At 68.7% G+C, this 43,305-nt stretch carries 35 protein-coding genes and 1 pseudogene; 17 read left to right on the top strand and 19 right to left on the bottom strand.

Annotated features, from left to right (window positions below; translation table 11 throughout):
• Positions 1-183: 183 nt before the first annotated feature.
• Positions 184-555, top strand: a complete 372-nt coding sequence (locus tag TSO5_RS15140; RefSeq protein ID WP_146203738.1) for a WD40 repeat domain-containing protein — start codon at positions 184-186, stop codon at positions 553-555.
• A 2-nt stretch (positions 556-557) separates the two neighbouring features.
• Here TSO5_RS15140 and TSO5_RS15135 read toward each other — a convergent pair whose 3' ends face one another.
• The 7 genes from TSO5_RS15135 to TSO5_RS15105 all read right to left on the bottom strand — a co-directional run bounded on the left by TSO5_RS15135 (position 558) and on the right by TSO5_RS15105 (position 7,093).
• Positions 558-1,052 carry a hypothetical protein gene (locus TSO5_RS15135; RefSeq protein WP_109152333.1) on the bottom strand — a complete coding sequence of 165 codons (495 nt, stop codon included), beginning with the start codon at positions 1,050-1,052 and terminating at the stop codon, positions 558-560.
• On the bottom strand, positions 1,049-2,554 hold the full coding sequence (locus TSO5_RS15130) for a nitrilase-related carbon-nitrogen hydrolase (RefSeq protein WP_109152332.1): 1,506 nt from the start codon (positions 2,552-2,554) through the stop codon (positions 1,049-1,051). Before TSO5_RS15130 ends, TSO5_RS15135 begins: the two co-directional genes overlap by 4 nt.
• 5 nt (positions 2,555-2,559) lie before the next feature.
• Positions 2,560-3,099, bottom strand: a complete 540-nt coding sequence (locus TSO5_RS15125; RefSeq protein WP_109152331.1) for a cyclase dehydrase — start codon at positions 3,097-3,099, stop codon at positions 2,560-2,562.
• Between the two features lie 9 nt (positions 3,100-3,108).
• Positions 3,109-4,281 (bottom strand): zinc-dependent alcohol dehydrogenase, encoded by a 1,173-nt coding sequence (locus TSO5_RS15120; protein ID WP_109152330.1) that lies wholly within the window; start codon positions 4,279-4,281, stop codon positions 3,109-3,111.
• A 102-nt stretch (positions 4,282-4,383) separates the two neighbouring features.
• On the bottom strand, positions 4,384-4,989 hold the full coding sequence (locus tag TSO5_RS15115) for a hemerythrin domain-containing protein (RefSeq protein WP_109073613.1): 606 nt from the start codon (positions 4,987-4,989) through the stop codon (positions 4,384-4,386).
• Positions 4,990-5,075: 86 nt separating this feature from the next.
• The gene (locus TSO5_RS15110) at positions 5,076-6,503 is read right to left on the bottom strand and encodes a glycosyltransferase family 87 protein (protein ID WP_247870776.1); all 1,428 of its coding nucleotides are present in this window, start codon (positions 6,501-6,503) and stop codon (positions 5,076-5,078) included.
• Positions 6,504-6,793: 290 nt separating this feature from the next.
• The gene (locus TSO5_RS15105; RefSeq protein ID WP_109152328.1) at positions 6,794-7,093 is read right to left on the bottom strand and encodes a hypothetical protein; all 300 of its coding nucleotides are present in this window, start codon (positions 7,091-7,093) and stop codon (positions 6,794-6,796) included.
• Positions 7,094-7,275: 182 nt separating this feature from the next.
• Here TSO5_RS15105 and TSO5_RS15100 point away from each other — a divergent pair, with 182 nt between their 5' ends.
• From TSO5_RS15100 to putA, 3 genes are all read left to right on the top strand, one after another.
• Positions 7,276-7,830, top strand: a complete 555-nt coding sequence (locus TSO5_RS15100) for a DUF1003 domain-containing protein (RefSeq protein ID WP_109152327.1) — start codon at positions 7,276-7,278, stop codon at positions 7,828-7,830.
• 201 nt (positions 7,831-8,031) lie between these two features.
• On the top strand, positions 8,032-8,649 hold the full coding sequence (locus TSO5_RS15095; protein WP_109073610.1) for a metal-dependent hydrolase: 618 nt from the start codon (positions 8,032-8,034) through the stop codon (positions 8,647-8,649).
• Positions 8,650-9,009: 360 nt separating this feature from the next.
• Positions 9,010-12,732 (top strand): trifunctional transcriptional regulator/proline dehydrogenase/L-glutamate gamma-semialdehyde dehydrogenase, encoded by a 3,723-nt coding sequence (gene putA, locus TSO5_RS15090; protein WP_247870775.1) that lies wholly within the window; start codon positions 9,010-9,012, stop codon positions 12,730-12,732.
• A 130-nt stretch (positions 12,733-12,862) separates the two neighbouring features.
• Here the strand turns inward: putA and TSO5_RS15085 are convergent, their stop codons facing one another.
• From TSO5_RS15085 to TSO5_RS15075, 3 genes are read right to left on the bottom strand one after another with little or no spacing between them, the layout of a single operon-like run.
• Entirely contained in the window at positions 12,863-13,729 is an 867-nt protein-coding gene (locus tag TSO5_RS15085) for a helix-turn-helix transcriptional regulator (protein WP_109152325.1), read from the bottom strand.
• 40 nt (positions 13,730-13,769) lie between these two features.
• A complete protein-coding gene (locus tag TSO5_RS15080; RefSeq protein WP_109152324.1) occupies positions 13,770-14,585 on the bottom strand; it encodes an alpha/beta hydrolase in 816 nt (271 codons plus the stop codon).
• Positions 14,586-14,614: 29 nt separating this feature from the next.
• Entirely contained in the window at positions 14,615-14,992 is a 378-nt protein-coding gene (locus TSO5_RS15075; protein ID WP_109152323.1) for a nuclear transport factor 2 family protein, read from the bottom strand.
• Positions 14,993-15,223: 231 nt separating this feature from the next.
• Here TSO5_RS15075 and TSO5_RS15070 point away from each other — a divergent pair, with 231 nt between their 5' ends.
• Positions 15,224-16,375 (top strand): MFS transporter, encoded by a 1,152-nt coding sequence (locus TSO5_RS15070; RefSeq protein WP_109152322.1) that lies wholly within the window; start codon positions 15,224-15,226, stop codon positions 16,373-16,375.
• Positions 16,376-16,382: 7 nt separating this feature from the next.
• Here TSO5_RS15070 and TSO5_RS15065 read toward each other — a convergent pair whose 3' ends face one another.
• The gene (locus tag TSO5_RS15065; protein ID WP_109152321.1) at positions 16,383-17,666 is read right to left on the bottom strand and encodes an alpha-glucosidase/alpha-galactosidase; all 1,284 of its coding nucleotides are present in this window, start codon (positions 17,664-17,666) and stop codon (positions 16,383-16,385) included.
• A gap of 208 nt (positions 17,667-17,874) precedes the next feature.
• On the opposite strand from TSO5_RS15065, the gene TSO5_RS15060 reads away from it, so the two are divergent.
• From TSO5_RS15060 to TSO5_RS15050, 3 genes are all read left to right on the top strand, one after another.
• Positions 17,875-19,239, top strand: a complete 1,365-nt coding sequence (locus TSO5_RS15060; protein WP_109152320.1) for a GH1 family beta-glucosidase — start codon at positions 17,875-17,877, stop codon at positions 19,237-19,239.
• Between the two features lie 100 nt (positions 19,240-19,339).
• Positions 19,340-21,178 (top strand): ABC transporter ATP-binding protein/permease, encoded by a 1,839-nt coding sequence (locus TSO5_RS15055; protein ID WP_247870774.1) that lies wholly within the window; start codon positions 19,340-19,342, stop codon positions 21,176-21,178.
• Positions 21,179-21,293: 115 nt separating this feature from the next.
• Complete coding sequence (locus TSO5_RS15050) at positions 21,294-22,001, top strand: Crp/Fnr family transcriptional regulator (RefSeq protein ID WP_246457956.1); 708 nt, start codon at positions 21,294-21,296, stop codon at positions 21,999-22,001.
• A gap of 22 nt (positions 22,002-22,023) precedes the next feature.
• Here TSO5_RS15050 and TSO5_RS15045 read toward each other — a convergent pair whose 3' ends face one another.
• Positions 22,024-24,651 (bottom strand): HAMP domain-containing methyl-accepting chemotaxis protein, encoded by a 2,628-nt coding sequence (locus TSO5_RS15045; RefSeq protein WP_109152318.1) that lies wholly within the window; start codon positions 24,649-24,651, stop codon positions 22,024-22,026.
• A 562-nt stretch (positions 24,652-25,213) separates the two neighbouring features.
• Between TSO5_RS15045 and TSO5_RS15040 the strand changes: the two genes are divergently transcribed.
• The 7 genes from TSO5_RS15040 to TSO5_RS32210 all read left to right on the top strand — a co-directional run bounded on the left by TSO5_RS15040 (position 25,214) and on the right by TSO5_RS32210 (position 34,047).
• Entirely contained in the window at positions 25,214-25,519 is a 306-nt protein-coding gene (locus tag TSO5_RS15040; RefSeq protein ID WP_282183515.1) for an acyl carrier protein, read from the top strand.
• Positions 25,516-26,748 (top strand): acyl-CoA dehydrogenase family protein, encoded by a 1,233-nt coding sequence (locus TSO5_RS15035; RefSeq protein ID WP_247870773.1) that lies wholly within the window; start codon positions 25,516-25,518, stop codon positions 26,746-26,748. The genes TSO5_RS15040 and TSO5_RS15035 overlap by 4 nt, the downstream gene beginning before the upstream one ends.
• Positions 26,745-27,671, top strand: coding sequence for an amino acid--[acyl-carrier-protein] ligase (locus tag TSO5_RS15030; protein WP_109152316.1), 927 nt, complete (start codon positions 26,745-26,747; stop codon positions 27,669-27,671). The genes TSO5_RS15035 and TSO5_RS15030 overlap by 4 nt, the downstream gene beginning before the upstream one ends.
• Entirely contained in the window at positions 27,668-28,627 is a 960-nt protein-coding gene (locus TSO5_RS15025; protein WP_247870772.1) for a DUF1839 family protein, read from the top strand. The genes TSO5_RS15030 and TSO5_RS15025 overlap by 4 nt, the downstream gene beginning before the upstream one ends.
• A 189-nt stretch (positions 28,628-28,816) precedes the next feature.
• Complete coding sequence (locus tag TSO5_RS15020) at positions 28,817-31,318, top strand: glycoside hydrolase family 2 protein (protein WP_247870771.1); 2,502 nt, start codon at positions 28,817-28,819, stop codon at positions 31,316-31,318.
• Positions 31,315-33,108, top strand: coding sequence for an alpha/beta fold hydrolase (locus tag TSO5_RS15015; protein ID WP_109152315.1), 1,794 nt, complete (start codon positions 31,315-31,317; stop codon positions 33,106-33,108). Before TSO5_RS15020 ends, TSO5_RS15015 begins: the two co-directional genes overlap by 4 nt.
• Before the next feature lie 171 nt (positions 33,109-33,279).
• Positions 33,280-34,047 (top strand): hypothetical protein, encoded by a 768-nt coding sequence (locus TSO5_RS32210; protein ID WP_146203737.1) that lies wholly within the window; start codon positions 33,280-33,282, stop codon positions 34,045-34,047.
• Positions 34,048-34,151: 104 nt separating this feature from the next.
• Here the strand turns inward: TSO5_RS32210 and TSO5_RS15010 are convergent, their stop codons facing one another.
• Together TSO5_RS15010 and TSO5_RS15005 are read right to left on the bottom strand one after the other, a co-directional pair.
• Entirely contained in the window at positions 34,152-35,390 is a 1,239-nt protein-coding gene (locus TSO5_RS15010; protein WP_109152314.1) for a M20/M25/M40 family metallo-hydrolase, read from the bottom strand.
• Between the two features lie 13 nt (positions 35,391-35,403).
• The gene (locus tag TSO5_RS15005) at positions 35,404-36,657 is read right to left on the bottom strand and encodes an allantoate amidohydrolase (protein WP_109152313.1); all 1,254 of its coding nucleotides are present in this window, start codon (positions 36,655-36,657) and stop codon (positions 35,404-35,406) included.
• A 306-nt stretch (positions 36,658-36,963) separates the two neighbouring features.
• Here TSO5_RS15005 and TSO5_RS15000 point away from each other — a divergent pair, with 306 nt between their 5' ends.
• Positions 36,964-37,275: a hypothetical protein gene (locus tag TSO5_RS15000; protein WP_109152312.1), complete on the top strand. Its 312-nt coding sequence runs from the start codon at positions 36,964-36,966 to the stop codon at positions 37,273-37,275.
• Between the two features lie 44 nt (positions 37,276-37,319).
• On the opposite strand, the gene TSO5_RS14995 is transcribed toward TSO5_RS15000, so the two are convergent.
• Complete coding sequence (locus TSO5_RS14995; protein ID WP_109073591.1) at positions 37,320-37,529, bottom strand: hypothetical protein; 210 nt, start codon at positions 37,527-37,529, stop codon at positions 37,320-37,322.
• Between the two features lie 174 nt (positions 37,530-37,703).
• Positions 37,704-38,240 (bottom strand): BON domain-containing protein, encoded by a 537-nt coding sequence (locus tag TSO5_RS14990; RefSeq protein WP_109152311.1) that lies wholly within the window; start codon positions 38,238-38,240, stop codon positions 37,704-37,706.
• A gap of 182 nt (positions 38,241-38,422) precedes the next feature.
• Between TSO5_RS14990 and TSO5_RS14985 the strand changes: the two genes are divergently transcribed.
• A complete protein-coding gene (locus tag TSO5_RS14985; protein ID WP_109152310.1) occupies positions 38,423-40,885 on the top strand; it encodes a membrane-bound PQQ-dependent dehydrogenase, glucose/quinate/shikimate family in 2,463 nt (820 codons plus the stop codon).
• A gap of 212 nt (positions 40,886-41,097) precedes the next feature.
• Here the strand turns inward: TSO5_RS14985 and TSO5_RS14980 are convergent, their stop codons facing one another.
• The 3 genes and pseudogenes from TSO5_RS14980 to TSO5_RS14970 all read right to left on the bottom strand — a co-directional run.
• On the bottom strand, positions 41,098-41,976 hold the full coding sequence (locus tag TSO5_RS14980) for a 3-hydroxybutyryl-CoA dehydrogenase (protein ID WP_109152309.1): 879 nt from the start codon (positions 41,974-41,976) through the stop codon (positions 41,098-41,100).
• Positions 41,977-42,071: 95 nt separating this feature from the next.
• Positions 42,072-43,010, bottom strand: a complete 939-nt coding sequence (locus tag TSO5_RS14975) for an FAD-binding protein (protein WP_109152308.1) — start codon at positions 43,008-43,010, stop codon at positions 42,072-42,074.
• 16 nt (positions 43,011-43,026) lie between these two features.
• Positions 43,027-43,305 (bottom strand): annotated as a pseudogene (locus TSO5_RS14970) (electron transfer flavoprotein subunit beta/FixA family protein); the annotation flags it as partial.

Below are 43,305 nucleotides of genomic sequence, written 5' to 3'. Positions count from 1 at the left end.
CCCGGGGGGGGGGGCCCCCCCCCGCCGCCACTCTTGCGGCGGGCGGGGAACCCTCATGACTTGCCGGATACGCCGTCACCGCCAATCTTGATCGGTGCAACGAACCGGAAAAGGCGGCCCGTCCCCATGCGATTGTCATCCCATTCCCGTCCCGCGTCCCCTGGTCGCGGGCGTCTGCTCGTGGTGACGCTGGCCGCCCTGGCCGGCCTGTCGGCCCTGTCGGCCTGCGCCGGGTTCGAGCCGGAATACCGCAAGCCGGGCGCCCAGCGCCTGACCGGGCCGGAGCTGTCGACGCTGCTGGGCGGCCACACGCTGAGCATCGTGAATGCACGCGGCAAGTCTTACTTGAACCGCTTTTCCAAGGACGGGTCGATCGTCATTTCCGGCGGCAAGGGCAACGAATACGGCCATTGGACGGTGTCGGACGACCGTTATTGCCTGACGCTGGAGATCGATCCGCGCCAGCAATGCATGGAGATCTACAAGCTTCCCGATGGCCGCTATCAGATGGTCAACGCCGACGGGTCGCTGCGCAACACCTTCACGGTGGATTGACGTCAGCCCGACTCGAGTGCGTTGACGGTCAGCCGCCCGGCCGGCCAGGAGCGGACGAGGCCGGCGGCGCGAAGCTCCGGCAGGACGGCGCCGACCTGCTCCGCCGACAGCCCGGTCGCCTCGACGATGGCGGGACAAGTCCGCGGCCCGCTCTCCAGTGCCGACAGAATTGCACCAGCGGGTGCGGGGAGAGCGTCGGCCGGGCGCGGCGGGGTGTGGCTGCGGGCGGCGGCGACCATGACCGCCAGCATGCGCAACTGGCCGAGTCGCTGCATCGCCTCCCCGCTCTGATCGTTCTGCAGGGACAATGCGGTGTGGCATCGGGCGGCGGTCCGGGCGAGGGCGGCAAGATCGTCGGTCCGATCGGCGACGACGGCAGCCACCGCTTCCTGGGCCAGCGTCTCCAGTTCCGCATCCGCGACCGCCCAATCCCCCCGCCCGACGGCGGCGAGCAGCTCGTCGCCCAGCGTCCGCAAGGCCGCTTCCAACGCGTTCATTCGCTCCCCTCCGGTTCCGGGTCGGGCAGGGCGGGCCAGTCGGCCGGCGTCCAGCGGGCGCAGGCATAGCCCGGCGCCGGATCGGCGAGCGGCAGGGTCAGGCAGGCGATGCGCGGCGCGCTGGCCTGGCTCGCCCGCGGCTGGAACAGCAGGGCGACGCCGCACGCCTCGATGATCTTGTCCTCTTCGCCGTTGGCGCGGCAATACCGGTTGAAGCGGTGCGACAGCGCCATGCTGTTGGCGACGATCACCCGGCAATAGCCGGCGCGCGACGAGGCTCCGCCCTCCTTCGCCTGCCAGCGTTCGGTGGTCAGTCCGCTGTCCATCACCGGGGTGACCAGCCAGTCCACCATCATGCCCGATGCGATCCAGGCGCTCGGCTCCGTCCGCCCCAGATCCTCGCAGATGGCGACGGCGAGCCGGCCGAGGTCGGGCAGCTCGAACAGGGTGAAGCGGTCGCCGGTCTCGATGTCCTCGCGCGCGCAGTCCAGCAGCCGGCCGTTGCGGTCGCGCAAATCGTAGGAGCGGCACTGGTCGCTGTCGAGGTCCCAGCAATGCAGCTTAGTCTGATCGGCGACCACCCGGCCGCAGCGGTCGAGCAGGATCGCGCGGTTGCGCGGCCGGCCCTCCACCTCCTTCACGCCGAGCAGGGTATAGCGGATCGGCCCGTCCACCGCCTGGGCACGCAGTGCCTGCCGGATCGCGGCCAGCGAGTCGGCATGGACCGAGACCTCCGGGAACAGCACGAAATTGGCGCCCTGCTCCGCCAGCCCGGCGATGGCGTCGGCGGCGCGGCGGCCAAGCTCGCGCGGGGCCGGGTCGTACCAGTCCTCGCCGTCGCGGCGGAACCGGCGGATGGCGAGGTCGTCCTCCGCCTCGGCCAGCGGGACGATGCCGACGACCGGCGTCCAGGCGGGGTCGCTCGGGTCCTGGTCGGACACCGCGGCGATGCGCCGGTACTCCACCGCGATGCGCCGTTTCGGATCGCCCTCGCGCTCCGCCTCGATGGTCAGGCTGGGCGGCACCGCCAGCAGGTTGGTGAACAGATCGACGGGATCGAACGCCTCCGGATCGGCGCCGGGTGAAAGGGCGCCAGGTGGTGCCGTCTCGCGGATGTTCATGGCGCGGGCGAGCAGGCCAGGCCGCAGGATCAGCTGCCCGTCGGCCGGATCGGCGTTGAACCGCCCGTCGCGGTTCAGGCGGCGGCGCGCCTCCAGCCGCTCGGCCGGAAGAGGGTCGTCGGCCCGATGGCGATAGCGGCAGGCCAGCGGCGCGAACCATGCGTCGATGGCCTGCGCCGCCGCCAGTGTCCGCTCGAGATCCGAACCGGCCCACTCCTCCAGCGCCCGGACACCGGACCGCAGGCGCTCCGCCGCCTTGTCGGCCAGCCGGCCGGCCCGGGCGTGGTCCGCCTCCAGCGTTCGAGCCAGATTGCGGACCTCGTCGCGGCGCTCCTGCAACCGGCGCCACAGGCTCATGAACAGGTCGGCCGGGTGCTGCATCGGTGTCAGGAGGTTGCGGCTTGGCCGGCCGCCGGCTGGAACTGCAGGATCTTCGGCGTCCGCATGTCTTCGGCGATGGGAGCGTCGCTGGCCGCACCGCGCATGGCGGAGACGGGGCGGGGGAAGCCGCTGCGGCCGCTGTAGTCCGGCACCGGCAGGCTGCGGTAATGGGCCTCCTCCTGGTGCAGCTTCTGGGCGCAGACGATGTCCACCGCCGTCGCCGCCAGCACGGCGCCGAAGGCGACCCCGGCATTCCCGGCGCGCGGATTGTCCCGCATCCCCTCCGCCAGCGTCGCCATGTCGACGGCGTCGCCGGCGATGCGGCTCCAGATCCAGGGCTTGGGATCGCCGAGAGCCAGCAGGCCGACGCCGGCGGTGATCTCCCGCACGCCATAGGCGCGGATCAGGTTGGTTTTGTCCTCCATCCCCATCCAGCGGGCGATGGTTCGGCCGGCCATCAACTCGGCGACGCCGAGGCCGATGCTGAACCAGCCCAGCCCGCGGGCGAGGTTGTCTCCGGCCGAGGAGCGGTTGTAATAGGCCATCTCTTCACCTCAGGGCTTGAGGACCACCTTGATGCAGCCGTCCCGCTTGTCGCGGAAGGTCTTGTACATCTCGGGGCCCTGATCGAGCGGAACGGTGTGGGTGATGACGAAGGACGGGTCGATCTGCCCTTCCTGGATCCGGTTCAGCAGATCGTCGGTCCAGCGGTTGACGTGGGTCTGGCCCATGCGCCAGGTCAGGCCCTTGTTCATCGCCATGCCGAAGGGCATCTTGTCGATCAGCCCGCCATAGACGCCGGGGATCGACAGCGTGCCGGCCGGGCGGCAGACATAGATCATCTCGCGCAGCACATGGGCGCGGTCCGATTCCAGCATCAGCGCCTGCTTGGCGCGGTCCATCATGCTGTCGAGCGTCGCGGTGGCGTGCGCCTCCATGCCGACGGCGTCGATGCATTTCTCCGGACCCTTGCCGCCGGTCAGCTCGTTCAGCCGCTCGACGACGCTCTCCTCCTCGAAATTGATGGTGATGGCGCCGCCGGCCTTGGCCATCGCCAGCCGTTCCGGCACGCGGTCGATGGCGATCACCTGTTTGGCGCCGAGCAGGACGGCGCTGCGGATCGTCATCTGCCCGACCGGGCCGCAGCCCCAGATCGCCACGGTGTCGGTCGGCTGGATGTCGCACTGGGCGGCGGCCTGCCAGCCGGTGGGGAAGATGTCGCCCAGGAACAGGACCTGTTCGTCCGTCAGCCCGCTGGGGACCTTGATGTGGGTGCGGTCGGCCATCGGCACCCGCACATATTCGGCCTGCCCGCCGGCATAGCCGCCGGTCAGGTGGGTGTAGCCGAACAGCCCGGCGGTGGTGTGGCCGAAGAGCTTGTCAGCCAATGCCTTGTTGCGGTTGGAGCGCTCGCAGACCGAATAGTTGCCGCGCTTGCACTGGTCGCATTCGCCGCACCAGATGGTGAAGGGCACCACCACCCGCTCGCCGACCTTCAGCGCGCTCCTGGCGTCGGATCCCACCTCCACCACCTCGCCCATGAATTCATGGCCGACGATGTCGCCCTTCTCCATGCCCGGCATGAAATTGTCGTGCAGGTGAAGGTCGGACCCGCAGATGGCGCAGGTCGTCACCTTGACGATGGCGTCGCGCGGATGCTCGATCTCCGGATCCGGGACCGTGTCGCAGCGGATGTCGTTGGCGCCATGCCAGACCAGTGCTCTCATCGATGTCTCCCCGACTCTTGCCTTCGTTTGGGTCGCGTTCAGCAACAGGACCGGCGGCCGGAGCGTTCCGGTGCCGTCCGGTCCTTTGTCGAAAGGCGATGGTCAGAGGATCAGTGCCTTTTCGCGGGCGACGCCGCCCGACATGATGGCGGTCTGGCCGTCGTCCAGGCTGTTGCGCAGGGCGGGGAAGTCGATCTCCTCCTCCTGCCGGATATGGCCGTCGACGATGCGTTTCAGGTCCAGCGCGACGGCGAGCCAGCGCGGATCGTCCTTCGGCGTCTGTTCCAGATCGAACAGGTGCATCTTCATCTCGGCATGCTCGCCGTAGAGATGTTTGGCGTCCTCCTCCTTCCGCGCCTGGTCGTGCAGCAGCGGATAGACGACGTCCTCCTCCGCCATGGCATGGGCGGCCAGCCGGCGCTTCAGGCGAAGCAGCAGCTGGGTGCGGCGGCCCGGCGCATCCATCGGGGTCTGCACCATCTCCACCAGCAGCGACTGGATGTGGCGATGGTCGTCGATCAGCGCGTCGATGCCGTCGCGGCCGGCGGCGTGGCGGGCGGTGCCGGCCAGCTGCGCCACCACCGGCGGCAGCAGCCGGCTCGCCACCAGCGCCAGCGCCGCCCCGCCGGCCATCATCGCCAGCCCGCGCGCCGACAGCCAGCCCGTATCGTCTCCGTGCGAATAGCCTGCTCCCGAATACCGTGCCATGGCGGGGCTCCTTCCTGCCGGTTGGGTGATCTGGCTCACCAACAGGCGCGCGAGCCCCGGCGTTCCGGCAGGCGTTCCGCTGACCGTCAGCGCGCGGGCAGGGGCGGAGCGGACGGTTGCCGCGCCGCCCGCGGCGTGTCCGCGGTCGTCACCAGCAGGTGGAGCAGCAGCAGGGCCGTGAAGAACAGGTAGGATTGCAGGACGTTGAGGGGGGTATCGGCAAGCTCGTTCAGGGGATGGAAGAAGTCGTTGCTCACGATCGCGAATCCGATGCCCAGCAGCAGCAGTTTGCCGAGACCGCGGCGCCGGTCCCGGGCGGCGAGGTCGATCAGGACGAACAGCAGATAGGCGCAGACCGGCAGCAGCACGCCGTAATGCGGGATCCAGGCGATCGGCGTGCCGATGGTGAAGCAGGTCCCGGCCACCAGGAAGGAGGCGATGGGCTGCCGCCGGTCGCCTCGATTGCCAGCCCCGTCCCGGATCCGCCACAGCAGGCCGAACAGAACGAACAGGATGCCGGAGACCAGAGTCGCGCCATGGACGAGCGCATTGTAGGCCGGGAAGGCGCTGCCCCGCCATTCGGCCTCGCCGTTGGTGTTCAACAGCAGGTTGGGACCGTTCTGCAGCAGGCGGTGCAGCAGCCCGTTCAAGGTCTGGTTGGCATAGTAGCTTTCGCCATGCTGGCCCAGGAACGACAACACGTCGAGGTAATGCAGCGACGGCCCGAAGCCGTAGAGGGCGCTGGCGGCGGCGAAGCCGGGAATCACCACCGCCGCCCAGCCGATGGCGAACCCCCATTCCCGGCGCAGCAGCGCCCAGATCAGGAACAGCGACATCTGCGGCTTGATCAGCGTCGATGCGCCGAGCAGCGCGCCGGCGAGCACCCGTTGGTCGCGCACGTAGAACAGGGTGGCGAAGACGAAGGCGGCGTTCAGCCACACCTGCATCTGGCCGACGGCGAAGGCCTTGACGATCGGAAAGAAGCACAGCGTCGCCACCGCGCCGAGTGCCGCGAGCGTCAGCCGGCTGACCCCGTTGCGCACGGTCTGGTCGAAGCCCATGCGCTCCGCCAGTTCGCGCATCAGCAGCGCCATGCCGCCGGCGGTGGCGACGACCATCAGGAGGTTGATCAGGGCATAGATCCGCAGATGGAGCAGGCCGAGCGCCGACATCGCCTCCAGAACCAGCAGCGAGGTCAGCGGATATTGGAACTTCACATGCTTGGTGAAGAAGATGGCGTCGTAGACGTTGCCTTGCCCATTGTCATGCAGCCAGGTGAAGGCCGTCATCATGGGTTCCCAGGAATCGAGCGGCAGGTGTTCCGGCGATTTGCCCAGGATCAGGAGCAGGACGTCCCAGACCGTGGTGTCGAGCCCGGCATCCAGAAAGGGCCTGAGAACGACGCCGAGCAGCGTGTCGACACTGAGAACGAACAGAAACGCGACGGACAGCATCCAGGCGGCGAAGCGGTGGTTGCCGATGACGCCAACCGCCGCACCGCCGCCATTGCTCAAGGGCCCATCCCCCAAGGGCCCATCCAATGATCCGTCTGCCGCGCTTGCGAATTCCTTCGAGTCCATCGGCGACCACTCCCTGGCGTTGTGCCCGGCTTCAACTGCCGGCAGGTCCGCGAAACTATGCCAGAGCACTGCGGATGGGGAATGTGCCCCGCCCGTGCCGGATGGGAGTAATGCCATTAAACGCCAGGCACCCGCGGCGGTAGCAAGCTACCCCGCCGCGGCGGCGCCGGCGCGTTCGGAGGAAGAAAGAAGGGGCGGGAAGCAGGGGCCTCGCGCGGAATCGCTCAGCCCGGCTTTCCCGCTTCGCGGTTGCGCGGCCGCTTGCCGGCGTCCTCCTTCGGGGTTGGCGGAGCGGCGTGCTGGTCGGGCAGGTCGCGGCGCTGGCCGGTGTCCTCGCCGACGGTGACGGTGGTCGACGGCCCGCCGCCGACGGTGTGCGGCAGGTCGTCGGCACTGCCGGTGCCGACCCCCATGCCCTGGCCGGCGCGGCCGGGGGTGACCGGGCCGCCGCCCTGGGCGCCCGGATTGGGGCTGTCGGCGTTGGAGATTTGGCGGTCCTGATCCTGATTCCTGGACTTGTCCATCTGGTTCTCCCGGTTTCGGTTGTCCTTCGGCCAACATCCCGTCCCGGCCGGAGTTCCGGCACGTGCCAGACGGGCAGGGACCGGAACACCCGCATGCCGCCACGGTTTCCTGTCGGCGGCGGTCACGGCGACCGCGGAATCATGGAGACAGCCGAACCGCCGCCGCAGACCACGGAGACACCATGTCGGCACAACGCCCGCCCACCTATCCGCCGCCCCAGGCCAGCGGTCTCAGCGCGGTGCTGGAGCGCAACATCCACGCATTGCAAGCCCGCCGCAAACGGGAGGAGGTGGAGGCGACGCTGCAGGACCGCATCGCCGATACCGTCACCCGCTTCACCGGCAGCATGCGCTTCGTTTATCTGCACCTGATCCTGTTCGGCGGATGGATCCTGATCAATCTGGGTTGGCTGCCCATCGTCAAGCCGTGGGATCCGTCCTTCGTCGTGCTGGCGATGATCGCGTCGGTGGAGGCGATCTTCCTCTCCACCTTCGTCCTCATCAGCCAGAACCGCATGGCCGCGGTGTCGGACAAGCGCGCCGACCTCGACCTGCAGATCAGCCTGCTGGCCGAGCATGAGGTGACGAAGCTGGTCACGCTGGTCTCCGCCATCGCCGGCCATCTGGGGGTGGAGACGGAGGTCGACGCCGAACTGGACGTCATCCGGCAGGATGTCGCCCCCGATGCCGTGCTGGATGAAATCGAAGCGACCCAGGCAAAGAACGAACAGGAGTGAATCGCCCGCCGCCGCCGGTCTTCCGGCAACCCGCCGTTGCCGAACGCATGGAGGTTATGCGTTTAGGGAATCCCTTGTTTCTGCTTGAATTATTGTTCTTGGGCCGGAAAGTATTCTAAGGTCAAACTCCCCACAATTTCGGGTCCGGCACAGGAGCCGTCCCGACAGAGACCAGCTTCAGGCCCCGGTGACCCGACGGTGATGGCGTCCTCTCACATAATCGTCGGTGGCGCCACCTGGTTCTACCTGTCGAGCCGGTACGGGATGACCTTCGACGCGGTCGCCTTCGGCGCGGCGATTCTGGGGGCGCTGGCGCCGGACATCGACCATCCGAAGTCGACGCTGGGGCAGATGGTCAAGCCGCTGTCCACCGCGATCTCCAACATCTTCGGTCATCGCGGCGTCACCCATTCGGCGCTGGCCATCGCCGGCTGCCTGTGGGTGCTGCACGAGCATGCCGCCTACCAGCGGCTGCTGATCCCCTTCATCGTCGGCTATCTCACCCATCTGGCCGGCGACCTGCTGACCCCGGCCGGCCTGCCGTTGCTGTGGCCGATCAAGCGGCGGCGCAATTTCGCTCTACCGATCCTGAAGACCGGCGGTTTTTCCGAACAATTGGCGGTGACGCTGATGGCGGGCTGGATGATCTCCGGCCTGTTCGCCAACGGATGGCCGGAATTCCCGCTGCAACGGCCCTGGCGCTCCGTCGTTGCAGCGGCACAGACCTATCTGGGGGAGAGCGGCATGGAGAAGGCCGCGCCGCCGATCCCCGTGCGCAAGCCGCCGGAAACCAGCCGCCCCAAGCCGCTGAAGGGCTGACTCCCGGCCGTTCGGGCGTTCCGCCCGCCATCCCATCGAATCTGCGAAAACAAGCCCGACGAGCTCTATGTATCGTCGGCAACATGGACGCATTGCCAACTTTTGTTCGGCAAAAACGAACGCGCCGGTCATGCAGCCCTGAAAACCGGCCGGATGTTCTGAGATTTCGTCCCGACGCTCGTAATTCATTCTGACAAACCGCCGTGGTTCAGAACTTTAGTCGGTAAAATGGCATAAATACCAGTTGGAAAGGATCCCGGAAAATCGGTTAGCCTGACAGGCATCGGATCGGCCTCCGCAACCCGTCGGACAGGTGCCGCTCCACGCCCCCCGACCAGAGCCAGCCACGCGATGAACCAGATGATCGACCCGAGCGCCGCCCCCGCCTCCGAGCCGTCCCTCTCCAGCGGAACCGGCCCCTTCGCCGCCTTCGCCCCCGTCGTTCGTCCGGCCAGCCCGCTGCGTCAGGCGATCACCGCCGCCTACCGCCGGCCGGAGCCGGACTGCGTGGCGTGGCTGGTCGATCAGGCGGCGCTGCCGGCCGAGGTGACCAATGCTGCGGCCCAGACCGCCCGCACGCTGATCGCCGCGCTGCGCGCCAAGCCGCAGGGGCGCGGGGTGGAGGGGCTGATCCACGAATACAGCCTGTCGAGCCAGGAAGGTGTGGCGCTGATGTGTCTGGCGGAGGCGCTGCTGCGCATCCCCGACCGCGCCACCCGCGACGCGCTGATCCGCGACAAGATCGCCGGCGGCGACTGGCGCGCCCATCTCGGCAACAGCCCCTCGCTGTTCGTCAACGCCGCGACCTGGGGGCTGCTGGTCACCGGCAAGGTCACGGGTGTGTTGGGGAACAGCTTCGGCGGCGAGCAGGCGCTGTCCTCGGCGCTGACCAAGCTGATCCTGCGTGGTGGCGAGCCGCTGATCCGTCGCGGTGTCGACATGGCCATGCGGATGATGGGCGAGCAGTTCGTCACCGGCCAGACCATCGACGAGGCGCTGTCCAACAGCCGCAAAATGGAGGCGGAAGGCTTCCGCTATTCCTACGACATGCTCGGCGAAGCGGCGACCACCGCCGCCGATGCCGACCGCTACTACGCCGATTACGAAACGGCGATCCACGCCATCGGCAAGGCCTCGGCCGGCCGCGGCATCTATGATGGCCCCGGCATCTCGATCAAGCTGTCGGCCCTGCACCCGCGCTATTCGCGCGCCCAGGCCGACCGCATGATGGCGGAACTGCTGCCGCGCGTCACCGAACTGGCCCGGCTGGCCCGCAGCTACGACATCGGCCTGAACATCGACGCCGAGGAGGCCGACCGGCTGGAGCTGTCGCTCGACCTGCTGGAAGCGCTGTGCTTCGATCCGGACCTAAAGGGCTGGAACGGCATCGGCTTCGTCGTCCAGGCCTATGGCAAGCGCTGCCCCTATGTCATCGACTTCGTCGTCGATCTGGCCCGGCGCAGCGGCCACCGGCTGATGGTCCGTCTGGTGAAGGGCGCCTATTGGGACAGCGAGATCAAGCGCGCCCAGGTCGACGGGCTGGAGGATTTCCCGGTCTATACCCGCAAGCTGCACACCGACGTGTCCTATGCCGCCTGCGCCCGCCGGCTGCTGTCGGCACCCGACGCGGTGTTCCCGCAGTTCGCCACCCACAACGCCCAGACGCTGGCGACCATCTACCAGATGGCCGCGCACCTGAACGGCGAGTTCAAGGTCGGCCAGTACGAGTTCCAGTGCCTGCATGGCATGGGCGAGCCTCTTTATAAGGAAGTGGTCGGCCCACTGAAGCGGCCCTGCCGCGTCTATGCCCCGGTCGGCACCCACGAGACCCTGCTGGCCTATCTGGTCCGTCGCCTGCTGGAGAACGGCGCCAACAGCTCCTTCGTCAACCGCATCGCCGACAAGAGCGTGTCGATCGACGATCTGGTCGCCGACCCGGTGGCGCTGGCCCGCGCCGCCCTGCCGGTGGGCGAAAAGAACCCGCTGATCGCCCTGCCCAAGGATCTCTACGGCGCGGAGCGGGCGAACTCCGCCGGTCTCGACCTGTCGAACGAGACCACGCTGGCCGACCTGTCCGCCGCGATGCGCGACAGCGCCGCCGTGACCTGGACCGCCGCCCCGCTGCTGGCGGATGGCGAGCGCCAAGGCAAGAGCCAGCCGGTGCTGAACCCGGCCGACCACCGCGACGTCGTTGGGACTTGCGTCGAGGCCGGCCCGGCCGACATCGCCGACGCCTTCCTGTTCGCCGAGGCCGCCGCCCCGGTCTGGGCCGCCACCCCGCCGGCCCAGCGCGCCGCCTGCCTGTTCCGCTCCGCCGACGAGATGCAGGCGCGCATGCCGACCCTGCTCGGCCTCATCATCCGCGAGGCCGGCAAGTCCACCGCCAACGCCATCGCCGAGGTGCGCGAGGCCATCGACTTCCTGCGCTATTACGGCGCCCGCGTCCGCGACGGCTTTGCCAACGACACCCACCTGCCGCTGGGCCCGGTGGTCTGCATCAGCCCGTGGAACTTCCCGCTCGCCATCTTCTCCGGTCAGGTCGCCGCGGCGCTGGCCGCCGGCAACCCGGTGCTGGCCAAGCCGGCGGAAGAAACCCCGCTGGTCGCGGCGGAGGCCGTGCGCATCCTCCACGCCGCCGGCGTTCCCGCCGGTGCGGTCCAGCTTCTGCCCGGCGCGGGCGAGGTCGGTGGCGCCCTGGTCGGCCATGCCGGCACCCGCGCGGTGATGTTCACCGGCTCCACCGACGTCGCCCGCCTGATCCAGCGCCAGCTGGCCGGGCGCCTGTCGCCGGACGGCGCGCCGATCCCGCTGATCGCTGAAACCGGTGGCCAGAACGCCATGATCGTCGACAGCTCCGCCCTGGCGGAGCAGGTGGTCGGCGACGTCATCGCATCGGCCTTCGACAGCGCCGGCCAGCGTTGCTCGGCCCTGCGCATCCTCTGCCTGCAGGAGGATGTCGCCGACCGCACGCTGACCATGCTGAAGGGCGCGATGCGCGAACTGCGCCTCGGCAGCCCCGATCGGCTGGCCATCGATGTCGGCCCGGTCATCACGGCGGAGGCGCGCGACGGCATCACCCGCCACATCGAGGCGATGCGGGCCAAGGGCCGCCGGGTGGAGTCGTTGCCGCTGCCGCCGGAGACCGCCAACGGCACCTTCGTCGCCCCGACCATCATCGAGATCGACAGCATCGCCGACCTGGAACGCGAGGTGTTCGGCCCGGTCCTGCATGTGCTGCGCTTCCGCCGCGATGATCTGGACCGGCTGGTCGACGCCATCAACGGCACCGGCTATGGCCTGACCTTCGGCCTGCACACCCGCATCGACGCCACCATCGACCGCGTGACCAGCCGGATCGAGGCCGGCAACCTGTACGTCAACCGCAACACCATCGGCGCGGTGGTCGGCGTACAGCCCTTCGGCGGCCATGGTCTGTCCGGCACCGGTCCGAAGGCCGGCGGCCCGCTGTACCTGTCCCGCCTGCTGTCCGTACGTCCGTCCCTGGAGCTGGGCATGCGCGGCAGCGACGCCGTACGTGCGTCGGCCCATGCTTTCGCCGACTGGTTGGCCGACCAGGGCAAGGCGGACATCGCCACCGACGTACGGACGCTGGCGAAGCGCTCCCCCGTCGGCGGCAGCGTCGAACTGGCCGGCCCGGTGGGTGAGCAGAACATCTACAGCCTGAACCCGCGCGGCCGCATCCTGCTGCTGCCACAGACGGAGGAGGGCCTGTACCGGCTGCTGGGCGCGGCGCTCGCCACCGGCAACGAGGTGGTGGTCGATGGCGACAGCGCCGTCACCGCCGGCCTGAAGGGTCTGCCGGCGGAGCTTGCCGCCCGTGTCCGCGTGAGCGCGAACTGGACCGGCTTCGGCCCGCTGGCCGGCGCGCTGGTGGAGGGTGACTCCGCCCGCCTGCTGGCCGCCAACCGCCGCATCGCCGAACTGCCCGGCCCCATTGTCCTGACCCAGGGCGTGCCCATGGGCGGCGAGGGTGTGGAGATCGCCTGGCTGATGAACGAGCGCTCCGTCAGCACCAACACCACCGCTGCCGGCGGCAATGCCAGCCTCGTGGCGATGAGCTGAGAGCGCGAAGGGGAAATCCCCCTCTCCCCCCCGGGGAGAGGGTCGGGGTGAGGGGGATGCATTGCGTGGATCTGGTGGGGAGTGGAGAGCGGGCGATTCTTGAAGATCCCCGCTGCGCACCCCCCTCACCCTAACCCTCTCCCCGGGGGGGAGAGGGGATTTCAGCAAGCGTCCGGCGCAGCCGGTCCGCCGTTTCGGCATTGGCCGGAAAGAACGCCTCGATCGCCAGTTCCGACAGCGTGACATCCACCGCCGTCCCGAAGACGGTCGTCGTGCTGAACAGGCTCAGCAAGCCAACGGACGTGTGCAGCCGCAGCGGCACCACCACATCGGGGTGGTGTCCGTCCACACCGCCATTATCCAAAAACGAGGCCGGCGCCGGATACCCCTGCAACTCGCTGCGCAGCGCCACCAGCACCGGATCGGCGCTCGCTTCGATCTGGCGGGTCAGGCGGGACAGCACATGTTCCCGCCACTGCGCCCAGTTGCCGATGCGGCCGGCCAGCCCGTCGGGATGCAGGCTGAGGCGCAGGACATTGACCGGCCCCGCCAGCAGTTCCGCCGACACCCCCTCCAGCAGCGGTGCCACCGCCCGGTTGGCCGCCAGCAGATTCCAGTGCCGGTCCACCGCCAGCGCCGGAAAGGGTTCGTGCCCGGTCAGCACCAGATCCACCGCCTTGCGCGCCGCTTCCATCGCCGGGTTGTCCAGGCTGTGTTCGCTGTAGACCGGGGCGAAGCCGGCGGCGACCAGCAGGGCGTTGCGGTCCCGCAGCGGCACGTCCAGCCGTTCCGCCAGATGGATCAGCATGCCGCGGCTCGGCTGGGACCGGCCGGTCTCCAGAAAGCTGACATGCCGGGTGGAGATGTCCGCCTCGCAGGCGAGATCGAGCTGGCTGAGGCCGCGCCGCTGCCGCCAGGAGCGCAGCAGGGCGCCGACCGGCGGACCCGCCGGTGCCCTGCCGTTGCGGCCGGCGGTCTGAGAGGTGCCATGGGGCATGGGACGTGCTCCGAACCGATATCGGCGGCCATCGTTGCCGTCATCCGCGGGCGAAGGCCAGCAGTTCCGCGTTGAAGCGGTCGCGGTGGGTGATGAACAGGCCGTGCGGCGCCCCCTCATAGAAGGACAGCGTGGCGTTCGGCATCAGCGCCACCGTGCGTTCGGCGAGCGCCAGCGGCGTCGTCACGTCGCGGTCGCCATGGATGACCAGTGTCGGCACGGCGATGGCCGGCAGCTCCTTGCGAAAATCGGCCGAGGTGATGGCGCGGTTGCACTCCAGCAGGGCCAACAGCGAGGATTGCAGCGCCATTCCGGTGATCCACCCCTTCATCTCCGCCGAGGTCTCCCCGTTCACGAAGGGGTCGATGTTGTCGCCGAGCCATTTCGGGAAGTCGCGCAGCAGCTGCTCCGTCCGGAACGCCTCGAACAGCGCCGGATCGACGCCATCGGGGTTATCGTCGGTGCGCGCCATCAGCGGCGTGATGGTTCCCACCATCACCACGCCCGCCACCCGCCCGGAGCCATGCCGGGTCAGGTAGCGCACGATCTCCCCCGTCGCCATCGAATGGCCGACCAGCGTCACGTCGCGCAGATCCAGCCCGTCGATCAGGGCGGCGATGTCGTCCGCCAACCGGTCGAAGCCGTAGCCGGACGGCGATTCGTCGGACTTTCCATGGCCGCGGCGGTCGAAGGCGATGCAGCGGCAGCCCTGTTCGGACAGCGGCGCCATCTGATAGGCCCAGGCGTCGGAGGTCAGCGACCAGCTCGACACGAACAGGATCGGCCGGCTGCCCTCTTTCTTGCCCCAATCGCGGTAGAACAGGCGCACGCCGTCGTCGGTGTGGATGAAGCCCATGATCGATCTCCCTGCGAAAGAATTGCGGTTCAGGCCGTCGGCATCTGGTCGAGGAAGCCGGTGACGCTGCGCAGCCGGCCGTCGGCCGCCAGCAGCGCGAAATCGGTGCCGCGGGCGAGCGGCTCGCCGCCCTCCGGCCCCAGCGCCCAGGAGAAGCGCAGCCGGTCATTGTGCCCGTCCACAGCCCCGAGCAGGCTGAAGCGCAGGCCGGGGAACTGCCGCTGCACGGCGTCGATCAGAGCGTCCAGCCCGTCATGGCCGCTCACCCCCGCCAGCGGGTCGAGATAGCTGGCATCCTCGCTCCAGCCCTCGGCGATCAGGGCGCGGCGCCGCTGCGGGTCGGTCTCGTTCCAGGCGGCGATGTAGAGGTCGGCGATTGCGGCGGGGGTGTGGGTCGCGTCGGTCATCGTCAGGTCCCTTTCTCGGTCCGTTGTCCTGGCCGCCGGATTGTCCCGGCGAAGCCAGAATTGCCCGATGGCGGGAGCTGAATCGATTACGTGCCAGGTAATGCCGTACACGAACGATCCCGCGGCGCGCGCATGCCTGCCATCACCGTCGCACTGCGGTACGCATGCCTGTGATCCGGCTAAGGTCCACAACCATCACCTTTGCCGTCACCGCCGCCGTTCGGATCCTCCATGCGTCTCATCTTCCTGCTCGGCCTCGCCGGCTTTGCCAGCGCCTTTTCCCTGCGCACCACCGATCCGATGCTGACGCTGATCGCCGACGACCTCGGCGTCACGGTTCGGCAGGCGGCGCTGCTGGCCTCCGCCTACACGCTGCCCTATGCGTTGATGCAGATCGTGCTGGGGCCGGTCGGCGACGCCATCGGCAAGTCGCGGCTGGTCCGGCTGGCCCTTTCGGTCCTGACCGTCGGCCTTGTGCTGTCCACCATGGCGCCGAGCTACGGCACGGTGATGGCCGGGCGCGTCCTGGCCGGCGCCTTCGCCGGCGGCATCATCCCGGCGTCCATGGCGCTGATCGGCGACCGCGTGCCTTATGAGGAGCGCCAGATCGCCATCAGTCGTTTCCTGCTGGCGGTGATCCTCGGGCAGATGTCGGGCTCCGCCGTCTCAGGCGCCTTGGCCGAGGCGTTCGGCTGGCGCATGGTGTTCGGCCTGTCCGCCGGGCTGACCGCGCTGATCTGCGTCGCCGCCCTCATTGGCCTGGCGCGCGAGGTGGAGACCCGTTCCCCCCTGTCGGTGGCGGATGCGCAGCGGCGCTATGCCACCGTGCTGACAAACCCGGCCTCCCTGTTCGTCTTCGCCACGGTGGCGGCGGAAGGGCTGCTGATCTTCGGCGTCTTCCCCTTCGTGGCGCCGGTGCTGATCGAACATGGCGCGGCCGGCGCCTTCCAGGCCGGATTGACCATCGCCGCCTTCGCCATCGGCGGCGTCGCCTACAGCGCCGTGGTGCGGCGGCTGATCGCCTCGCTCGGCCAATGGGGCATGATGAAGGCCGGCGGTCTGGCCGCCGGTCTGGCCTATCTGGTCATCGCCTTCCCGGTGCCCTGGCCGGTGGTGAGCCTGTGTTTCCTGGTCGCCGGCTTCGGCTTCTACATGCTGCACAACACCATGCAGACCCAGGCGACGGAGCTGGCGCCAACCGCCCGCGGATCGGCGCTGGCCCTGTTCGCGTCGAGCTTCTTCATCGGCCAGGGGATTGGGCCGGTGCTGTACGGCACCATCTCCACCCACACCGGCTTCGGCCCGCTGTTCCTCGGCGTCGGTGCACTGACCGCCGGGCTGGGCTTCGCCTCGGCCCGGCTGATCCGGCGGGGGCGGGCTTAAACGCCCCTTACAAACACGCCCGGATATAGGGCCGGTTCGCCTCCCACAGCTCGTCCAGGATGGCGACGGCTGCCGTGCTGGAGTTGATGACGGGGTCGATCAGCAGGGCTTGCAGCGCCAGCTCCTTCGACCCGTGCAGCGCCGCCTCCACCGACAATTGCTGAACGTTGGCCTGGACCGACAGCAGCTTGACGATGCCGTCGGGCAGGCGGCCGAGCGAGATCGGGTGGACGCCGGCGGCGTCCGCCACCAGCGGCACCTCCACCGCCAGCTCGTCGGGCAGGCCGGGGATCACGCCGCGGTTGATGACGATCCCCGATTCGATGAAGCGCTTCTGGTTGTGCAACTGGCCGGCGATCACCGCCACCGCCCGCTCGCCCCAGGACGGCTTTGTCCAGTCGTCGGGGATCGGCTTGCTGCCGTCGATGACGCCGTCCATCAGGTCGCGCAGGATGACGCGGCCCTCTTCGTCATGCTTGAAGTCGAAGCCATGCTCCCCGGCCTCCCAGCCATAGGGCAGGAACTCGCCGGTATGGTCGTCGCTGGGCGTCACCCACAAACCGAAGGCGTGGAACAGGCGGCGCGCCAGCGGGGTGAAGGACGGGTCGTGCGTCGCCTCCTTCTCCCGCAGCAGCGGGTAGAGGTCGCGCCCCGTCGCCTTCTCGCGGATCGCGGTCAGCCATTGGAAATGGTTCAGCCCGGCGCCCCAGACATCGACCTCCTTCTCCGCCATGCCCAGGATCTGGCAGATGAACCAGCGCGCCAGGAAGATGCCGTGGCAAAGCCCCAGCGTCCGCACGGAGGTGCAGCGCGACAGGCCCAGGACGATGCGGCTTTCCGGATTCGACAGGTTGATGAACAGCGCGTCCGGGCAGATCGCCTCGACGTCGCGGACGATGTCGACGATCAGCGGCAGGGTGCGCAGGGTGAAGAACAGACCGCCGGGACCGCCGTTTTCGCCCAGCGTGTGGCGGATGCCGTGCTTCTTCGGCACCTCGAAATCCAGCCTCCACAGCCGGTTGCGGTCGATGGCGATGGCGCACAGCACGAAACCGGCGCCCTGCAGGGCCGCTTTGCGGTCGGTGGTCTTCTCGATGGTGATGCCGGCGTCACCGTGGCGGTTCATCACCTCGGCCAGCGCCGCCATGCGGTCGAGCGCCTCGGGGTTCGTATCGACCAGCGTCAGGGTGCTGCCGGCGAGTTCGGTGGTGGAAAACAAATCCTGGAACAGGCTGAGCCCGAAGGCGGCGCTGCCGGCGCCGATGAAGACGATTTTCGTGGTGTTGGGCATGTCGGGTTTCCTCCGTGAGCGGAGCGGCTGACCGCCGTCTTGTCGGAACAGGCTACGCCTTTCGGAGAGGTCCGCACAGTCCCCGCGTGCAACCGTCTTTGTCTGCGCCACCGCGTCGCGCCCACATCATTCGCATGCTTGTCCCATGGCGAAGACGGTCCGGCTGCGGCATGCTGGGAAAAACGAATGTCTCCGTGGGAGGATAGCAATGGACAGTTTCAGCCAGCCCGTGTCCCAGGCCGCCGATGCCAGACCGCTGAGTTTCCCGCCCGATTTCCGCTGGGGCGCGTCCACCGCCTCGTACCAGATCGAAGGGGCGGTGGCCGAGGACGGGCGCGGGCCTTGCGTGTGGGACACCTTCACCGCGCAAGGGTGCATCATGGATGGCAGCAGCGCCGCCGTCGCCTGCGACCATTACCACCGCTTCCCGGAAGACATCGCGCTGATGAAGGCGGCGGGCTTCGACAGCTACCGCTTCTCCATCGCCTGGCCGCGCATCCTGCCGACGGGGACCGGGGCGGTGGAGACTCGCGGCCTCGATTTCTACGACCGGCTGGTCGACGGGCTGCTGGAGGCCGGGATCACGCCGATGGCCTGCCTCTATCATTGGGACCTGCCGCAGCCGCTGGAGGATGCCGGCGGCTGGCAGGGGCGGGAGATCATCGGCCCCTTCGCCGACTATGCCCGCATCGTCACCGCCCGGCTGGCCGACCGGGTCAAGACCTGGATGATGCTGAACGAGCCGAACGTGGTCGCCATCTTCGGCTATGGCGTGGGGGAGCATGCCCCCGGCCACAAGCTGGGCGAACAGGGCATCCTGCGGGCCCTGCACCACCAGAATCTGGCGCAGGGCGCCGCCTTGCGCGCCATCGCGGCGGAGCATTCCGGCCTGACGCTGGGCACCGTCCTGAACCTGCAGCCCGCCGTTCCCGACAGCGACCGGCCGGAGGATGTGGCCGCCGCCGCCCGCTGGGACGCGGTGTGGAACCGGGTGACGCTGGACGGGGTGATGCGCGGCCAGATCCCGGCGCTGCTGGCCGACCGCATGGCGGATTTCGTGCTGCCCGGCGACGAGGAGGCGATCCGCTATCCCATCGACCTGCTGGGCATCAACTACTACTCCCGCATGACGATGAAGCATGAGGAGGGGCGGCCCTTCAATGTCGGCTGGGGCGAGGCGCAGTGCCGGCGCTGGACCGGCATGGCCTGGCCGGTGCAGCCGGAGGGGCTGTACGACCTGCTGACCGAATTCCGCACCGATTACGGCAACCCCGCCGTCTTCATCGCGGAAAACGGCTGCGCCTATGACGACATCGTGACGCCGGACGGCCAGATCCACGATGCCGAGCGGGTGCTGTACTACCGCGAGCATCTGGAATCGGTGGCGAAGTCGCTGGCCGACGGCTGCAACGTCAAAGGCTATCTGTGCTGGAGCCTGCTGGACAACTTCGAATGGGCCTTTGGCCTGTCGAAGCGTTTCGGCATCGTGCGGGTCGATTATGATACGCTGGAACGCACGCCGAAGGACAGCTATCGCTTCCTTGCCGAGGTTGTGAGAACGGGGAGGCTTTAACCCTTCTTTCGCCCCTGACCCTGTACTTTTGGCAATAGACGTCCTATTCGTTAGCCATACGGACGTTAAGGATTGAGGGCGGGAGCCCGGGATGGGCGGCATGACCGACGACACAGACGGCAAGACGGGCGGCGGCAAAACCGGCGATGACCAATCCGCCGCCGGCAGGCCGGACAATGGCGCACCGGGCTTCACCCGCCGTTTCCTGATGCTGGCGGGCGGCTATTGGTTCGGACGGACCCGGGTGACCGTCTGGGCGATGACCGTGGCGCTGGTCGTGCTGACGATCGGGCAGGTGTCGATCCCGGTGCTGATCAATCTGTGGAGCGAGCGGCTGTTCGACGCGCTCGAACAGCGCTCCATGGACCGGTTGATGACCATGATCGGCCTGGTCGGGCTGATCATCGTCTACAACATCGTCATCGTCGTGCTACATCTGCGGGTGAAGCGCCGGTTGCAGATGGGCTGGCGCGACTGGCTGACGCGCAAGCTGCTGGAGGACTGGCTGCGCCGCGGCCGCCACCACCAGATCGCCTATCTGCCGGGCGAGCACGACAACCCCGACGGCCGCATCGCCGAGGACATCCGCATCACGGCGGAGGTCGCCATCGACCTTGGCCATTCTCTGACCTACTGCGCGCTGCTGCTGGTCAGCTTCACCAACATCCTGTGGATGCTGTCCGGCACCCTGACGGTCACGGTTTTCGGGTCCGAGCTGTCGGTGCCGGGCCATCTGCTCTATGTGGCGCTGATCTATGCCGTGGTGGGCACCAGCATCGCGATGCTGATCGGCCAGCCACTGGTCAACGCCGTCAACCGCCGCCAGGGCTACGAGGCCGATTTCCGCTTCGCGCTGGCCCGCATCCGCGAGAACGGCCAGACCATCGCACTGCTGCACGGGGAATCGGCCGAGCGCGGACATCTCACCGGCCTGTTCGCCGGGGTGGCGCGGGGCTGGAACCGCCAGACCGCGGCGCTCGCCAACATGATGGTGTTCAGCGCCAGCTATTCCGTGCTGTCGGCGGCCTTTCCGATCCTGGTCGCCGCCCCCCGCTACATCACCGGCGCCATCACGCTGGGCGTGCTGATGCAGACGGCGCAGGCCTTCCAGCAGACGGTGGGCGCCCTGTCCTGGCCGATCGACAATCTGCCGCGGGCCGCCGAATGGCGCGCGTCGGTGGAGCGCGTGCTGAACCTGCACGACGCGCTGGTTCGGCTGGACCGCGAGGTCTGCGACGTCCCGGACGGCCATATCCAGGTCGTGCGCGCGGACGAGCACAAGTCCCTGACCTTCACCGGCGTCGCCATCGACGAGCCGAACGGCACGGCCGTGGTCCATTCCTTCGATCTGGAGGTGCGGCCGGGCGACCGCGTGCTGATCGGCGGCGACGCGACGGCGACCATCCGCCTGTTCCGTGCCGTGGCCGGCGTCTGGCCCTGGGGCCGCGGGCTCATCACCCTGCCGGCCCACACCCGCGTCTTCTTCATGCCGGAACGCCCCTATCTGCCGCATGCCACCCTGCGCGCGGTGCTGGCCTATCCCGGCACGGCCTCGTCGTTGGCCGACGACAAGGCGGCCGACGCGCTGGTCAGCGTCGGTCTGCCCGACCTCGTCGACCGGCTCGACAGCCTCGACCGCTGGGACGAGGTGCTGTCGGTGCCCGAACGCCAACGGCTGGGCTTCGCCCGGCTGCTGATCCGCCGCCCCGACTGGATCTTCCTGGAGGACGCCACCGACAGCCTCGACCCCCCGGCGGAGGAGGAACTGCTGACGCTGATGGAGCGGGAACTGCCGAACGCCACCCTGCTGACCATCGGCCACCACGCCGGGCTGGACGCCCACCACGGCCGCAAGCTGGTGCTGGAGCGCACCAACGGTGCCGTCACCTTGCGCGAGGAGGTGCGGGAGGTCCTGCCGGCGACGGAAAGCGCGGCCTGACTCTCCCCGCTCCCGAACCTTGGGCGCGAACCTTGGAACCGATCCAAAAAGCTGCCACACTGCGCGGCGGACACCGTTCGCACCCACAGCATCGCCGCCCCGCACAACCATGGACATGAGCGTGAAGAAGACCAGCATCAACGCGGCATGGCGGGGGCTGGCGAACTGCCGGGGGTGCGGCATCCGGGAGTCGGCGCTGTTCGCCGATCTGACCGAATCCGATTTCAACCTGATCCACCTGCCGATCGACGAGATGACGGTGGCGCCGGGGGCCGCGCTCTATCATGTCGGCGACGAGCCGGCGGCGCTCTTCACCGTGCGCGGCGGGCTGGTGAAGCTGGTGCAGTATCTGCCGAATGGCGGCCAGCGCATCGTCCGGCTCCTGCGCACCGGCGACACCGCCGGGCTGGAGGCGGCGCTGGGCGAGCCCTACCGCCACACCGCCATCGCCATTCACCCCGTTTTGACCTGCCGCATCCCCCGCGCGGTGATCCAGCGCCTGTCGGAGGAGACGCAGCACCTGCACCAGCAGCTGATGCGGCGCTGGCATCAGGCGGTGGAGCGGGCCGACGCCTTTCTGGTCGAACTCGGTACCGGCAGCGCCAGGGCGCGGGTCGCCCGGCTGTTCCTGACCCTGGTGGATGACCAGGGCGAATGCGACTTCTTCGGGCGGGAGGATGTCGGCGCCGTGCTGGGCATCACCACCGAGACCGCCAGCCGTGTCGTCGCCGAACTGAAGCGGCAAGGCCTGCTGGACGAACTGCGGCCCAACCGCTTCCGCTGCGACGTGGACGCCCTGCGCGAGCTGGCAGACGGACCGTAGCCCGTCCGCCAGCAATCGACCGTCAGGCCGCCCGCATCTCCTCCACCAGCCCATCGACCTGACCGGCCAGCGTCCGCAGTTGATCCTGCACGGTGGAGGAGGCCGACAGCACGCGGTTGGCCGACTCCCCCGACTCCCGCGCCGCGTCGGCGACGCTGTCGATGTTGCCGCGCACATGCCGGGTGCCATCCGCCGCCTCGCCGACATTGCGGGCGATCTCGCGGGTGGCGGCGCTCTGCTGCTCCACCGCGGCGGCGATGGTGGCGGCGATCTCGTTGACCTCGCGGATGGTGCCGGCGATGGAGCGGATGGCGTCCACCGCCTCCTGGGTCACCGACTGCATAGCGGTGATCTGGGCGGAGATGTCCTCCGTCGCCTTGGCGGTCTGGGTGGCGAGGCCCTTCACCTCGCTCGCCACGACGGCAAAGCCCTTGCCGGCCTCGCCCGCTCGCGCGGCTTCGATCGTCGCGTTCAGCGCCAGCAGGTTGGTCTGGCCGGCGATCGACTGGATCAGCCCGACCACCTCGCCGATGCGGCCGGCGGTCTGCGCCAGCCCTTCCACCGTGCGGTCGGTGCGCTCCGCCTCGTCCGCCGCCTTGCGGGCGATCTGGCTGGAGGCATGAACCTGGGTGCCGATCTCCTGGATCGAGGCCGACAGCTCCTCCGTCGCCGCGGCGACCGCCTTGACGTTGCCCTCCGCCTGCTGCGAGCTGCCGGCGGCGGTCGTCGCCTCCCCGGCGGTCAGGTCGGCGCTGCGGGTCATGCGCTCGGCCATGTCCTGCATCTCGCCGGCCGCCTGGGCGACGCGGTCGAGCACGCCGCGGACGCTGCTCTCGAAATTTTCGGCCATCTCGACCATGGCGCGGCGGCGTTCGCCGGCGGCCCGGCCGCGTTCGGCCTCCGCCCGCGCATTGGCGGCGTTCGCCTCGTTGGCGGTGTCGCGGAAGACCATCAGGGCGCGGGTCATGTCGCCGATCTCGTCCGCCCCGGCGGCGGGGATCGGCGCATCCAGCCGGCCCTCGGCAATCTCCCGCATGGCGTCGGACAGCGCGCTCAGCCGGGCGACGATGTGGCGGCCGACCACCAGCCAAGCCAGCGCCGCGGCGCCGATCAGGCTGCCGACGGCGAACAGGATCAGCATCTTGCGGCCGGCGGCGATGGTGCCTTCGGTGCCGGTCACCGCCGCCTTCGCCTGGTCCCGCATGGCGGCGATTTCGCGGTCGACGGTGGCGGCGAAGCGCTGGGCCAGCAGCCGGTTCTCGGCCAGCATCCGCTCGGTGTCGGCCGCAGCCGCCAGTTCGGCGCGGCGCAGGGCGATCACCCCTTCCTCGCCGCGGCCGAAGCCGATCAGCGCCTTCGCCAGCGCCGTCAGCACCTCGGTGCCGGCGCCATCGTCGCCGGACTGCCCGCGGAGGGTGCCGACGCGCTCATAAAGCGACGAGGACGCGGCGGTGAAGCGCTTTTCCAGAAGATCCAGGCGGGCGGCGTCGGGGGCCTGCGCCGCCTCGTTCAACGCGCCGGTCAGGGCTGTGCCGTAGGTCGACAGCTCCAGATTGGTGCGGAAGCGCTCCAGCCCGCTGCCGAGAAGGTCCTGCACCGCCTCCTGCACCTGCGAGCGGATGTCGAAGTTGGCGCGCTTGATGTCGCTCTGCACCTTGCGCAGCGGCGCCTTCAGCCCGTCGAGCAGCTGGGCGGCCTGCGTCCTGGCGGCGGTCAGCCGCTCGGCCAGCCGGCGGTCGACCGCCCCGCTGCTGTTTTCGGTGCCGTCCAGGGCGGCGCGGCGCAGGTCGAAGACATTGTCCTTGCCATAGCCGAACAGGAACAGCGCGTCGATCTTGCCGGCGGTGTCGGGGGCCAAGCGGTCGCCCAGCGTGCCGAGAGTCCCCGTCACCTGCGACGACGCCTCCAGATAGGATTGCTGCAGCTCGCCGATGGTCTTGGCGTCCTGCGCCGTGCCGGAACGGTTCATGGCGTCGAGCGCGCCGGCGATGCCGCTGCGCAGATCATAGAGCGCGATCATCGACCGCACGGCGTCCGACAGCGTCCCCATGTCGCGATCGGTGCCGCCGTCCAGCGCCATGCCCTTCTGCTGCAAGGCCTCCCCGGCGCCATCGACCAGCGGCGCCAGTGTCTTGAGGAAGCCGTCATAGCTCTGGGCCAGCCGGGTGGACGCCGCCTCGCGCCGGTCATGCACGGACAGGCGCCGCGCCACGCCGTCGTTGATACCGTCCAGCGTGGCGATCAGCGCGTTGCCGGTCTCGCGCACCTCCGTCAGCAGCGGGTCCTGCGGCCGGCGCCCGGCCAACTCGTCGACCAGCGACAGGAAGCCGCGGGCGCGTTCCTTGGCCTCCGTCCGGATGCGTTCCCGCTCCTCCTGGCTGGTGGCGCCGTCCAGAGTGGGGGCGGCCGAGGCGATGGCGCCGCTTGCGCCGGCCAGGCGGGTCGCCAGTTCCATCTCCGGCAGGCTGGTGTCGGCGATCTGCGCCATCGGCCGCTCCACCGCGGAGAAGGACATCAGGCCGACGGCGCTGGCCGCCACCGTCATCGCCGCCATGCCGGCGAAGGACAGCATCAGCTTGGCCCGCACGCCGAGACGGCGCCCGGTTTTGGCTGCGCCGGACTGTGGGACGGCGGGTGCGGCAGTGGTCATGGCGTCGGTTTCCCCACAAAGCAGGTAAGGGTGGGCAGGTAAGGGTGGGCAGGTAAGGGCGGATATGGTCGCTGCCGGCCGCAAGCCCGCATTGTGCGCAATCATGGAACTGCAAGCCTCGAGACGTGCTTGCGACCATCAGCCACACCGGCCCTTGCATGATTTTCGAGGCGGTGAGCAGCCGTCAATCTCTTTTCCGCTAACTCGAAAAGATAGTCATAGACCTTCCGATATGCGGAAAACCCGACCATCGTGGGTGTGATAATTTCTTCGACGGGAAAGTCCGTAACCCGCTTCCGAACTGCCAAGCCCAGGTCTATGCGCGTGGATCATAGCCATAGCGGGCAGCACGAAAGGCATCCCGGCCATCGACCGACCCTATCCCTGTGCTTACCCCCACCGGTGAAAAACCGATCACTTGGATAGCGGGACGGCCATACCGATGCCGAGTGGAAGCACCGGGGTGGCGTGGCTAGCTTGGGATCAGCACGTTACCCAAGGGATTTCGAGAATGCCGCAGGATGCCAGCCACCCTTTCGCCAGTTCGTCCTTTGAGGGCTCCATGACCGTTGGGACCGCCGGGCTTCCCCCTTCAGCATCCGGTGGTTCCGACGACGGGATGATCGCCGGCATCCGCTCCGTCCTCGCGGAGTGCGGCGGGCTGGCGGTCGATGCCGGCACCCTCGCCATCGACGACGACCTCTATTCCGCCGGCCTCACCTCGCACGGCTGCGTCGGCCTGATGCTGGGGTTGGAGGAGCAGTTCGACGTCGAGTTTCCGGAAAAGCTGCTGAACCGCCGCACCTTCGAGAGCATCGCCGCGATCTGCGACGCGGTGCGCGGTCTGGTCGACGGGGGCGAGGCGTGAACGCCGCCCCGGCCGCCCTGGCCGAGCTGGCGCCAAGCCCCGCTCAGGTCGCCCCGGCTCAGGTCAATATCGCGGCCCGTGCGCGCGCCGTCGGTGCCGAGATCGCCGCGCGCCATGCCGATGCCGTCGATCGCGACGGCCGCTTCCCCACCGAGGCCTTCGACGCCCTGCGCGAGCAGGGGCTGCTGGGCGTCATGGTTCCGGCGGACCTCGGCGGCGCCGGCGCCTCGCTGTTCGACGTGGCGGCGGCCTGCCATGCGCTGGCCCGCGGCTGTGCCGCCACCGGCATGATCTATGCCATGCACCAGATTCAGGTCGCCTGTCTGGTCAATCACGGCACCAACGATTGGCACCGCGACCTGATGGCGCGCATCGCCGCCGAACAGCTCCTGCTCGGCTCCGCCACGACGGAGAAGGAGACCGGCGGCGACATCCGCAACAGCGTCTGCGCCGTTCAGGCTGAACCGGAGGCCGAAGGCGGGCGCTTCACCCTGGCGAAGAACGCCTCGGTGATCTCCTACGGCGACCAGTCCGACGTGATCCTGGTCACCGCGCGGCGCAACCCCGACGCCCCGTCGTCGGATCAGGTGCTGGTGGTGGTGACCAAGGACGATTATCGGCTGGAGAAGACCTCGCTCTGGGACGCGATGGGCATGCGCGGCACCTGCTCCGACGGCTACCGGCTGGAGGCGGCGGGCGTCATCGACCAGATCCTGCCCTTGCCCTATGCCGACCTGTCGGCCCAGACCATGCTGCCGGTCACCCACATCCTGTGGAGCAGCACCTGGCTCGGCATCGCCGCCGACGCGGTCAGCCGCGCCCGCGCCTTCGTCCGCTCCGAAGCCAAGCGCAAGCCCGGCACCACCCCGGCGTCGGCCGTGCGGCTGGCCGAGGCGACGGCCAAGCTGCAGCAGATGAAGGCCGTCATCCTCGCCGCGATCCGCCAGTACGAGATGGCCTGCGGTTCGCCGGAGCAGCTGACCAGCCTGTCCTTCGCCACGGCGATGAGCACGCTGAAGGTCACCACCTCGGAACTGGTGCGCGAGGTGGTGGAGGCGGCGATACGCACCTGCGGGTTGGCCGGCTACCGCAACGACACCCCCTACAGCCTGGGTCGCCACCTGCGCGACGCTCATTCCGCCGCGCTCATGATCGGCAACGACCGCATCATGTCGCATGTCGCCACTCAGCTTCTCGTCCAGCGGGACGGGTTGGGGCCCTTCGAATGAATATGGTCGACATCACCGCGGCCCAGGCCGCCTATCGCGACGAGCTGGTGGAAGCCGGGCTGCTGATCCCCACGGGCGTGGACGGCCTCTATGGCCGCAGCGGCGTCTTCGAGGATGTGGTGGAGCGTTTCGACGCCCTGGTCACCCGCTGGGGCGGCCAGGACGGGGCGGAGGTCATGCGCTTCCCGCCGGCCCTGAACCGCCAGTATTTCGAGGAAAGCGAGTATCTGAAGAGCTTTCCCCATCTGGCCGGCACCATCCACAGCTTCGGCGGCGACGAGAAGGCGCACCGCACTCTGCTGCGTCGGCTGGAGGAGGGGCAGGACTGGACCGAGGATCAGGTCGCGACCGATGTGGTGATGACCCCGGCCGCCTGCTACCCGGTCTATCCGACCATCGCCCAACGCGGCGCGCTGCCCGGTGACGGCAAGCTGATCGACGTCTTCTCCTACTGCTTCCGGCGCGAGCCGTCGATCGACCCCGCCCGCATGCAGCTGTTCCGCATGCGCGAGTACATCCGCATCGGCACCCCCGATCAGGTCGTGGAATTCCGCGAGCTGTGGCTGGAGCGCGGGCGCGAGATGATGGGCTCGCTGGAGGTGCCGCTGGACGTCGACGTCGCCAACGACCCCTTCTTCGGTCGGGCCGGCGCCATGCTGTCGAACAGCCAGCGCGAGCAGAAGCTGAAGTTCGAGCTGCTGATCCCGATCACCAGCAATGAGAAGCCGACCGCCTGCCTCAGCTTCAACTATCACCAGGACCATTTCGGCCATCTGTGGGACATCCACACCGCCGACGGCGGCGTCGCCCACACCGCCTGCGTCGGCTTCGGCATGGAGCGCGTGGCGCTGGCGCTGTTCCGCCACCACGGCTTCGACACCGCGCAGTGGCCGGCCTCGGTCCGCAAGGTCCTGTGGGGGTGACCGCCAGCATGTGGACTCCGCACCGGCCCGACGGCTACGACCGCCATCCCCTGCACCAGGGCGAGCGGATTTGGCCGGAGACCAACTGCTACGTCGATCTGTGGATCGAGGCGCTGCATGCCCGCGGCTTGGAACCGCGGGCGATGCTGGGCTTCACCGTCACCCAGGATTTCGAAGGCGACCAGTTCACCTTCTTCAAGGTGCCGCTGGAGGATCTGGAGACGCTGTACGGCCTGCGCGTGCAGGAGCTGGCGATCTACGACAGCGTCGAAGCCCATGTGGCGGAGCAGCTGAAGCGCAGCCGGGATGGTGGGCTGGTTCTGGTGGAGGTCGACGGCTTCCACCTGCCGGACACCCGCGGCACGTCCTACGGCACCACCCATGTGAAGACGACGGTCGGCATCGTCCGCATCGACCCGGCGGCGCGGACGATGGATTACTTCCACAATGCCGGCTTCTACCGGCTGGAGGGCGCCGATTATGAGGGCGTCGCCGCCGCGGCGGCCGGACCGCTCTTCCCCTATGTCGAGTTCGTGAAGCCGGGCACCCCGCCGCTGGACGGGAGCGCGCTGGTCACAGCGTCACTCGACCTGCTGCGCCGCCACCTTGCCCGCCGTCCCGCCGGCAATCCGGTGACGGCCTACCGCGCCGCCTTCCCGGAGCATCTCGACCGGCTGCTGAGCCGGCCGATGGAGTATTTCCACCTCTACGCCTTCAACCTGCTGCGCCAGCTTGGCGCCAATTTCGAGTTGCTGGGCGCCCATGTCCGCTGGCTCGACGGCCCGGCCGACGCGGTGGAGGCCTGCCAGTCCATCGCCGAGGGCGCCAAGGCGATGCAGTTCCAGCTGGCCCGCACCGTGGCCCGGCGCAAGGCTCCCGACCTGACCGACAGCTTCGACCGGCTGGAACGGGGCTACGACACCGTCCTGGGCAGTCTGGCCCGGCGATACGGGTGAGTGGCGATGGCCCAAATCCGATCCGTCTCGGGACGCCGGCAGACCCTTCTGGACCAGGGATGGACTCTGACCGTATCGGCACCGGGCGCGGACGTCGCATTCGACGATAATCGCCCTCTCCCGCCCCGGGAGAGGGAGGGGACCCACGAAGTGGGGAGGGTGAGGGGTGATCCAAGCATCCTGAACCGCATGGCTCCGTGCCTGACCCCTCACCCTTCCCAAGCTCCGCTTGGGCCCCTTCCCTCTCCCGGGGCGGGAGAGGGAGTCATAGGTGAAGGCATCCCCGCTCCGGTTCCCGGCACCGCCGCCCAGGCCCTCCAAGCTGCCGGCCTGTGGTCGGCGGAGGACCCCGCCCCGCTCCATGACAAGGATGTCGTCTACCGCACCCGCCTGACCGGTCATGGCCCGCGCCTCCTGCGCTTCCACGGCCTCGCCACCATCGCCGAGGTCCGGCTGGACGGCGAGCGCATCCTGACCTCCGACAGCATGTATCTGGCCCATGAGGTGCCGGTGACGCTGAATGGCGAGGCGGAGCTGTCCATCCGCTTCCACGCCCTGCACCCGGTGCTGGCGGTGAAGAAGGGCCGTGCCCGCTGGCGGCCCAAGCTGGCCGAGCCGGCGGGGCTGCGCTTCGTCCGCACCACCCTGCTGGGACACATGCCGGGCTGGTGCCCGCCCATCCACGCCGTCGGCCCCTTCCGCCCGGTGGAGTTGGTGGAGGAGACCGGTCCTTTCCGTGTGCTCGGCGCCGATCTGCGCAGCGGCTATGACGGGCGGGACGGCCATCTGTCGTTGCGGCTGACGGTGGAGGGGGGGGCGGCCGGCGCCACCGGATCGGTGGAGGTCGCCGGTCGGACGGCACCGCTCATTTTCAACGGCGTTGGCAATGGTGTTGGCGGCTTCCATGCCGACCTGACCCTGCCGGACGTGGAACCCTGGTGGCCGCACACTCATGGCGAGCCGGTCCTGCACAGCGTGACCGCCCGCATCGGATCGGCCGAGATCGATCTCGGCCGCGTCGGCTTCCGCTCGTTGGCCGTCGACCGTGGCCCGGACGGCAACGGCTTCGCCCTGCTGGTGAACGGCGTCCGCGTGTTCTGCCGGGGCGGCTGCTGGGTGCCGGTCGATCTGGTCGGGCTTTCGTCCGACCGCGCGGCCTACGAACCCGAACTGCGGCGGATGCGGGAGGCCGGCGCCAACATGGTCCGCGTCGGCGGCACCATGCTGTACGAAGGCGACGCCTTCTTCGAGCTGTGCGACGAGCTGGGCATCCTGGTCTGGCAGGATGCCATGTTCGCCAACTTCGACTATCCCACCGATCCGGCCTTCCTCGACAGCGTGCGGGCGGAGATCGCGCAGCTGCTCGACCGCACCCAGGCGTCGCCCTCGCTGGCGGTGCTGTGCGGCGGCAGCGAGATGGAGCAGCAGGCGGCCATGCTCGGCCTGCCCCGCACCTCCTGGACGCAACCGGCGCTGACCGCGGTGATCGCGGAGGAAGCGGCGTCCCGCCGGCCCGATCTGATCCGCGTCGCCAACTCCCCCAGCGGCGGGGCGCTGCCGTTCATCGCCAATGCCGGGGTGACCCATTATTACGGCGTCGGCGCCTATCTCAGGCCGCTGGAGGATGCCCGGCGTGCCGGCGTGCGCTTCGCCAGCGAATGCCTCGCCTTCGCAAATCTGGGCGAGGACGATCCGCTGAGCGTCCCGGCGCTCCACCATCCCCGCTGGAAGGAACGGGTGCCGCGCGACCCCGGCGCCTCCTGGGACTTCGAGGATGTGCGGGAGCATTATCTGGAAGCGCTCTATGCCGTCGATCCGCGCCGCCTGCGTTACGAGGATCCCGACCGCTACCGCCGCCTGTCGCGCGCCGTGACCGGCGAGGTGATGCAGGCGGTGTTCGACGAGTGGCGACGCGCCGGTTCGACCTGCGCCGGCGGGCTGGTCTGGCAGTGGCGCGACCCTTGGCCCGATGGCGGTTGGGGCGCCGGCTGGGGGGTGGTCGCCGCCGATGGCACGCCGAAGCCGGCTTGGCACGCGCTGAAGCGCGCTTTCCGGCCGCTGCGGGTGATCCTGACCGACGAGGGTGTCAACGGGCTGGCGGTGCATCTGGTCAACGACACCGCCCAACCGGTGGAGGCGCTGCTGCGGCTGACCGCATGGCGCAATGGGGCGCGGGACGGGGCAGTTCCGGTGCTGAAGGCGGAGCGGCTGGTGACGCTGCCGGCGAGGGGTGCGATCTCACTGGCCGCCGCCGAATTGTCCGACCGCTTTTTTGACACGACCTACAGCTACAGGTTTGGGCCTATCCCACACGATGTGGTGACGGCGCAATTGCTGTCGGCCGAAAGGGAAGCGGAACCAATTGACGAGTCTCATTATTTCCCCAAGGGACGCTCGCTGCCACGGTCCGATCTCGGTTTGACCGCGGTGGTGGAGGGTCAGGAGGGGAACTGGACGTTGCGGCTCGCCACGGCGCGGTTCGCCTGTTCGGTGCATGTGGAGGACGAACGGTTCCAGGCGGAAGACGCCTGGTTCCATCTTCCGCCCGGTGTCGAGCGGGTCATCCGCCTGCGGCCGCGGGCAGGTTCCGGGGTTACGGACGGGACGGCATCGGCCGGACGATTGGTGCCGGACGGCGAGGTCCATGCGCTGAACGCGCTGGCGCCCGTCCGCTACAGGGGGAACGCATGAAGCCGACACCGGTGGTGTTCGATGGTTGTTTCGGATGGCTGCATCCGGCGCAGGGCCTGCGCGGGGTGGTCCTGTGCGGTGCCTACGGCTACGAGGAGCTGTGTGCGCACCGCGCCTGGAGAAGCTTCGCCGAAGGGCTGGCCGCGGCCGGGTTGCCGACATTGCGTTTCGATTATCCCGGATCCGGCGATTCGGCCGGGGAGGACAGCGACCCCGACCGGGTGCGCGCCTGGGTGGACGGCGTCAAGGCGGCGGTCCGCCGCCTGCGCGAGGACACCGGCGTCACCGAACTGACCCTGGTCGGCTACCGCATGGGCTCGCTGCTCGCCACGGCGGCGGCGCAGGAGCTGGCGGAAGAGGGGCAGGGCGTCGACACGCTGGCTCTGGTGTCGCCGATCACCTCGGGCCGCAAGGCGTTGCGTGAACTCCAGACCCTGGCGGCCATCGTGCTGCGTCCGGTCTGCAATCCGGAGCCGCCGGAACGCGCCTCCTGGCTGAACGTGATCGGCATGCCGGTGACGCCCGAAACGGCGCTGGCGCTGGGCGCGCTCAACCCGTTCGACCGGCCGGCGCTGCCCGCCCCGCGCATCCTGATCGCCGACCGTCCGGAGGGCAAGACGCCGGTGAAGCTCGCCACCCGCTGGCGCACCATGGGTGCGGTGGCGGAGCCGATGGCCGTCAGCGGCGTGATGGAACTGGTCCAGCAGCCCCAGGGCGCCCAGGCCGCTGCGGTGCTGGAGCCGGTCCTGCGCTGGATCGCCGCCGGCCCGATCGCCAGCGGCGCCACCCCGCCGCCGGACCGCCCGGCCGGCCTGATGATGCCGACGGCGGTCGAACGTCCGGTCTTCTTCGGGTCGGCGCCGGAGCTTTTCGGCATCTATTGCACCCCGGTCCTGGCCGATCCCGCCGGCAACCGGCCCGCCATCCTGTTCCTGAACAGCGGCGCCACCCACCATGTCGGCTCCGGCCGCGCCACCGTGGTCCAGGCGCGGCGGCTGGCGGCGCGCGGCTATGCCTCGCTCAGGATCGACGCGGCCGGCATCGGCGACAGCCCCGACCGGCCCGGCTTCCCGGACAATCTGCTCTACAACAAGGAGGTGATCACCGACGTCCGCGCCGCGCTGAACTGGCTGGAGCAGCAGGGGCACGAGCGCGTCGTCGTCATCGGCCTGTGCGCCGGCGGCACGCCCGCCCTGCATGCCGGCCTGGGCGACGACCGCGTGGTCGGGCAGATCGTGCTGAATCCCGGCCGGTTCGAGCTGGGCGGCGGCATCGCCGTGCTCGATCTGATGCGGTCTGTCCCCTTCCGCTCCACCAAGGAATATCTGCTGGAGGCGCTGAAGCCGGCCCGCCTGCGTGCCAGCATCCGCAAGCCCGCCCGCACCGTCGGGCTGGCCAAGCGTCTGACCGGCCGCTTCGTCCGCAAGATGCTTCTCCGCACCGGCCTGACCCGCCATGCCCTGCGCATGTTCCGCCGCCTGTCAGCGGAAGGCCGGCGGGTGCTGGTGGTCTACAGCAGCGACGACATGACGCTGGCCGAATTCTACCTGCATCTGGGCGAGGGCGGCCGCGCCCTGGACGGCCTGCCCGGCATCGAGGTGGTCTATCTCGACCGCTCCGACCACAGCCTGACGGTGTGGGAGGCGCGCGACCGGCTGGACCGCCTGATCGACCGCCATCTGACCTGCCTGGAAACCGCCGCCCACTCAGATCCCGCCGCCTGCGGCCTCACCGGCTGGAGCCTCGGCCTGCCATCGGGGGGCCTGCCGTCCGGCGAGCGGGTGGGGTAGGGCGGGACGATATGATGCGATAAATCAGATTTGCAGCGAGCCAATACATCTCAAGGGTTGATCGCTTGCCGCCACTGGCTGTCATCGCGATTGTAGGATATTCTGCCCAGGCCGAAAAAGCGAAACCCCAGGAGAGGCGCGGCACGCCTGTCCTGGGGCTCTATCTGTGTCGTGGGCGCGTACCTTGCGGCAGAGGGGCTTCACGACTTACAGGAAAACAATGGTGTTCAGGTGGAAGAAAGTCAACTCATTTTTGATTACAAAGATAATGTGGTTGATGCACTGGAAGCGACGATATCCAGCGATCGGTTTGCGACTTATCTAAAACCCGCCGGCTTCGACAAACGGTATGCCATACAGCTATATGTCTGGAATTCGAGATTATCTGAGGCGCTACATCTGCCACTTCAAACGGCGGAAGTAACATTGCGCAACTCTGTGAATGAACGTCTTTGTTATTTATACGGTGCAGAGTGGCCGACGAGTGAACGATTCCGTTCGGTGCTTGGCGAAGAGAGCGGCGCGAACTTAGATCGTGTGAGGGGACGTATTGTCAAGGCAAAATATACCCCAGTGACGGGTCGCATCGTGGCCGGTTTGTCGTTCGACTTTTGGGCGTCACTGTTCAAGGGGCAATATGATCGCCCGATCTGGCAAACCGGGCTGCATGCGACCTTCCCTCTGCTTCCTGCCGGCACGCGGCGTGGCGATGTCGCTGACTTGGTGAACCGGATCCGATGGTTGCGGAACCGAGTGGCTCACTATGAGCCAATCTTCAAGGAAGACTTGTCATATCTGCATACAATAATCATTCGGCTCATTTCCTTCCGATGCAGCCATACGGCTGACTGGGTACGGCATCACAGCATCTTGCCTGGTGTGATGCGCTCTCGCCCAACCCCTGGACAGCGGGAGTCTGCCTTGGTGCCGGGGGAGTAAAGCTGCTGAGTAGCGGATTGCTTCCGACAGCAATGCTGATTCCCGCGAAATTCCATCTCCTCGACTCCCGGCTGTTTGGCTCCGATCCCACTGCGGGGCTTCCATCACCCCAGCAGCTCCGCCAGCGAGCGCGCCACCACCTGGGTCGCCCGGCGCAGGTCTTCCAGCACCAGCTTCTCGTCGGCGCGGTGGCCGTTGGCCTCCAGCAGGTCGCGCGGGCCGGCGCCGTAGAGGATGGTGGGGATGCCGGCCTCCGAATAGTGGCGGGCGTCGGTGTAGAGCGGGATGCCGTTCCGGCCGACCGGCACGCCCAGCACCTCCTGCGCCTGGGCCGCGAACAGCGCCGCCAGCCGCGGCGCGTCGCCGACCGAGCGGAAAGGGCGGGCGAGCAGGATGCGGCGGATGCCGACGCGAATGCCTTCGCGGTCCGACGCGGCGCGCTCGATCAGGCCGCGCAGTTCGGCCTCCACCTCCGCCGGGTTTTCCTCCGGGATCATGCGGCGGTCGAGGCGGAAGGTGACGCGGTCGGGCACCACGTTGGTGTTGATGCCGCCCTGGATCAGCCCGACGGTCAGTGACGGGCAGGTGATGCCGGTGACGTTTGAGCGGCGCGTCGCCAGCTCCGGCCGGTGGGCGTAGAGCGCGGTCAGGATGCCGGTCGCCGCCTCCAGCGCGTCATGGCCGGTGTCGGGGCGGGCGGCATGGGCGGACTTGCCGTCGACCTGCACCTCCAGATGCAGGCAGCCATTGTGCCCGGTCACCACCGAATAGGCAAAGCTGGCCGACACCGCATAGTCCGGCTTGGAAATCCCCTGGTCGAGCAGCCATTTCGGCCCGATCTCGCCGCCGGCCTCCTCGTCATAGGTCAGGTGCAGCTCGACCGTGCCCTTCAGCGGCGCCTCTGAGGCCATCAGCGCCCGCAGCGCAAAGGCGTAGGTGGCGAAATCCGACTTCGACACCGCCACGCCGCGGCCATACATCACGCCGTCGCGGATCTCGGCGCCATAGGGATCGCTCGACCAGCCCTCGCCCGGCGGCACCACGTCGCCATGGGCGTTCAGAGCCACGGTCGGTCCATCGCCGAAGCGGTGGCGGATCACCAGATTGGTGGCGCTGATCATGCCGTTGGCCCGCACCAGCTCGGCCGGCACCGGGTGGCGTTCCACCGTGAAGCCCATCGCCTCCAGCAGTTCGGCGGCGCGGACGGCATGGGGGGCGCAGTCGCCGGGGGGATTGTCGGACGGCACCTTCACCAGCTCCGCCAGGAAACGGACCTCGTCGTCGAAGCGGGCATTCACCGCCTCATCCAGTGTGGCGGCGAGGGAGGGGGACAGGTCGGTCATGGCAGGCGGTCCGTCACGGGATGGAGGGGGAGGTTGCGGGCTGGAAATGGTCGACGAAGCGGGCGAGCACGCGGACGCCGGCCTCGGCGTCGGCGGCGGTGATGCGTTCGGCCGGGTTGTGCGAGATGCCGCGTTCACAGCGCACGAACAGCATGGCGATGTCGGTCAGCGCCGCCATCGCCATGGCGTCATGGCCGGCGCCGCTCGGCAGTTCCGGCGCGTCCAGCCCCTCAGCCGCCGCGGCATCGGTGAACTGTGCCATCAGCGCCGGGTGGCAGGCCACCGCCGGGCTTTCATGCAGCGTCTCGAAGCCGATGGCGACGCCGCGGGCGTCGGCGATGGCCTCCAGTTTGGCGCAGGCGGCCCCGACCCGCTCCAGCCGCAGCCCATCGCGGTCGGCGCGCAGGTCGATGGTGAAGCGGATCTTGCCGGGGATGACGTTGGTGGCGCCGGGCGACGCCTCGATCCGGCCGACGGTGCCGACCAGCCGCTCCTGCCCGGAGCAGAGCTGTTCCACCGCCAGGATCATCTCGGCGGATGCTGCCAGCGCGTCGCGGCGCAGGGTCATCGGCACGGTGCCGGCATGGCCGGCCATCCCCTCTACCGTGACCGCCAGCCGGGTGGCGCCGGCGATGGCGGTGACGATTCCGACCGGCCGGCCCAGCGCCTCCAGCACCGGCCCCTGTTCGATGTGCAGTTCCACATAGGCCAGCACGGCGTGCGGCTCGTAGGCCGCGCTGGCCCAGGCGGCGGGTTCGAGCCCGAAGGCGGTCATCGCGTCGGCCAGCCGCGTGCCGGCGGCGTCGCGCGTCTCCAGCACCACCGGGTCGAAGGTGCCGGCGATGGCGCGGCTGCCGATCAGGGTCGATTGGAAGCGCGTGCCCTCCTCGTCGCCGAAACCGATCACCTCGATGGCGAAGGGCAGGCGCCGACGGCGGGCGTTCAGGTCGGCGATCACGGCGATGCCGCTCAGCACCCCCAGCATGCCGTCATAGCGCCCGGCATCGCGCACGGTGTCGAGGTGGGAGCCGATCAGCAGGGCCGGCAGTCCCGGCTGATCGCCCTCGTAGCGGCCGATGACGTTGCCGACCGCATCCTCGCGCACGCTCATCCCCGCCTCGCGCATCCAGCCGGCGACGAGGTCGTTGGCGCGGCGGTGTTCCGGCGTCAGGTAAAGGCGCGACAGCCGGTCATCCTCGGCGCTGATCGCCGCCAGCGCGTCGATGCGGTCGAGAAGGGCCGGTCCAGAGAGCGGGGATTCGGGCATCGGCGGGTCCGGACTGCGCTGGGGAAACAGGACGATGCCCCCGGTTATACGCCGAAGCCACCGCTCCGCCCTAGCCCCCGGCCGGTGAAGACAGTTTCAAAGAATCCCGGAAAGGGGGGGTCCAGCGCCTTCCGATCATGCCGCAGCGCAAAAAGACAGGAGAAAGATCGTTGGGGGTGCCGAATATTGCCTACCACCCTCTGGAAGGCCGGTGGCAGACTTCATAAATGAAGCGGAACAAAATCTGCCGATAAGCCTGTGATTTTGCTGCGAGTGCGAAAGAAACTGCTGAGGGGAGGTGCGTCCATGACGTCGTTCGATCCCGACATGCCTTTCGAAAACGCAACGCCGATTGGCCGCCCGCTAGGTGGGCAGGGTGGCGGCCTTTGGTTCAACAACCGCACCGAACTGGCCCAGGCCCGCACGCTGGCGGGATGGATCATGATTCTGGCGGAAGACCGCGGGCTGGACGACCGCCAGCTGGCCGTCGCGACCGGCCTCGACCTTGAGGATGTGCGGGCGGTGCGGGAGGGGGCGGTGGCGATGCTGCCGCCCCGGCTGCTGAACGGCGCGCTGGCAAGGCTGGAGGGCCGGAACGACGAAGGGCGGCTGCAATAGCTGCAGGCCGCCCTTCCGAACGCTGAAAAAACCGAGGCGTCGCGTCAGGCGACGGCCAGCACGTCCACATACATGTTGGCCGGGGCCGACAGGTGGATGCGGTACAGCATGCCGGACTGGTCGACGATGATGTCGGCGACCGGGTTCTTGGTCGACAGGTCGGTCACCGCGGCGCGGACATTGCGCGGCAGTTGGTCCAGCGCGACGTCGCGGTAGCCGGACTTGTCGGAAAGCTTGATGGTCTTGTTGCCCATGATGGCAGCTGCTCTGTTCCAGAAGGCTTGAGAGGGGATACTCGATTGGCCGCGGGACAATGGTCCCAGCCGGTTAACCAACGGTTAAGTATCCCCTCCGGCCTTCCGGTCCTCCGCGCAGGGCAGCAGCGCTTCCGGTGCAGGAGGGGCGGGCGCCCCTCCCAAGCCATTGAGTCAGCGACGGTCGCGCCTCTCGCTGCCTGCCATGGCGTCACTACGCCGCAGGGTGTCGTCCTCCGGCAGCGGCTGCTTGCCCAGCACCATGGAGCTGTTGTCGAGCGCGGCCACCATGGCGTCCCGCGCCGGGGCGCCGGGACCGGTCACGCTGCCCTCGCCCTGCGGGGCTGCCGGCTCCACCCGCTCGCCCATTCCGACCGTGGCCATCCCGACGGTGGTCGTCTGCCCCGGCGCAGTGCGGCCGGCGACCCGCAGGTCGTTCTGCACATGGCCGACGCCCGACACGCTTTCGGCGATGTCCTCCGCCCGGCGGCGGGCGGCGCGGTCCTCCACGGTGCCGGACAACGTCACCTCGCCGCCCTCCACCTTCACGCCGATGTCCGAGGCGTCGATGTGGTGGTCGTCGGTCAGGCGTTCGTTGATGTCCTCCAGGATGCGTTCGTCGGAGCGGCGGTAGTTGCGCGGACCGACGCCGCGATAGCGGGCCTGCGGGCTCATCTTGACGAACTCTTCGCTCCAGGGATGGCGGTGCATGGCGGTCTCCGTCCTGCGGTTTCCGGGATCATTGGCCGTTCAACACATGTGGCCCCGCACCGTTCCAAAACCTTGCCGGAAGACGGCAGCGCGCCGCGCATGACGGCTACCGCTCAAAAAAGCCGCAACCAACTCAACGGTCGGGAGTTGGGTTCGAAAAGGGCTTTGGCTGAGGACGTGCCATGACACATTCAAAACGAAGCGTCGCCCTCTGGGCGATGGTCATCCTGTTGGCGTTGCTTGGGCTCGGCGCGCTGGGCGGCGGGCTGTGGCTGATCCTGCTGGGCGGGTCCTGGTACTACGCCATCGCAGGGCTGCTGTTCCTGGCGAGCGCTGCGCTGTTGGCGAAGCGCTCGCCGACGGCGCTGTCGATCTATGCGCTGCTGGTGATCGGCACGCTGATCTGGGCACTGTGGGAGGTCGGGCTGGATTGGTGGCCGCTGTCGGCGCGCGGCGACGTGGTCGCGGTGATCGGCTTCCTGCTTTTGCTGCCCTGGGTCACCCGCCGCCTGGGCGAGCGTGAACCGATGGCCGGCGAACGGGCGCCGGGCGCCTATCCCGTCGGCGCCTTCCGCGGCACCGGCATCCCGCTGACCGCCTCGCTGGTGATCGTGCTGCTGGTCGGCGTCGTCTCCTGGTTCACCGACCCGCACCGCATCGACGGAACCGTTCCGCCGCGGCAGCAGACCGCTTCAGCCTCGGATGCAGGCACCGGCTCCGGCCCTGCGATCCCGGACGGGGAGTGGCAGGCCTATGGCCGGACCGGCTACGGCCAGCGCTATTCGCCGCTGACCGGCATCACGCCGGAGAATGCCGACAAGCTCCAGGTCGCCTGGACCTATGAGACCGGCGACCTGCGCGGCCAGCCCGGCGATCCCAAGGAAACCACCTTCGAGGTGACGCCGCTGAAGATCGGCAACCGCCTGTTCCTGTGCTCGCCGCACCAGCATGTGATCGCGCTGGACGCCACCACCGGCAAGGAGGTCTGGCGCCGCGACCTGAAGATCGACCAGAAACAGCTGGCGCTGCAGCACCTGACCTGCCGCGGCCTGTCCTATCATCCGGCTCAGCAGGCGGCCCAACAGGCGGCCCAGCAGACCGCCGCCTCCGCTCCCGTTGCCGGCGGCGCCTGTGCCGCCAAGCTGTTCATGCCGACCGCCGATGGCCGTCTGGTCGCGCTGAACCCGGAAGACGGGTCGATCTGCACCGGCTTCGGCCAGGATGGCCAGATCAACCTGTGGGCCAAAATGCCGAACGTCCAGCCGGGCGCCTATTATTCGACCTCCCCGCCGGTGGTGACGGCCAACCTCGTCATCGTTGGCGGCACGGTGCTGGACAATGTGTCGGTCCACGAGCAGTCGGGCGTGATCCGCGCCTTCGACGTCAATGACGGCCATCTGGTGTGGAACTGGGATTCGGCGAAACCGGACCAGACCGCGCCGATCCCCGACGGCCAGACCTACACCGTCAACTCGCCCAACAGCTGGTCGATCTCCAGCGTCGACGAGGCGCTGGGCATGGTCTATGTGCCGCTGGGCAACCAGCCGCCCGACCAGTTCGGCGGCAACCGCAGCCCGGCGGTGGAGCGCTTCTCCTCCTCCGTGGTGGCGCTCGATCTGGCGACGGGGCAGGTGCGCTGGGTCTTCCAGACCGTGCATCACGATCTGTGGGACTATGACGTGCCGGCGCAGCCCAGCCTGATCGACCTGACCGTCGACGGGCAGACCGTTCCGGCCCTGGTGCAGCCGACCAAGCAGGGCGAGCTGTTCGTGCTGGACCGCCGCACCGGCAAGCCGATCCTGCCGGTGACCGAGAAGCCGGCGCCGCAGGGTGCCGCCGAGGGCGATCACAGCGCCCCGACCCAGCCGGTCTCCGCCCTGTCCTACGACCCGCCGCCGCTGACCGGGGCGGACATGTGGGGGGCGACGATGTTCGACCAGCTCGCCTGCCGCATCGCGCTGAAGCGCCTGCGCTATGACGGCCGCTTCACCCCGCCGTCGCTGCAGGGCTCGCTGATCTATCCCGGCAATTTCGGCGTGTTCAACTGGGGCAGCGTCGCCGTCGATCCCAAGCGCCAGATCGCCTTCACCACGCCGGCCTATCTCGCCTTCGTTTCGCAGCTGGTGCCGCGCAAGAACGACACGGATCTGTATGTCCAGGGCGGCGAACGGCCGAAATTCAGCCTGCCGGCGCTGAACGAGAATTTCGGCGCGCCCTATGCGGTGAAGCTCGCCCCCTTCGTCTCGGTTCTGGGCTTGCCCTGTCAGGCGCCGCCCTGGGGCTATGTCGCCGCGGCCGACCTGACGACCGGCAAGGTCGTCTGGAAGCACAAGAACGGCACCACCCGCGACGCCGCGCCGGTGCCGCTGCCCTTCCGCATGGGCGTGCCCAACCTGGGCGGCCCGATCATGACCGCGGGTGGCGTGGCCTTCCTGTCCGGCACCATCGACTATTATGTCCGGGCCTACGATGTCTCCACCGGCAAGCAGCTGTGGGAAAGCCGCCTTCCGGCCGGCGGTCAGGCCACGCCGATGACCTACCAGGGCGAGGACGGCCGGCAATATGTGCTGGTGGTGGCCGGCGGGCACGGCTCGCTCGGGACCAAGGCGGGCGATTCGGTGATCGCCTATGCGCTGCCGAAGTGAGGGGGTTGGGGAGGGAAGGTGCTTTGCCCCCTCCCCAACCCTCCCCCACCTTTGGTGGGAGAGGGAGTCAGTCCCGAAGCGGCGGAGTTCCCTCTCCCGCGATAGCGGGGGAGGGTTAGGGAGGGGGCATTCGCCAGCCATCCCCTCCCCAACAAAGCCAACAAAAAAGCCCGCCCCGGTTCCCCAGGGCGGGCTTTTTCCCCACACAATCCTCAGCGCGTCGGCACCGGCGGCGTCTGCGAGTAGTCGTAGAATCCGCGGCCGTACTTCTTGCCGATCCAGCCGGCCTCGACATACTTCACCAGCAGCGGGCAGGGGCGGTACTTGCTGTCGGCCAGCCCTTCATACAGCACCTGCATCACCGCCAGACAGGTGTCCAGGCCGATGAAGTCGGCCAGCTCCAGCGGACCCATCGGGTGGTTGGCGCCCAGCTTCAGCGCGGTGTCGATGGCCTCGACGCCGCCGACGCCCTCATAGAGGGTGTAGACGGCTTCGTTGATCATCGGCAGCAGGATGCGGTTGACGATGAAGGCCGGGAAATCCTCGGCCACCGCGGCGGTCTTGCCGATGGCGAGCGTCAGTTCCTTGATGGCGTTGAAGGTCGGCTCGTCGGTCGCGATGCCGCGGATCAGCTCGACCAGCTGCATCACCGGCACCGGGTTCATGAAGTGCATGCCCATGAACTTGGCCGGACGGTCGGTCGCCGCCGCCAGACGGGTGATCGAGATCGACGAGGTGTTCGTCGCGATCAGCGCCTCCGGCTTCAGGTGCGGGACCAGCTTCTTCAGCAGGTCGCGCTTCAGCGCCTCGTTCTCGGTCGCGGCTTCGATCACCAGATCGGATTCGCCGAACACAGACAGGTCGGTGCCGGTCACGATCCGGCCGAGGGCGGCGGTCTTCGCCTGCTCCTCCATCTTGCCCTTCTGGATCTGCCGGTCGTAATTCCGGCCGATGTTGGCGAGCGCCTTTTCCAGGACCGCGTCGCTGATGTCGGACAGGACGACATCATAGCCGGCCTGGGCGCAGACCTGGGCAATACCGCTGCCCATCTGGCCGGCGCCGATGATGCCAATCTTCTTGATCGTGGTCATGGAGGCTGTCCCGCGAAGGATGTGGGTAAAATGGTCCACCGCGGCGGGCACCGGGTCATGCCGGTGACCGCCGCGGCGGTCCGGATCAGCGCGCCTTATCCAAGCTTTTCCGTCAGCTCCGGCACGGCCTTGAACAGGTCCGCGACGAGGCCGTAATCGGCGACCTGGAAGATGGGCGCTTCCTCATCCTTGTTGATCGCGACGATGACCTTGCTGTCCTTCATGCCGGCGAGGTGCTGGATCGCACCCGAAATGCCGACGGCGATGTACAGCTCCGGCGCCACGATCTTGCCGGTTTGCCCGACTTGGTAGTCATTCGGCACGAAACCCGCGTCCACGGCGGCGCGCGACGCACCCACCGCGGCACCCAGCTTGTCGGCCAGGGCCTCCAGCATCGGGAAATTGTCGCCCGACTGCATGCCGCGGCCACCCGACACCACCACGCGGGCGGCGGTCAGCTCCGGACGCTCCGACTTGGTCAGCTCGGCCGAGACGAAGCTCGACAGGCCGGCCGCACCGGCGCCCGACACCGGCTCGACCGAGGCCGAACCGCCTTCGGCGGCGGCGGTCTCGAAGGCGGTGGTGCGGACGGTGACGACCTTCACCGCATCGGCCGACTGCACGGTGGCAATCGCGTTGCCGGCATAGATCGGCCGCTCGAAGGTGTCGGCCGACACCACGCCGGTGATGTCGGAAATGGCGGCGACGTCCAGCAGGGCAGCGACGCGCGGCAGCAGGTTCTTGCCCACCGAAGTGGCGCCGGCCAGCACGTGGCCGTAGCCGCCCTTGGCGATGGAAACCACCAGCGGAGCGACGTCTTCCGGCAGCTGATGCTCGTAAGCGGCATCGTCGGCCAGCAGCACCTTGGCGACGCCGGCCACCTTCGCGGCGGCATCGGCGGCGGCCTGCGCGCCCTTGCCGGCGACCAGGACATGGATGTCGCCACCGATCTTGGTGGCGGCGGTGACGGCGTTCAGCGTGGCGGGCTTCAGCGAGGCGCCGTCGTGTTCCGCGATGACGAGAATGTTGGCCATGGTCAGTTCATCCCCCTCAGATCACGCGCGCATCGTTCTTGAGCTTGTCGACCAGCGTGGCGACGTCCGGCACCTTGATGCCGGCCTGACGCTTCGCCGGCTCGGTGACCTTCAGCGTGGTCAGGCGCGGAGCGACATCGACGCCCAGCGCATCCGGGGCGATGGTCTCCAGCGGCTTCTTCTTCGCCTTCATGATGTTGGGCAGCGAGGCGTAGCGCGGCTCGTTCAGGCGCAGGTCGGCGGTGACCACCGCCGGCAGCTTCAGCTCGACCGTCTCCAGACCGCCGTCGATCTC

This window comes from Azospirillum sp. TSO5 (genome assembly GCF_003116065.1).
GTDB lineage: Bacteria > Pseudomonadota > Alphaproteobacteria > Azospirillales > Azospirillaceae > Azospirillum.
This window is presented reverse-complemented; position numbering and strand designations above follow the sequence as displayed.

Coding starts and splice junctions, on each gene's coding strand:
- TSO5_RS15135 (WP_109152333.1), bottom strand. CDS start 1,052: ATGAACGCGTTGGAAGCGGCCTTGCGGACGCTGGGCGACGAGCTGCTC.
- TSO5_RS15130 (WP_109152332.1), bottom strand. CDS start 2,554: ATGCAGCACCCGGCCGACCTGTTCATGAGCCTGTGGCGCCGGTTGCAG.
- TSO5_RS15125 (WP_109152331.1), bottom strand. CDS start 3,099: ATGGCCTATTACAACCGCTCCTCGGCCGGAGACAACCTCGCCCGCGGG.
- TSO5_RS15120 (WP_109152330.1), bottom strand. CDS start 4,281: ATGAGAGCACTGGTCTGGCATGGCGCCAACGACATCCGCTGCGACACG.
- TSO5_RS15115 (WP_109073613.1), bottom strand. CDS start 4,989: ATGGCACGGTATTCGGGAGCAGGCTATTCGCACGGAGACGATACGGGC.
- TSO5_RS15105 (WP_109152328.1), bottom strand. CDS start 7,093: ATGGACAAGTCCAGGAATCAGGATCAGGACCGCCAAATCTCCAACGCC.
- TSO5_RS15100 (WP_109152327.1), top strand. CDS start 7,276: ATGTCGGCACAACGCCCGCCCACCTATCCGCCGCCCCAGGCCAGCGGT.
- TSO5_RS15095 (WP_109073610.1), top strand. CDS start 8,032: ATGGCGTCCTCTCACATAATCGTCGGTGGCGCCACCTGGTTCTACCTG.
- putA (WP_247870775.1), top strand. CDS start 9,010: ATGATCGACCCGAGCGCCGCCCCCGCCTCCGAGCCGTCCCTCTCCAGC.
- TSO5_RS15085 (WP_109152325.1), bottom strand. CDS start 13,729: ATGCCCCATGGCACCTCTCAGACCGCCGGCCGCAACGGCAGGGCACCG.
- TSO5_RS15080 (WP_109152324.1), bottom strand. CDS start 14,585: ATGGGCTTCATCCACACCGACGACGGCGTGCGCCTGTTCTACCGCGAT.
- TSO5_RS15075 (WP_109152323.1), bottom strand. CDS start 14,992: ATGACCGACGCGACCCACACCCCCGCCGCAATCGCCGACCTCTACATC.
- TSO5_RS15070 (WP_109152322.1), top strand. CDS start 15,224: ATGCGTCTCATCTTCCTGCTCGGCCTCGCCGGCTTTGCCAGCGCCTTT.
- TSO5_RS15065 (WP_109152321.1), bottom strand. CDS start 17,666: ATGCCCAACACCACGAAAATCGTCTTCATCGGCGCCGGCAGCGCCGCC.
- TSO5_RS15060 (WP_109152320.1), top strand. CDS start 17,875: ATGGACAGTTTCAGCCAGCCCGTGTCCCAGGCCGCCGATGCCAGACCG.
- TSO5_RS15055 (WP_247870774.1), top strand. CDS start 19,340: ATGACCGACGACACAGACGGCAAGACGGGCGGCGGCAAAACCGGCGAT.
- TSO5_RS15050 (WP_246457956.1), top strand. CDS start 21,294: ATGAGCGTGAAGAAGACCAGCATCAACGCGGCATGGCGGGGGCTGGCG.
- TSO5_RS15045 (WP_109152318.1), bottom strand. CDS start 24,651: ATGACCACTGCCGCACCCGCCGTCCCACAGTCCGGCGCAGCCAAAACC.
- TSO5_RS15040 (WP_282183515.1), top strand. CDS start 25,214: ATGACCGTTGGGACCGCCGGGCTTCCCCCTTCAGCATCCGGTGGTTCC.
- TSO5_RS15030 (WP_109152316.1), top strand. CDS start 26,745: ATGAATATGGTCGACATCACCGCGGCCCAGGCCGCCTATCGCGACGAG.
- TSO5_RS15020 (WP_247870771.1), top strand. CDS start 28,817: ATGGCTCCGTGCCTGACCCCTCACCCTTCCCAAGCTCCGCTTGGGCCC.
- TSO5_RS15015 (WP_109152315.1), top strand. CDS start 31,315: ATGAAGCCGACACCGGTGGTGTTCGATGGTTGTTTCGGATGGCTGCAT.
- TSO5_RS15010 (WP_109152314.1), bottom strand. CDS start 35,390: ATGACCGACCTGTCCCCCTCCCTCGCCGCCACACTGGATGAGGCGGTG.
- TSO5_RS15005 (WP_109152313.1), bottom strand. CDS start 36,657: ATGCCCGAATCCCCGCTCTCTGGACCGGCCCTTCTCGACCGCATCGAC.
- TSO5_RS15000 (WP_109152312.1), top strand. CDS start 36,964: ATGACGTCGTTCGATCCCGACATGCCTTTCGAAAACGCAACGCCGATT.
- TSO5_RS14995 (WP_109073591.1), bottom strand. CDS start 37,529: ATGGGCAACAAGACCATCAAGCTTTCCGACAAGTCCGGCTACCGCGAC.
- TSO5_RS14990 (WP_109152311.1), bottom strand. CDS start 38,240: ATGCACCGCCATCCCTGGAGCGAAGAGTTCGTCAAGATGAGCCCGCAG.
- TSO5_RS14985 (WP_109152310.1), top strand. CDS start 38,423: ATGACACATTCAAAACGAAGCGTCGCCCTCTGGGCGATGGTCATCCTG.
- TSO5_RS14980 (WP_109152309.1), bottom strand. CDS start 41,976: ATGACCACGATCAAGAAGATTGGCATCATCGGCGCCGGCCAGATGGGC.
- TSO5_RS14975 (WP_109152308.1), bottom strand. CDS start 43,010: ATGGCCAACATTCTCGTCATCGCGGAACACGACGGCGCCTCGCTGAAG.